Annotated in this window: 38 protein-coding genes, 2 rRNA genes and 3 pseudogenes (1 of these 43 cut by a window edge); 10 read left to right on the forward strand and 33 right to left on the reverse strand. The window is 48.7% G+C overall.

Translation table 11 applies throughout. The features are described from left to right. Nucleotides 1-1,082 (reverse strand): 23S ribosomal RNA (locus FPL14_RS29295); it reaches 1,963 nt to the left of the window's first position. Nucleotides 1,083-1,479: 397 nt separating this feature from the next. Then, nucleotides 1,480-3,033: ribosomal RNA gene (locus FPL14_RS29300) — 16S ribosomal RNA — on the reverse strand. Together the 16S and 23S rRNA genes form the textbook arrangement of a ribosomal RNA operon. Nucleotides 3,034-3,389: 356 nt before the next feature. On the opposite strand from FPL14_RS29300, the gene FPL14_RS29305 reads away from it, so the two are divergent. Then, the gene (locus tag FPL14_RS29305; RefSeq protein ID WP_182301065.1) at nt 3,390-3,593 is read left to right on the forward strand and encodes a hypothetical protein; all 204 of its coding nucleotides are present in this window, start codon (nt 3,390-3,392) and stop codon (nt 3,591-3,593) included. A 153-nt stretch (nt 3,594-3,746) separates the two neighbouring features. On the opposite strand, the gene FPL14_RS30240 is transcribed toward FPL14_RS29305, so the two are convergent. The 5 genes from FPL14_RS30240 to FPL14_RS29330 all read right to left on the reverse strand — a co-directional run bounded on the left by FPL14_RS30240 (nt 3,747) and on the right by FPL14_RS29330 (nt 6,820). Continuing rightward, nucleotides 3,747-4,286 carry a hypothetical protein gene (locus FPL14_RS30240; RefSeq protein WP_229263719.1) on the reverse strand — a complete coding sequence of 180 codons (540 nt, stop codon included), beginning with the start codon at nt 4,284-4,286 and terminating at the stop codon, nt 3,747-3,749. Between the two features lie 142 nt (nt 4,287-4,428). Then, nucleotides 4,429-4,872 carry a cell wall hydrolase gene (locus FPL14_RS29315; RefSeq protein WP_182301066.1) on the reverse strand — a complete coding sequence of 148 codons (444 nt, stop codon included), beginning with the start codon at nt 4,870-4,872 and terminating at the stop codon, nt 4,429-4,431. 82 nt (nt 4,873-4,954) lie between these two features. Continuing rightward, on the reverse strand, nt 4,955-5,320 hold the full coding sequence (locus FPL14_RS29320) for a GntR family transcriptional regulator (protein ID WP_182304224.1): 366 nt from the start codon (nt 5,318-5,320) through the stop codon (nt 4,955-4,957). Continuing rightward, nucleotides 5,320-5,973, reverse strand: coding sequence for an ABC-2 transporter permease (locus FPL14_RS29325; RefSeq protein WP_182301067.1), 654 nt, complete (start codon nt 5,971-5,973; stop codon nt 5,320-5,322). The genes FPL14_RS29320 and FPL14_RS29325 overlap by 1 nt, the downstream gene beginning before the upstream one ends. Continuing rightward, nucleotides 5,966-6,820: an ABC transporter ATP-binding protein gene (locus FPL14_RS29330; RefSeq protein ID WP_182301068.1), complete on the reverse strand. Its 855-nt coding sequence runs from the start codon at nt 6,818-6,820 to the stop codon at nt 5,966-5,968. Before FPL14_RS29330 ends, FPL14_RS29325 begins: the two co-directional genes overlap by 8 nt. A gap of 225 nt (nt 6,821-7,045) precedes the next feature. Between FPL14_RS29330 and FPL14_RS29335 the strand changes: the two are divergent. Further along, nucleotides 7,046-7,815, forward strand: a pseudogene (locus tag FPL14_RS29335) (EcsC family protein). Nucleotides 7,816-7,885: 70 nt separating this feature from the next. Here the strand turns inward: FPL14_RS29335 and FPL14_RS29340 are convergent. From FPL14_RS29340 to FPL14_RS29405, 14 genes and pseudogenes are all read right to left on the reverse strand, one after another. Beyond that, on the reverse strand, nt 7,886-9,004 hold the full coding sequence (locus FPL14_RS29340; protein ID WP_182301069.1) for a HesA/MoeB/ThiF family protein: 1,119 nt from the start codon (nt 9,002-9,004) through the stop codon (nt 7,886-7,888). 107 nt (nt 9,005-9,111) lie between these two features. After that, nucleotides 9,112-10,284, reverse strand: coding sequence for a cytochrome P450 (locus tag FPL14_RS29345; RefSeq protein WP_182301070.1), 1,173 nt, complete (start codon nt 10,282-10,284; stop codon nt 9,112-9,114). 371 nt (nt 10,285-10,655) lie between these two features. Next, nucleotides 10,656-10,835: a hypothetical protein gene (locus tag FPL14_RS29350; RefSeq protein ID WP_182301071.1), complete on the reverse strand. Its 180-nt coding sequence runs from the start codon at nt 10,833-10,835 to the stop codon at nt 10,656-10,658. Nucleotides 10,836-10,986: 151 nt separating this feature from the next. Next, nucleotides 10,987-11,753: pseudogene (locus tag FPL14_RS29355) on the reverse strand (ABC transporter permease). After that, a complete protein-coding gene (locus FPL14_RS29360; RefSeq protein ID WP_182301072.1) occupies nt 11,754-12,515 on the reverse strand; it encodes an ABC transporter ATP-binding protein in 762 nt (253 codons plus the stop codon). It abuts the pseudogene before it with no gap. Nucleotides 12,516-12,528: 13 nt separating this feature from the next. Further along, a complete protein-coding gene (locus FPL14_RS29365) occupies nt 12,529-13,398 on the reverse strand; it encodes a pentapeptide repeat-containing protein (protein WP_182301073.1) in 870 nt (289 codons plus the stop codon). A 13-nt stretch (nt 13,399-13,411) separates the two neighbouring features. Continuing rightward, a complete protein-coding gene (locus FPL14_RS29370; protein ID WP_182301074.1) occupies nt 13,412-13,741 on the reverse strand; it encodes a PadR family transcriptional regulator in 330 nt (109 codons plus the stop codon). Nucleotides 13,742-13,874: 133 nt separating this feature from the next. After that, nucleotides 13,875-14,246, reverse strand: a complete 372-nt coding sequence (locus tag FPL14_RS29375) for a DUF1801 domain-containing protein (protein WP_229263720.1) — start codon at nt 14,244-14,246, stop codon at nt 13,875-13,877. Nucleotides 14,247-14,383: 137 nt separating this feature from the next. Further along, nucleotides 14,384-14,971, reverse strand: a complete 588-nt coding sequence (locus FPL14_RS29380; RefSeq protein ID WP_182301075.1) for a TetR/AcrR family transcriptional regulator — start codon at nt 14,969-14,971, stop codon at nt 14,384-14,386. 96 nt (nt 14,972-15,067) lie between these two features. After that, nucleotides 15,068-15,574: a YybS family protein gene (locus tag FPL14_RS29385; RefSeq protein WP_182301076.1), complete on the reverse strand. Its 507-nt coding sequence runs from the start codon at nt 15,572-15,574 to the stop codon at nt 15,068-15,070. Nucleotides 15,575-15,598: 24 nt separating this feature from the next. Further along, nucleotides 15,599-16,348: an energy-coupling factor transporter transmembrane component T family protein gene (locus FPL14_RS29390; protein WP_182301077.1), complete on the reverse strand. Its 750-nt coding sequence runs from the start codon at nt 16,346-16,348 to the stop codon at nt 15,599-15,601. Nucleotides 16,349-16,351: 3 nt separating this feature from the next. After that, nucleotides 16,352-17,158, reverse strand: a complete 807-nt coding sequence (locus FPL14_RS29395) for an ATP-binding cassette domain-containing protein (RefSeq protein WP_182301078.1) — start codon at nt 17,156-17,158, stop codon at nt 16,352-16,354. Nucleotides 17,159-17,184: 26 nt separating this feature from the next. Continuing rightward, the gene (locus FPL14_RS29400; protein ID WP_182301079.1) at nt 17,185-18,033 is read right to left on the reverse strand and encodes an ATP-binding cassette domain-containing protein; all 849 of its coding nucleotides are present in this window, start codon (nt 18,031-18,033) and stop codon (nt 17,185-17,187) included. 27 nt (nt 18,034-18,060) lie between these two features. Further along, a complete protein-coding gene (locus FPL14_RS29405; RefSeq protein ID WP_182301080.1) occupies nt 18,061-19,491 on the reverse strand; it encodes a PQQ-dependent sugar dehydrogenase in 1,431 nt (476 codons plus the stop codon). Between the two features lie 250 nt (nt 19,492-19,741). Between FPL14_RS29405 and FPL14_RS29410 the strand changes: the two genes are divergently transcribed. After that, nucleotides 19,742-20,068 carry a YnfA family protein gene (locus tag FPL14_RS29410; RefSeq protein ID WP_182301081.1) on the forward strand — a complete coding sequence of 109 codons (327 nt, stop codon included), beginning with the start codon at nt 19,742-19,744 and terminating at the stop codon, nt 20,066-20,068. 69 nt (nt 20,069-20,137) lie between these two features. On the opposite strand, the gene FPL14_RS29415 is transcribed toward FPL14_RS29410, so the two are convergent. Together FPL14_RS29415 and FPL14_RS29420 are read right to left on the reverse strand one after the other, a co-directional pair. Beyond that, nucleotides 20,138-21,187: an NAD(P)-dependent alcohol dehydrogenase gene (locus FPL14_RS29415; RefSeq protein ID WP_182301082.1), complete on the reverse strand. Its 1,050-nt coding sequence runs from the start codon at nt 21,185-21,187 to the stop codon at nt 20,138-20,140. Nucleotide 21,188: 1 nt separating this feature from the next. Further along, a complete protein-coding gene (locus FPL14_RS29420; protein ID WP_182301083.1) occupies nt 21,189-22,349 on the reverse strand; it encodes an MFS transporter in 1,161 nt (386 codons plus the stop codon). A 243-nt stretch (nt 22,350-22,592) separates the two neighbouring features. On the opposite strand from FPL14_RS29420, the gene FPL14_RS29425 reads away from it, so the two are divergent. Further along, a complete protein-coding gene (locus FPL14_RS29425; protein WP_182301084.1) occupies nt 22,593-23,138 on the forward strand; it encodes a TetR/AcrR family transcriptional regulator in 546 nt (181 codons plus the stop codon). 212 nt (nt 23,139-23,350) lie between these two features. Next, nucleotides 23,351-23,674 carry a hypothetical protein gene (locus FPL14_RS29430; protein WP_182301085.1) on the forward strand — a complete coding sequence of 108 codons (324 nt, stop codon included), beginning with the start codon at nt 23,351-23,353 and terminating at the stop codon, nt 23,672-23,674. Between the two features lie 111 nt (nt 23,675-23,785). Here FPL14_RS29430 and FPL14_RS29435 read toward each other — a convergent pair whose 3' ends face one another. The 3 genes from FPL14_RS29435 to FPL14_RS29445 form a co-directional block, all read right to left on the reverse strand. Then, nucleotides 23,786-24,433: a L,D-transpeptidase family protein gene (locus FPL14_RS29435; RefSeq protein WP_229264033.1), complete on the reverse strand. Its 648-nt coding sequence runs from the start codon at nt 24,431-24,433 to the stop codon at nt 23,786-23,788. A gap of 130 nt (nt 24,434-24,563) precedes the next feature. Continuing rightward, nucleotides 24,564-25,439, reverse strand: a complete 876-nt coding sequence (locus FPL14_RS29440; protein WP_182301087.1) for an SDR family oxidoreductase — start codon at nt 25,437-25,439, stop codon at nt 24,564-24,566. Nucleotides 25,440-25,455: 16 nt separating this feature from the next. After that, on the reverse strand, nt 25,456-27,066 hold the full coding sequence (locus FPL14_RS29445) for a thiamine pyrophosphate-binding protein (RefSeq protein WP_229263721.1): 1,611 nt from the start codon (nt 27,064-27,066) through the stop codon (nt 25,456-25,458). A 132-nt stretch (nt 27,067-27,198) separates the two neighbouring features. On the opposite strand from FPL14_RS29445, the gene FPL14_RS29450 reads away from it, so the two are divergent. From FPL14_RS29450 to FPL14_RS29465, 4 genes are all read left to right on the forward strand, one after another. Then, nucleotides 27,199-27,597, forward strand: a complete 399-nt coding sequence (locus FPL14_RS29450) for a hypothetical protein (RefSeq protein ID WP_182301089.1) — start codon at nt 27,199-27,201, stop codon at nt 27,595-27,597. A 5-nt stretch (nt 27,598-27,602) separates the two neighbouring features. After that, nucleotides 27,603-28,211: a gluconate 2-dehydrogenase subunit 3 family protein gene (locus FPL14_RS29455; RefSeq protein ID WP_182301090.1), complete on the forward strand. Its 609-nt coding sequence runs from the start codon at nt 27,603-27,605 to the stop codon at nt 28,209-28,211. Then, complete coding sequence (locus FPL14_RS29460; RefSeq protein WP_182301091.1) at nt 28,201-29,835, forward strand: GMC family oxidoreductase; 1,635 nt, start codon at nt 28,201-28,203, stop codon at nt 29,833-29,835. The genes FPL14_RS29455 and FPL14_RS29460 overlap by 11 nt, the downstream gene beginning before the upstream one ends. Nucleotides 29,836-30,018: 183 nt before the next feature. Further along, nucleotides 30,019-30,393 carry a LysM peptidoglycan-binding domain-containing protein gene (locus FPL14_RS29465; protein WP_182301092.1) on the forward strand — a complete coding sequence of 125 codons (375 nt, stop codon included), beginning with the start codon at nt 30,019-30,021 and terminating at the stop codon, nt 30,391-30,393. A 101-nt stretch (nt 30,394-30,494) separates the two neighbouring features. Here the strand turns inward: FPL14_RS29465 and FPL14_RS29470 are convergent, their stop codons facing one another. From FPL14_RS29470 to FPL14_RS29480, 3 genes are all read right to left on the reverse strand, one after another. Then, nucleotides 30,495-31,091, reverse strand: a complete 597-nt coding sequence (locus tag FPL14_RS29470; RefSeq protein WP_182301093.1) for a YdeI/OmpD-associated family protein — start codon at nt 31,089-31,091, stop codon at nt 30,495-30,497. A 937-nt stretch (nt 31,092-32,028) separates the two neighbouring features. Then, nucleotides 32,029-33,210, reverse strand: a complete 1,182-nt coding sequence (locus tag FPL14_RS29475) for an MFS transporter (protein ID WP_182301094.1) — start codon at nt 33,208-33,210, stop codon at nt 32,029-32,031. Between the two features lie 73 nt (nt 33,211-33,283). After that, entirely contained in the window at nt 33,284-33,574 is a 291-nt protein-coding gene (locus tag FPL14_RS29480; protein WP_182301095.1) for an ArsR/SmtB family transcription factor, read from the reverse strand. 179 nt (nt 33,575-33,753) lie between these two features. On the opposite strand from FPL14_RS29480, the gene FPL14_RS29485 reads away from it, so the two are divergent. Then, on the forward strand, nt 33,754-34,125 hold the full coding sequence (locus FPL14_RS29485; RefSeq protein WP_182301096.1) for an iron chaperone: 372 nt from the start codon (nt 33,754-33,756) through the stop codon (nt 34,123-34,125). A gap of 64 nt (nt 34,126-34,189) precedes the next feature. Here FPL14_RS29485 and FPL14_RS29490 read toward each other — a convergent pair whose 3' ends face one another. The 4 genes and pseudogenes from FPL14_RS29490 to FPL14_RS29505 form a co-directional block, all read right to left on the reverse strand. Continuing rightward, the gene (locus tag FPL14_RS29490; protein WP_182301097.1) at nt 34,190-36,454 is read right to left on the reverse strand and encodes an ATP-binding cassette domain-containing protein; all 2,265 of its coding nucleotides are present in this window, start codon (nt 36,452-36,454) and stop codon (nt 34,190-34,192) included. Between the two features lie 216 nt (nt 36,455-36,670). Then, complete coding sequence (locus tag FPL14_RS29495) at nt 36,671-37,855, reverse strand: aminotransferase class I/II-fold pyridoxal phosphate-dependent enzyme (RefSeq protein ID WP_182301098.1); 1,185 nt, start codon at nt 37,853-37,855, stop codon at nt 36,671-36,673. 19 nt (nt 37,856-37,874) lie between these two features. Further along, nucleotides 37,875-39,353 carry an aminotransferase-like domain-containing protein gene (locus FPL14_RS29500; protein WP_182301099.1) on the reverse strand — a complete coding sequence of 493 codons (1,479 nt, stop codon included), beginning with the start codon at nt 39,351-39,353 and terminating at the stop codon, nt 37,875-37,877. 140 nt (nt 39,354-39,493) lie between these two features. After that, nucleotides 39,494-41,325: pseudogene (locus tag FPL14_RS29505) on the reverse strand (UbiD family decarboxylase). Nucleotides 41,326-41,353 lie beyond the last annotated feature (28 nt).

Below are 41,353 nucleotides of genomic sequence, written 5' to 3' on the forward strand. Positions count from 1 at the left end.
ACATCCTTTCCCACTTAACACACACTTGGGGACCTTAGCTGATGATCTGGGCTCTTTCCCTCTTGACGACGGATCTTAGCACTCGCCGTCTGACTCCCGAGTATACATGCATGGCATTCGGAGTTTGACTGGACTTGGTAACCCTTGGCGGGCCCCGCACCCAATCAGTGCTCTACCTCCATGATGCTTCACCTCGAGGCTAGCCCTAAAGCTATTTCGGGGAGAACCAGCTATCTCCGAGTTCGATTGGAATTTCTCCCCTACCCCCACGTCATCCCAGAGCTTTTCAACGCTCACGAGTTCGGGCCTCCAGTGAGTGTTACCTCACCTTCACCCTGCACAGGGGTAGATCACACGGTTTCGGGTCTACGACCACGTACTTATTCGCCCTATTCAGACTCGGTTTCCCTTCGGCTCCGCCTCATCAGCTTAACCTTGCACGTGAACGTAACTCGCCGGTTCATTCTACAAAAGGCACGCCATCACCCCTAGATCGGGCTCTGACTTCTTGTAAGCGCACGGTTTCAGGTTCTTTTTCACTCCGCTCCCGCGGTGCTTTTCACCTTTCCCTCACGGTACTGCTTCACTATCGGTCGCCAGGTAGTATTTAGCCTTGGCAGATGGTCCTGCCGGATTCCCACGGGGTTTCTCGTGTCCCGCGGTACTCGGGATCCGTCTCGGAGAGAGAAGACTTTCGGCTACAGGGTTGTTACCTTCTGTGACGGGCCTTTCCAGACCTCTTCGCCTAACCTTCTCTTTTTTTACTCCATGTGAGACGTCCCACAACCCCAAGGAGCAAGCTCCTTGGTTTGGGCTTCTCCGCTTTCGCTCGCCGCTACTGACGGAATCACTATTGTTTTCTGTTCCTCAGGGTACTTAGATGTTTCAGTTCCCCTGGTGTGCCTCCAACGAGCTATGTATTCACTCGAGGGTAACTATCCATTACGATAGCTGGGTTTCCCCATTCGGAAATCTCCGGATCAAAGCTCACTTACAGCTCCCCGAAGCATATCGCTGTTCGTCGCGTCCTTCATCGGCTCCTGGCGCCTAGGCATCCTCCGTGCGCACTTATTAGCTTAACCAATGCTCCGGGATATCGATTCTGTTTCTCCGATGCGCGTTCGTTACAAGGCTCCCATCAAAGATGGGCGACAGCAACGCTCGTGCATGAGTCGAACAGAACCGACATCCCTACGCATACATAGTAGACACTAGTAAGGCAGAGATGATACTCTTCTTCTTTCGCGCTTTGTTTCGCTATCCAGTTTTCAAGGTACAAGATATCCTGCATTGCGGCAGGAAGATCATATTATCATGTGCGCCGTTCCTTATTCAACCATCAAAAGTTGGTAATTCAGGTGCACGAGATATTTTAGAAAGAGTAAATTGCTCTTTCAAAACTGAACCCGAGCGTAAGAAACGGTTTGCCACTTCGCTTGCGCGACCGTGGTCTTTTTATAGCTCCGAAGAGCTCCTTAGAAAGGAGGTGATCCAGCCGCACCTTCCGATACGGCTACCTTGTTACGACTTCACCCCAATCATCTACCCCACCTTCGGCGGCTGGCTCCCTTGCGGGTTACCCCACCGACTTCGGGTGTTGTAAACTCTCGTGGTGTGACGGGCGGTGTGTACAAGACCCGGGAACGTATTCACCGCGGCATGCTGATCCGCGATTACTAGCAATTCCGACTTCATGCAGGCGAGTTGCAGCCTGCAATCCGAACTGAGACCGGCTTTGTTGGGATTGGCTCCACCTCGCGGTTTCGCAGCCCGTTGTACCGGCCATTGTAGTACGTGTGTAGCCCAGGTCATAAGGGGCATGATGATTTGACGTCATCCCCGCCTTCCTCCGGTTTGTCACCGGCAGTCAACCTAGAGTGCCCACCTTGACGTGCTGGCAACTAAGTTTAGGGGTTGCGCTCGTTGCGGGACTTAACCCAACATCTCACGACACGAGCTGACGACAACCATGCACCACCTGTCTCCTCTGTCCCGAAGGCCGCCTCTATCTCTAGAGGATTCAGAGGGATGTCAAGACCTGGTAAGGTTCTTCGCGTTGCTTCGAATTAAACCACATACTCCACTGCTTGTGCGGGTCCCCGTCAATTCCTTTGAGTTTCAGTCTTGCGACCGTACTCCCCAGGCGGAGTGCTTAATGTGTTAACTTCGGCACCGAGGGCATGATACCCCCAACACCTAGCACTCATCGTTTACAGCGTGGACTACCAGGGTATCTAATCCTGTTTGCTCCCCACGCTTTCGCGCCTCAGCGTCAGTTACAGTCCAGAGAGCCGCCTTCGCCACTGGTGTTCCTCCACATCTCTACGCATTTCACCGCTACACGTGGAATTCCGCTCTCCTCTTCTGCACTCAAGTTCCCCAGTTTCCAGTGCATCACGGGGTTGAGCCCCGCACTTAGACACCAGACTTAAAGAACCGCCTGCGCGCGCTTTACGCCCAATAATTCCGGACAACGCTTGCCCCCTACGTATTACCGCGGCTGCTGGCACGTAGTTAGCCGGGGCTTTCTTCTCAGGTACCGTCATCGGGCTAGCAGTTAACTAGCCCTTATTCTTCCCTGGCAACAGAGCTTTACGACCCGAAAGCCTTCCTCACTCACGCGGCGTTGCTCCATCAGGCTTTCGCCCATTGTGGAAGATTCCCTACTGCTGCCTCCCGTAGGAGTCTGGGCCGTGTCTCAGTCCCAGTGTGGCCGTTCACCCTCTCAGGTCGGCTACGCATCGTCGCCTTGGTGAGCCGTTACCCCACCAACTAGCTAATGCGCCGCAGGCCCATCCGCAAGCCACAGATTGCTCCGTGTTTCCCAAGCTCGCCATGCGGCTAGCTTGCGTATCCGGTCTTAGCATCCGTTTCCGAATGTTATCCCGATCTTGTGGGCAGGTTGCCTACGTGTTACTCACCCGTCCGCCACTAACCTCTTCGGGAGCAAGCTCCCTCAGAGATTCGTTCGACTTGCATGTATTAGGCACGCCGCCAGCGTTCGTCCTGAGCCAGGATCAAACTCTCCATAAAAGGATCCACCGAAGGCGGTATCCAAGAGAGCCAAAAGGCTCAATCTGTATTGCTGGTTTGCCTTCCGACGACCGAAGCCGTCTTCCGACGATTGTTTGTTTCTTACGCTCGATGTTCAGTTTTCAAAGAACAATTGGTGTTTCGTTTGTCTGCCCATTACTGAAGCAGGAGTTACATCATACCTCGTATCCAACCAACTAACAACCCTCAATTTTTACCAATTGATAGCTAAAAGGAGAGTACAGACGATAGCAACCGGTAATAGCTCGGGAAGAATACTTCCCCAATCATTAACCTGAATGAGATCAATTTCTTCTGGAGAAGATATACCGAATTAAAAAGAAGGAGGATTGCAATTGAACATAATTGATGGAATGGATGCGGCGAGATTTACATCAGCCAACACACATTACAATTCAAAGGAAGAGGAAACAATAGAAGTAAATACGGAAATGCCATTGGTATTACGAAATCTAAACAATAAATCCGATATTGATTCTACTTCACCGCAACAAACACAAGAGCAAATGGCTCAACAACCACCATTTATTCCTGAGTAAACACGTATACCCCTGCTCCCGCGAATTGATTAGTACAAGTTTTATTCTAATTATTCGTTAGGGGGTTTTTCAGTGTATGAAGAATATTTTTAATGTTGGTCCTTTGGATGTAGTCTAAAGATCAACGCTGCAAACGCTGCAAACGCTGCAAACTCATTTATTTTCGGTAGCCCGATTCGTTTCCATTTCATTAAAGACTTGGAGTTTACCGACTTCCAAAAGGCCGATCGCTTCTGGATAAGTCAAGTCTGTCCAGCCCGAAGAAATTGTTCCGTCATTCATCTGGGCAACGTATATTACCGAATCGATTTGATCCTCCTTGTGAATATAAGAAAGGAGATGCTCCATGAGATCTACGGGAGTAATCCATTTTTTTCGGTTGTTCCCATCCACATCCTTCATCCCTTTAAAACGGAAGGCCGTATGTATCAAAGTATCAAGCGGATCCCGATCCTCGTCTTCGGCAAGTATTGTTTGTTGCAAGGCCATGCCAAGTTGAACACAGCCCCATTGCCACAGAGTTTCAGTCTCTTCAACGGTGGCCGGCTTCTCTTTCGCCCGCAAAACGATATCGGCCAGCACGGCCTCGAAAGCTTTTTTATCGAATTCCATTTGACCCGGGGAATCCCCCTCCGCTATCATCCGCAAGCTAAAATCATCGTTATATTGAATTTCGTAAATGGTTTTCTCCATTAATATTAGCCCCCCTTTTTTCTTTTACTTACTTTGTAGAATGATAAGGAAAAATATGCACGGTAATTCTTGAACCCAAAAATGGGGATCAAGTTCTTGAACTAGCTAATAACAAGAACTTGATCCCATAAAACTTATAAAATTACAATGTATTATATACGCTGTCACATTCTTCCGCGGTCGGTTCATAAAAACAGTGCTTCTTCCATCGTCCTGCGAACGGCTGATTATACCAAGTCGGCGGACATGGACCGGGATTTTCGAACGTTCCCGGACGGAAATACCATAGGGAGAATTTGGCTGGCCAATTCCGCTCCCCGTTCACTGCCCGTTGCGCCAGACGGCGTTCCCTATCTCTTGCGCTTTGATAGTACATACCATGTTGCAATGCTTCGAACGCATGCGGCTGGTTGATCATCTGGGGAATTGTCCGGATTCCTTTAAAATCGGAGCAATTCGCTCTTATACGGTTAATTCCAACATTCCCCACAAGGAGCATGCCCTGTTCGCCTTCGGTCTCCGCTTCGGCTCGAAGCAACCTTGCCAACATATCGATATCCTGTTGTCTGGCTTTTACGACTGCCATTGTCTCACCTCTTTAGATTTCTAGACTCATCATATTGTAGGCGAAGCGGATGTGTTACTCCGGCAAAATAGTGAGCGGGCCGTTAATAAACCTTTTTCAACAGCTCAATCACTTCATTAAGAGTGAGGCCAAAGGATTTGTAGTAGGAAGCGTCGTTAACCATTTGCTTCAAAATCGTTTCGTTGCGTACTTGAAGCATCTCATCGGACGAGAATTCGGCTACAAAACACCCTTTCCCCGTCACGGTATTGATCAAACCGCATCGTTCGAGCTCTTCCCAAGCCTTCTTTACGGTGATGACGCTAACATGAAGCTCAAGGGCTGCTTGCCGAATAGGCGGCAAACAATAGCCGCTTTCTAACTCGCCTTTCAGAATTTGAGCGCTGATTTGTTCGAACAGCTGCTGATAGATCGGTTTTTCGGAATGGTTTGAAATGGCAACGTTCATCATATCTCCACTTTTAGAAATCGTTTGTAAGCGATTCGATAAGCAATCATGGTGAATGCAATAAATATCACGATTCCAGCTACCAGGATGGATGTTTGCAGGGCCAAATTGTCAACGCCGCTACCATTAAAAATGTCGGACAAATACGGACTCTGGATTCCTAACCATTGTGCGACTCCGGCAAAAAGCATTGCGGCCGTAATGGATGCAAACATCGCCCCGCCATATTTATATGCCGTCTTGTAGTACATAGAGATAAAGATAAGGTTGAAGATCGCAAGCATGACAAAACAGAGTCCCCAAAAACCCATGTGCGGGGCGAAGAAATAGTAGATCAGATTCGGGTATAAGCGAATCGTTATCATCCCATAGACCATGGCGACCACGACGTGCAAGACTTCCAGGATGACAATCACGGACACCCTTGCCTTCACCATGTCTTTTTTGGTGACGGGCATCATCGAGGTAAATATCAAATCGTTCTGCGCTCTAAATTGGCCAAACATATTCGGCATCGTTATCCAACAAAAATAGAGTGGGACGAGAAAATATAGCCAACCGGGAACGAGCATTAAGGCTCCCATCAAAAAAGGAAATACGAAAAACATAGGATTTACTCCTAATTTTAAATCTTTCATCATTAAGTTATACATGCATACCCTCCTTTTTCGCGAAATAAATCATGATTTCCTCGAGACTTGGAATGGTTGATTTGATACCGGTAGAGGGATCGAAGTCTCCGGCGTGGATCAATCCCGTAAAGCCGAAAGAATTGATTTTGTAGGAAATCAACCGTTCTTTCACCTGGTTTAGTTGGCTTTCGTTACCGTTCAGTAAACGATAGGACTCCATAAATTCGTTTTTCTCGGAACTGTCGATGATTTGCCCGTTATCGATGAAAGTAATAAAATCAGCGCATTTTTCCAAGTCGGATGTAATGTGGGTAGAGAAAAGGATGCTGATTTCTCCATCGATTACGAGCTCTTGAAAAATATCCAACAGATCGTCTCTTGCGACCGGATCGAGTCCGCTTGTCGGTTCGTCAAGGACGAGAAGCTTCGCGCCATGGGATAAAGCAAGCGCCAAGCTGTACTTTACTTTCATTCCCGTCGATAACTCGGCGATTTTTTTGTTTTCATCCAATTTGAACCTTCTTAGAAAGTTGTAATAAGTTTCCTCTTCCCAATTCTTGTAGAACTTCTTAATGACTTCGGTCAGCTTTTTCATCTTGACGCGGGTATAGAAATCGATGCCGCCGAATGCATATCCGATTTCTTGCTTTAATTCGATTTCGTGATCGGCGATGTTCTTGCCCATAATTCGTACCTCGCCGCTATCGATATGAATCATTTTCAGGATTGATTTTATCGTGGTTGTTTTTCCTGCTCCATTGGCACCGATAAATCCCATAATATAGCCCTTTTCCAGTTGGAACGATACATCTCTTAGCTGGAAATTTGGGTATTTCTTATTTAAATTTCGAATGTCTAATGCCAGCATACCATACCTCCTCATAAAATTGTGTATGTTGTGTATGCACAATGTAACACTAAGCGTTTTCCAAGTCAATCATCAAATGTTATTTATTGGACGCTGTTTGTTGCCGGCATTTGCCCGAGCAGCACTCTACGACTTTCGTCGAGTTCCGCCCCTTACCTCGGTCTGATCTGCAGAACGGCGCTATCTGGTATACTATAGCCGAGTCTTTTGGAGGAGCGATCGACCATGAATTACGAACAAAAAGCGCGCGAAGAAATCGCCGCTTGGGAGCGGCAGTTATTCAAGCGCCCGGCTGGCTGGAAAAAACCTCGAAAATGATCGGTACTCGAATTAACAGCTTGATTCCGGCCAAAGTGCACGACATCATTACGACCACCATAAAGTCTATCGTGCGTACGGCGCTGTTCGGCGCGGAATATACACCTAAGAGACCCGTGCAGCGGAATCTCGATCTAGAATGGAACGATCAAGAGGCGAAACGATTGTTTTCCTTATACCAGAAGATCGCTGTCGCCGAAGGCGCAGGCACCGGAGCGGGCGGCATTTTACTTAATGTCGTAGACTTTCCGGCATTAATTGCGATAAAGATGAAATTCTTGTTTGAGTTGGCCCATAACTACGGGTATGATACGAAGCACTTTTCCGAACGGGTTTTCATTCTAAAGGTATTCCAAATGACGTTCTCCGGTCCGGAACAACGCGCCAAGCTGTTGAACTCGATCAAGAGTTGGGATTCCGAAAAGGAGCTATGGTCCTCGGAAACCGAGTACTCCAAAAACATGAACTGGGAGACGTTCCAGAAGGAATACCGCGACGCGATCGACTTTCGGAAGACGCTGCAGATGGTGCCGGGGATCGGTGCCGCCGCGGGAGCTTGGGCGAATTACACCATTCTCGAGGAACTTGGCCAATCCGCGACGAACGCATACCGATTGCGAAGATTAAACGAGTCGAATGATAATCGGGATATTCAGATTCGCCTAAATAAATCTTGACGTTTGTATAACGGCAAACGAAAAAAGCCCGCGGTTTCCGCGGACTTTTTTCGTATCTTTTCGAGCTTTACTATGCGCTTTCCCCGCAAACGGGGCAATCTAGATTTTTTCTCGTGAAATCGATTCTTGTCTCCAACTGGTAACTATCGAAATTCATGGCAATGACTTTACCTTCCGAACGCATGGCAGCCGTCCCCGTGAACCATCGGGCGATATCGCCGCTCACCATGCCTGCAAGCATCATATAGTTCGGCATGATCGACGTGCTCGGCATCCGATAATCCGCAGCTCTGAATTCGGCGATGAAAGAAGCGTGATTAGCGTCGGACCTGCCGTACTGAGCGTCGATACATGCCACGCAACCGGTTCGGTCGGGTACGACGGCGTAAACTTGCCCCTCGCAGACGTTCATCCCGCCGGCGATAAAAGGAATTCGCGTCTCGGAGCAAGCTTCATTAACCCACCTTTCCAGCAACCAATAGGGTTGATCCGCAGCCAGAACGACCAGATCGCTGCCAAGAATAACCCTCTTCGCATCGGCGGCTGACTTAATCTCCAGATCGGTTAGCTCCAGAGTCATGCCGGAATGGAAGCGAGTCAACACATCGGAGGCGGCTTCGATCTTTCGGCGTCCGATGTCTTGCTCGTTGTACAAAAACTGCCTGTTAAGGTTACTCAACTCAATAACGTCGAAGTCTACGATTCGAACGGCGCCAACGCCGAGACCCGCCAGGTTGAATAATACGCCGCAGCCGAGCGCTCCGGCGCCGATGACCGTCACTTTCGCGTTCCGAAGACTTTCCTGCATGCTCCAAGGGGCGAAATTGAGATGGGAAAAATAAGAAAAATAATTCAGGTTCGCTTGGTACCGATCAAGCTCTTCAGGCCTAAGCGAACTTTCGTCCAGCAACCGCCGATCGTCCACGTAGCCCAAGCGATCGAGTTCGGCAATGAGCTCCTTCACCTCTTCTACCGACATCGCCGGATAAGTTAAGGATGTTTCTCTCGCAAGGCTTTCGACGGTTCGTGTCCCGTCCATTAACCGGAGAAGCCGTTCAATCCACCCGTCAACGTCCTCGATTTCCACGGACCGGTTCGGAATGGCTTCGCCGATTCGAAGGACGCCGCCCGGCAAGCTCCTGACGTAGAACATACGCTTGAACGACGGCATGCTCCCGTTCCCAATCACTTTTTCGCCCCCTTTCGCTTAGTTCGCGATCCGCAATCCCCAAATGAACGTCATCACCGGTTTGATTCGAACTTTACTCACATTATTCGCCTCCAGACGTTATTCGTTTATTTCAGCCGTTCCAGCCGGAGCGGCAAGCTCTTTAAGCCAAGAAGGTTAAAGCTCGAGAGCGGTTCCAATACGGCACCCTCGGGAATCCGGAATTCGGATACGCGTCCGAGGATGGTCTTCAACGCGGTTGAAACCTCCAATCGGGCCAGCGGCGCTCCAAGACAGAAATGAATACCGTGCCCGAACGTCAAATGCGAACCAGCCGGTCGCGTAATGTCGAATACGTTCGGATTGTCGATCTTGGCCGGATCTCTATTCGCCGCTCCCATGAAGAGGACGACTCGTTCGCCAGCCTTCATTTTCACGCCGCCTATCTCCGCGTCCTGCCTCACGACCCGAAACATCAATTGAACCGAAGTGCGGAAGCGCATCACTTCCTCGACGGCTTGCGGGATCAGTCCGGGTTCCTTGACCAGCCTCTCCCATTGATCGGGATATTCCGCGAACGTTCGGATCGTGTTGGTCAACAGGTTCGTCGTCGTTTCATTGCCGGCCACCATCAAGAGCGCGCAGAAGTTGCTGGCTTCCGTATCCGTCAACTGACGGCCTTCTACTTCCGCGACGGCTAACCGGGAAATCAGATCGCCCTTCGGATCCTGTCTTCTTTCGTGCACGAGCTTTCGAAAATAATCCAGCATTTCGTTATAACCGGCAACGTGCTCGGGAAGCGACTCCGTCAAACCGGTAAGCAACCGCTCCGAAATTTCTATGATCATATCCGACCACAGCTTGAAACGGTCTTGATCTTCTTCCGGAACCCCGAGCATCTCCGCGATGACCGTGACCGGAAAAGGGATAGCGAAATCACGCACGAAATCGACTTCTTCCCGATCCAGCATGGCGTCCAACAAGCGGTTCACGATTTCTTGAATGCGAGGTTCGAGCTCGAGGACGGCCTTCGGGGTGAACGCGTGAGTCGCCAGCGCTCGAAGCTGCGTATGGCGAGGCGGGTCCATTCCCGTAAGCTGGTTCTCGAACGGCAGTTCCATGGAGAGACCGTCGAAGACGGCCGACGAGAACGTCTGATGATCGCTGAACACTTTGCGCACGTCATCGGCCCGGAATACGAGATAAGCTCCGAATTCGGGACTGAAAACGACAGGACTGGCTTCCAGCATATGAGCATACCATGGGTAAGGATCAAGTCGTAAATCCGGTTGATTCGACATCGAAATCGGTTCCTTCTTTCCGCAATTTAATTCGCTACACGCAGTCCCCAGATGATCGTTTGAACCGCTTTGATCTCCACTTTTTTCATCCGTATGCACCTCCCGTTTCGTTTCTTATTTCTTTTTTATCATTCGCTTCGTAATTTGGGATAGTGACCCCAGTCACGGTGATTGTCATGGCTTGCAATAAGGATCTGACTTCCTCCCCCACTCTGTTGATCATCCGTCGGAAATGTGACAATGTTCTAGATATCAAGCCATGACAAGAACTTGTTGCAATAAATAGAAAAAGCCGCGATATACGCGACTTGTACTGGGACTTTGTTATTGACTTCCGACTTACGTTCATCGCCAGATTTCGGCTTGCAGCTTTATGCGCTCTGAATTGGTTTTTTACGAATGCTCGTTATTTCAAAAGCTTCTTTAGGAATCCCGAGTTCAAGTGCCTTCTTCTTCTTAATGACCATGGCCTGCTGTAAGCTGGTGGCTTGAAATTCAATCGTGGTACCAGATGGATCCTCGAATGCATAGTAGCTTTTTTTATTTGACATTAACTAAGCACCTCTCCACCATATTCTCGCAAGATTTTGCACGGCTTTGTTCTGAATTTAACTAAAATCATTATGTCCACGCATCGTTTTTATAAACATCAAGAGGATATGTCAAGGACAATAACCACGATAACCCGGCTCTATCCTTTTTTTACCCCCGCCTTTTATACGCTCTCATTGCAAAGAGATAAGCAACGAGCGTAATCCCGACGCACCACGCAAGCGCAATCCATATATCGTTGTCCAAGGGCTGACCTGACAGTAATGCGCGGATAGATTCTACGATCGAAGTCACCGGTTGGTTTCGGCGAAAACGCGAACTGCGGTCGGCATCGAGTCGGTTGGCACAAATGCCGAGCTGATAAATGGCAGGAAGATAAGGGGGTACGAAAAGGCGCTAGCACCATCGACCGTTTTTGCGGATAGTCCGGCAATAGCTGCGACCCAGGTTAAGGCTAGCGTAAACAGCATGAGTATTCCAGCTACGGCAAGCCATGGCAGCACTCCCGCGGACGAACGAAAGCCCATAATTAATGCTACGAGAATGATGACGATAACCGATATAGCGTTGGACACCAGCGAGGTAAGCACATGCCCCCAAAGCAAGGCGGAACGTGAAATCGGCATGGTGTGAAAACGTTCGAATATCCCACGCTGCACATCGGTAAACAAACGGAAAGCCGTATAGGATATTCCGCTGGCTATAGCCATAAGAAGTATTCCGGGCAACAGGTAATTCACATAATTATCCGTTCCGGTTTGAATCGCGCCGCCGAATACATAGACGAATAGCAGCATCATTGCGATTGGCGTGATGGTGACCGTGATGATGGTATCCATACTGCGGAAAATGTGACGCATGGAACGTCCGAGCATAACGCTAATATCGATGAAAAAATGTTTCTTTGCCGCTTCCATCTATATGACCTCCTTTTTGCCGACGATAGCGAGGAAGATCTCCTCTAACGACGGTTGTTTCTCGACGTACTCCACCTTTGCGGTCGGGAACATCCTTTTTAACTCCGGGAGCGTACCGCTGGCGATAATCCTTCCTTCATGCAAAATGGCAATCCGGTCGGCGAGCTGCTCGGCTTCCTCCAAATATTGCGTGGTGAGAAGTACCGTCGTCCCGCCTTCGGCAAGCTCTTTGACAATTTTCCAAACCTCGATCCGCGCCTCGGGGTCAAGGCCGGTAGTCGGCTCATCCAGAAATATAATCCGCGGTTTGCCTACAAGGCTCAAAGCGATGTCGAGCCTGCGGCGCATCCCCCCGGAATAAGTAGATACTCTGCGGTCTGCCGCGTCGGACAGACCGAAGCGCTTCAACATGTCCTCCGCGACCTGGCGAGGGTTTTTGAGATATTTTAGCTTGGCAATCATGATCAGATTTTCCCGTCCGGTCAAAATTTCGTCCACGGCGGCAAATTGACCGGTCAGACTGATCGCCTGGCGTACGTGATCGGGATTGGACGCGACATCAAATCCGTTGATGGCGGCGGTTCCGCCATCCGGTTTAAGAAGCGTGGTGAGGATTTTGACAACCGTTGTCTTGCCTGCCCCATTAGAGCCAAGGAGAGCGAAAATACTCCCCTTTTCCACTTCGAAATCTACGCCCTTCAGCACTTGATGCTGCTTATAGGATTTTTGCAGACCTTTTACTTGTATCGCCGATACTTGCATATTTTTCACTCCCTTATATGACCGTGACTTTTGACAAATCGACGACCCATAAGCCTTTAAGCGCAGCATAGGTCAACTTATCCATCGTCGCGCCTTCAAAGCAGACGGTTTTGAAGGCAAGGTAAGATTTGTTGGTCACTGAAAAAGGTAGACGGAATGATACGTTTTTCAGTGTCGCTCCCCTAAACGAAACGTCGTTCAGTGCAGACTTGTCAAACTTGACACCGATGAAGGTCTGCCCATCAAAACGAATCCCTCGTAGATCGGAATATTTGAAATCAACGCCATTAAAGATGCAGTTCTCGAAAATTGTTTTTCTAAGGTCGATCTTGTTTAGCGTGACGTCGGTCAGTTTTACGTCTTTGAATTTTGCTCCGTCCATCCCTGACGCGCTGAAGTTGGTCCGAACAAGGATTGACTTATTAAAGCTCGCATTAGTAAGGTCAATGGCGGAATAGTTGCAGTCCGTCAGATTCGCGCCGGCAAAATTGGCCTCGCGCACATCGCTGCTTGTAAACGAGGTACCGGTCAAGTCGGCGCCGGCAAAGTCGGCTCCGCGTAACGCGCTCGCTTTGAATTTTCCTTTGTGTAAAGTAACCCCCGCGAAGTCACTCTCTTGCAGATTGCTCGCGGTGAGGTTTATCAGCACTTGCCGTTCCAGCGACCGGGAGAGGTTGGCGACCTCCAGAATCGTCTGCTCAATGTCGCCGATACTATCGATGGTCATCTTAAACGCCGTTTCATCGTCTTTGCCCTCGGCTTCGAGTTCACGGTATCGCTCCTGCAAATCGGAAAGCAGGTCGGCCTTTAATTCGCTGACGCTTTTCACCCCATCGTATGGCGTAAAAACGCTGTTCAAATAATCCGTCACTTTCTGATTCATAACATCCAACTCCTTATAATAAGTTTTCTAACACGCGTTTGGCATACTCCCAATTGCTTTTGTTGCGGGCGTAAGTATCCTTGCCCTTTTCGGTAATCCTAAAATATTTGCGTCGTCCGCCCTGTGATTCATCGCCCCAATACCACTCGATGTCGCCGTCTGCTTCTAACCGCCGGAAACTGGAGTACATCGTCGCTTCCTTTAGTTCATACTCGCCGTCAGAACGCTCGGCAATCAACTTGACAATCTCGTAACCGTAACGGTCAGCTTCGGACAACAGCCGTAAAATCATCGTATCCGTATGTCCTCGCAGCAGGTCGGATGTGATCTTGTTCTCGCTCATACAATCACCTCCATGACTGTATGATAAGACACATTACTATGACTGTCAAGGTAGTATTTTAATTATAATACTTTGCCTGAAAAAGACCACCAAGTTAGGTGGTCTCCAACAAATATGGTTCTATTCTGATTTACTACAGCGTACTTGATGCCTGGACAAGCAGCTTGGACAATAATTCGTAATCGGGCGATTGCCCTTCGCGAATTTTAGTCCATTTCCTTTCGGGCGGACCATCGAATTGACCTTTCGGCCATTCAAGACCGCTTGCGTTCATAATCATGAACGCAACGGTATCTTTGGAAGGAGTTATAACCGCAACGTAATGACCGTTTTTAAGAAAGTGGGGTTTTTTATATTGAATGCGCTCTTCCGTCTCCGGAATCGATTGGTGAACCATTTGGCGAAGTCGATTGCACACCTCGATCTGCCAAACTTGGTTCAGACTTTCAATAAAAGAACTAACCTCTTGATTATGGCTTTTTTCAACCTTTTGATTTTCCGACACGTTTTTTTCCTCCCATTATTGAATTTCGTTATTTGGATAAAAGCGCTCACCCATATCCTCACTGCAAATGCGAGCGCTAGTGACCCTAGAATCAAAATTGTCTGTCAGTACTCACTGTAATTGCTTCGATAAAAAAACTAGGGAGTCAAAGCCCTAGCGAATATCCGTACGCTTTCTTTCATAAAGGGTTCCAAGCTTATTTTCGGGTAGTGCTTGCCGCTGTCCAGATCGTTAATAAATGCGCCAAAATGCGTCATCATGAACGTAAATGCTTGCATCTCCGGATCAGTGCGAACCATCTTTCCCCTCTCTCCCATTTCAACGAAGTACTGCGTCAAAACCTCTAACAGTTGTAGCGGGTGTTGATGCATTCGTTTCTTAAAATGAGGGAGTAAAGCCGCTTCTCTTAGACTGATCATGACCAACTTACGGTCGCGATTCATGATATCATGGTACGCTTTGCATATCGTGAAGAGGTCTGCTTCAAGTTCCCAAACAAGACTGTCTTGGAACACCTTTTTCATTTCTTCGGCGTAATTAAAGTGATCGAATGAGGATTCAAGAAGATTCAGTTTGGTGCCGAAATAACGAAAAAGAGTTTTCTCGCTCAATCCGGCTGAAGTGGCGATCTCTTCCGTGGTTACTCCGTTGTATCCTCTTTCAGAGATCAGATTAATGGCGGCTTGCAGCAACCGCTCGCCCGTATTTTGCCTGCCGGTTTTCATGCTTATAATTCCTTCCCGCAAAATGTCTGTCAGTTCTTACTGACATTATTTTATGCGAGAACAATCCATTTTGTCAATGGGACTTCTGAGCATGCGTTAAAATCCATGTACGGATTTTCTTAATTTCGCTGTTAACCGGAAGGTAATTTCCGTCCATATTGCGCTATAAATCAAGCTAAATAGAAAGATATACGTTGCCGAAGCGATATTAAAGCTCAAGGTACCCAAAGGTCCGAGCAGCGGGAACCGAAAAGCGTATAACACCAGCGCAATTCCGGCCCATAACGCGAGTGAGGAAAAAAGGACGACCTGAATCCGATTTTTGGAGCGCGCACTGCTGAAGCCAAGTGCCAGCCCGAGCAATCCCGTTGTAAACGGAAAGACGATTAATTCGCTTGGTTGAATGAGGAATAGCAATACGATGCTAAGAGCATAGGTGGTAAGTCCCGAACTTAATGAAAGGAGTGCCGCCATTGCAACCGGGGCTGTCGATAGCGAGCTAAGCAAATAACCCGCCCCCGGTAAAAAGCCTCCCGCTGATTGAAATATTGCGGTTAGCGCGCCTAAAAAGGCGATTGTGACGAGTGTCTTCGTTTGGTTCACGCATTTGACGCCTCCTTTTCGGGATCACTCGAATTTGAAATGAATTAAAGGAAGCAGCAGGGCCAAGATCAACACGATGAAATCGAGCCTGCCCCATTTCAAATAATAAAAGGCGGTCCGCTCGCTGCCGGGCATGTAACAACGGGACTCCATTGCGTCCGACAAACGGTCAGCTCGCCTGAAGGTCATGAGAAGCAACGGCGTCAACAATAAGATCATATCTCTCCCCCGCCCCGCCAAATTCCATCTACCATACTGCGCTCCCCGAACTCTCTGCGCTTGCATGATTCGCATGAGGTCTTCCAAAAGTAACGGAAGATAAATGACTGCTACAGTGAACATTACTGCACAAGATTCAGACTTCACCCCAAGGCGGCGCAATGGGGACAACAATTTACGCAGTCCCTCCATTAGTTTTTCCGGTGGCGTAGTCGATAGTATTAACGTGACCGTTAAGATAAAAGAAATCATCTTTAACGTTAACAGCGTTGCGGCTTCTATTCCGTTTAATATGATTTGAAAGTAATTAATTATAATAATGACGATTAAAAGTCCTCGAATACTTTCCAATAATAAGTACAAGCGGAGTCTGGAAAGCAGAAACAAGAATAATGCGAACAGCGTGTAAATGAGGCTTGCCGTAAACGAATGGGAAGAAACAAGACTTATCGAATAACTTGCGAAAAACCCATATTTCGAACGCGGATCCAGCCGGTGCAGGATGGAATCTCCAGGTACATATTGCAGTGTGGATAAAGCTGCGAAGTTGCTCATGGCTCATCTCCTACGCGCGCATAGACGGTCGGTTATGAAGTCGACAAGCTTGTTCTCTTGAATGAGCTCCGAATCGATTTCTCCGGGGAATAAGGATTCGAGTTCCTTGCGGAAACGCAATAAAGGTGTTGGGGGTAAAGCTATCGCGGAATCTTCCAATACGCATCGTATTTCGACAGGTTTCAAGTCATAGACTACTCTTCCGTTATTTAAAATGAGTAGACGATCCGCATATTCCAAAGCATCCTGCAGATGATGGGTAATGCAAACGATCGTCATAGGTTTTGTTCGTCGAATTACGGTCAGCAAAGCGAAGAACTTCCCGCGCGTCAATGGATCCAGGCCGGCCGTCGGCTCATCCAATATCAGAATCTTTGGTTCAAGGACGACGGCACCTGCCAAAGAAACCCTTCTTTGTTCTCCGCCGCTAAGCTGAAAAGGTGAGCGATCCTTGTAATCCTCAAAGGAAAGTCCAACGCATTCCATCGCGTCTTTCACTTTTGCCGTTATTTCCCGCTCGCTATACTTCTTCCGGCGAAGTCCGAAACGGATATCCCGCATAACCGTTTCTTCAAACAACTGATGTTCGGGAAATTGAGAAACATAAGCAACTCTGTTCGATATATCGGACCGGTTTTTCCTGCTGTTCATCGGGATATTATCCACATATACGAGACCGGTGTCAGGCAGCAATATACCGGTACCCAATTGTCCCAACGTGGTTTTGCCGGACCCGGAAGGGCCCATGATGGCTGCAAACTGCCCGTCAGGTATAGAAAACGTAATGCCGTTGATCGCTTTATGCTCCATGGCGGTTCTTTTTGCATGCGTATAGCTTACATCGCGGAAATCGATTCCCATATCGATTTGGCCAATTCCTTTTCCGATCCGCAGCAGGCAGGCAGTTCCATACCTTTCGTGCGAAGCGCTTTTTGTAAACGAACTAGAAACGGCGGAAGCGTCTGAGCCTCTTCGAGAACGTTAGATTGCTTCATTAGCGCGGGGACGTCTCCGGCAAAAGTAAGGCGTCCATTATTTAACACCAAAATTCGGTCTGCCTTCCAGATATCCTCCGGATCATGCGTCACCTGAATGACGGTAAGTCCCATACGATGAAGATCCGACATGACGTCCAGCAACTTGTCGGCATTTTGCGGATCCAGCATGGACGTGGCTTCATCAAAAATGAGGATTCGCGGATTCATGACGAGTATGCCGGCGATCGCAACCAATTGCTTTTGCCCGCCGGACAACGTTCGAACGGGACGGTACCGGAGTTCTTCCAATTGCAACATTTTCAACATACGATCTATTCGCAATAGTATTTCATCCCGAGGGAACATAAGGTTTTGCAAGCCGAACGCGATATCCTCTTCCACCGTAGCGCCGACCGTCTGTACATCCGGATTTTGAAAAACGATTCCAACCAACTGTCGGATCCTTCGAATATTCGCTGGATCAGTAGACTCTCCGAAGACGAGCACCTCTCCCAGACTCGGTTTCAACAAACCGTTCACTAATTTAACTAAGGTCGATTTTCCCGAGCCGTTACCTCCCACGATGGAAATCCATTCGCCTGGAGCAATGCTAATATTGAAATCTTTTACGATCCATTCGCCATGCTCTGAAAAACGGAAAGATACGTTCTCGAAAACGACGGACGACGATTTGGCGACTGCGGTCATCCCAATTCCCCATTCTCCTTGAATGAATCATGGAACAATTTCAAAAACGGTACCTTGGTTATAATCAGCCACTTTCATAGAACCGTATACCCCTAAATAGAGTTTGCTTTGATTCGGATTCGTTCCCAAACTAACATAATAAGCGGATTGAGTACCGAAAGGGTAATCGGTTTCAATAACGCTAAAATCATTAAGCTTACAATCCGCTCTTGCCTTTGTGTAAGCTAAAACCCCTCTGACCGGAGATTGGGATTGTTCTTTTCGGGCAAGATCGGTAAACACGACGCTTCCCGTTAATTGGGGGATTCCATGCCCCATATACGGCTGGACTCCCGTGAGTGCAGTCCCTCCAAACTTATCGGGTCGGGGATCTTTATGAAAATAACTGATTAAAGGTTGAAGACGTTTGACTGAAGCCGTTATTGCTTCATCGTAATAAGCAATCGTTTTCTCATCCAAAGTCGGATTTGCAGAGCATCCCCTTATAAACGAAGTAGGAAAAGCACCTTCCCACCCTCTCCAGCCAAAGTTAATAAATCCATCTTGGTGAGTTGATTCGGAGTTCGCTAAAGAAGCCTGAGTAAGTTGAGTAACCGGGATTGGGATATAATGAACGAATGAAAAAATCGACTCTACGAGATCCTGTCCGACGTTTCCTACATATTTGATGTAGTGATTATAAAACCTTTGAAAAGAAATGCCTGATATATTGCGAACCCCTTTGGCCATTACCGTTAGCGTTTCCTGAATAGGTACGGGCAGCTCGTTAAAACGCGTAACTACCGGTGGATTATCGATAAACGTATGCTTACGTACATCGATTTCTATTATTTTACCTGCGATTTCCATATCATCTTGACTTAGATTAAAAGGGTCGTAGCCTGATCCGCCGTCCCCTGTCGTCAAAATCAAATTTCCCGTTTCTGGTGAAAAGTTTAAGCTATTGACGCCGTTATGATTTAAAAACGGTCTTCTTAAATTAAGTAACGTTCGTCGTTTTTGAGGTTGACCATTCGATTGTATACCCCATTCTTCAACCGTATCGATATGATCATATTGCGTATCTCTATTTATCCACCTCATGTTTAAGGTACCGGGATCGCAAGGGTTGGGCTTAAAGGATTCAGGAGGAGCGGATGGAATAGCGCCCGGCCCTTGGGTTCCAGCTACTGAATAATGCAGATAAAACAAGCCGTTATAATAGAATCCCGGATGAAACGCTAGTCCCAGCAATCCCCGTTCATCATATCCGCCGCCGGAAGCGCCTAGTTTTAGGATTCTTGCCCGTATATCTAAAAAAGTTCTGATATCTCCGTTTCCTATGCAAAAGATCTCTCCTACCTGGGTTGCAATAAATAATCTTTCAATGGAATCTCCAGGAAGCGTAGTTGTTTTCAAAACAGTGGGTAAATTTATCTTACTTACGATTGGCCGTAAACTAACCCTGACTTTTATCAACCCTCTACACTCCTTCTTATCATTTCCTATAAGATTATGATTAGAAGTGTGCTATTATTACCAAGATTAGGACTGAGTCAAGCTCGGTGGCAGCACTGGAAATCCAATGCCGGCTAACCAATCCCCTTTTCAATTCACAACTGAATGATACAGATTCTAGATAGCGGCTTAAGCTGTAAATGCCTTAGCTGGTCAGAATGTAAAGATAAGATAGAAAATAACGGGTCGTGTTAGGAGATGGCATTCCGCAATGTTGATGGCTATATTGCTTTTTGTTTTTGCCGGTCTTGCTGAAATCGGCGGGGGGTATTTAGTTTGGTTGTGGCTTCGGGAATCCAAACCCCTGTGGTATGGTATCGTAGGAAGCATCATCCTCATTTTGTACGGTATCATTCCGACACTGCAAAGCTTTCCGTCGTTCGGACGAGTTTACGCCGCGTACGGCGGCGTATTTGTGGTTCTAGCGGTACTATGGGGCTGGCTTATCGATAAGAAAACGCCTGATATGTACGATTGGCTAGGAGCCGCTATTTGCATTGTAGGTGTATCCGTCATGCTTTGGGCACCGAGGAGTTAATCGTTTCATCGGATTGAATGACGAATATAGTAGAGGCACACCGTTATGGGTGTGCCTCTACCATTCTCTTTATTCATTCTTCATCGTGCTGATATCGATCACGAATCGATACCGGACATCCGAAGCTAATACGCGCTCCCAGGCTTCATCGATCCGATTAGCGGAAATAACCTCGATCTCGGGAACAATGTCGTGTGCAGCGCAAAAATCAAGCATTTCCTGCGTTTCGCGAATTCCGCCGATCGTCGATCCGGCAAACGACCGACGCTGAAGGATAAGCGGAAATACGTTAATTGACATCGGCTCCGCTGGGGCACCGACATTGACCAGCGTACCATCTAGAGCCAGCAATGAAATGTAGGCACTAATATCGATATTCGTACTCACTGTATTGATGATGAGGTCGAACGAACCGACCAAAGTCTTAAACGTCTCTGGATCATTCGTGGCATAATAATGGTCCGCCCCCATGCGCAAACCGTCTTCTTTCTTCTTCAGGGTCTGTGATAGAATCGTAACCTCTGCGCCCATGGCATGAGCGAGCTTTACAGTCATATGGCCAAGCCCCCCAAGTCCAACTACGGCTATCCTCTTGCCAGGACCGGTCCCCCAGTGGCGCAGCGGCGAGTACGTAGTAATTCCCGCGCACAGCAGCGGAGCAGCGACGTCAAGCCCAATGCTGTTCGGAATTCGGACCACGAAGTCTTCGGTTACGACGATGTGGGTGGAATAACCGCCCTGCGTATATTGCCCGTATTTGTCGATCGCGGCATAGGTGCCCGTATTTCCACTGAGGCAATACTGTTCATCTCCCTTGCGGCAGTGTTCACAGTCTCTGCAAGAGTCAACCATGCAGCCTACCCCTACTCGGTCGCCAACGGCATACTTTGTAACTTCCGAACCAATTCGAGCGACTATTCCGGCGATCTCGTGTCCCGGAACGAGAGGATAGTTTATTTGCCCCCACTCTCCACGAGCCGTATGGATGTCGGAATGGCAAATTCCCGCGTACTTAATCTCAATAAGGACATCATACGGCTGAAGATCCCTGCGCTCGATAGTGGTGCTTTTGAACGGACCTTCCGGACTGAATACAGCCCGTGCATTAACAGTTATCATTCTATATCCTCCTGCACTTAATCATGTAGTTTCTTAGTAAAATGGTTACAATACTGAATACCAATGATAGTAATCCTACTAATACGACGTAACGTGTACCCATTTCCGCTATGAATAATCCACCTATTGCGGCACCGAATGTTACCCCTAAGTTAGCAGATGTTAAAAATAAGCCATTAGCGAAATCAGGTGCATCAGGAGCCGAAGACATCATCAAATATTGATTCATATTCGCCCCTATACCAGCTAATATCCCCCAGATGAAAGTAATGATGGCCATGGGTACGCTAAACTGTCCTGTTAAGAATAATAGGGTGTAAACGGCTCCCAATACAAAAGGGAACGATACGACAGATTGGATAGCACGATTAGTAAGCAGCTTTCCTGCGACTACGTTACCAATAATATTGGCTCCGCCGAATATAAACAACATTAAACTAATTGTATTTGTAGACAGATTCGTAACCGTATTCAGGTACTCGGCAAGATAACTATAAACTCCGAATATTGCTGAGCTGATAGAAATAATAGCCACGATGGAAAGCCAAGTAATTGATTTTTTTAATACGGATAATTGTGATCCGTAGGAAACCCTTTCTTTAACAGGCATAGATGGTACAAATAGCAATGTAGCCAAGAATACCATCGTATTTACAGCAGCGAAGAATACCATTGCCATTCGTAAAGAAGCTGCACTTGCAATGAAGCTTGCAATCGGCACGCCGATTACCATACCGGCGGATACGCCAATAAACACCTTCGAAACCGCTTTGGGAGCTTCTTCCTTGCTAACCGAGGCCGCCGCTACCGTAAGTGCCAACGAACAATAAACCGGATGAAATATGGCGGGGAGAACACGAGCGGCTAACGCAATCGAAAAGTTAGATGTGAATACCGATACGATGTTCCCCAGAACGAAAACGCCAAGCACAAGCAACATAACCTTCTTCCGATTTATACCCGAAAACAATAGCGGTAAAATTGGACCAGACACGGCAACTGCTAGGGCAAACGAACTCACCAACCACCCTGCATGGGATACACTCACATCAAAGTGATCAGCAATGGACGGCAATAACCCGATAACCCCCATTTCGGTATTTAAGATGCCGAAGACTCCTATGGTTAATATGAAAATCAACAAATGATTTCTTTTAGTCAATGTAACGCCTCTATTAATTTGAACCAAACTTTCTTATTATCCGTCATGGTATCTTCCCTCACTTCGACTTATTTGAGACCCAACGGAGATTGTATAAGCATACTATGTCGCTTAACCAACTCGTGTTTATTATTATAAAGATACGAAGTCTGCATTCAATGGTTAAAAAAACGCGTTGTGTTGATATATCAACACAACGGCTGAAAATGTTAATTATCTAATGAAAGTCAGGTGGAGTTTACGATGGCTAAAATGGATCGGAGAGTTCTTAAAACCCGGGAATCCTTGAAAAAGGCCGTAATTGAACTGATGACCGAAAAAAATTTCGATGATATAACCATCCAAGATATTGCAGACCGCGCAAACGTAAATCGCGGAACCATTTATCTTCATTTTCAGGACAAATTTGATTTATTGGATAAACTCATAGAAACACACTTTATTGAATTAGGCGAGATGGATGAATGGGCATGCAAGCTGGATTGGGCCGATGCCCTTGTACCTTATTTTGAATATTTCGAGAATAATCGATTGTTTTTTTCGACTATGTTAGCGAGTAAAGGTGCTCCATCCTTTAGAACTCGACTTCTTGCTTCGTTTATGGAAGGGTTCAAAGATGAAATTGACAGAGAAAGCGGGAAAAATACCGATCTAATTGACGAAGTTATGTTGCAATATGCCGGTACCGCATATGTAGGGGTAATTGAATGGTGGATCAAGAGCGGAATGCCGTATCCGCCTCAAGTAATGGCTAAACAAGTCGGAGCCTTATTAGGTAGAACTCTATAGTCTTCTGAGTTAATTAAGGCTCACACGTCTTCTTTAACCTGAATCAGGATTGCAAACTTTATTCTCATAAGGATAGCGGTTTGGAGAAATACTCATTATGGAATTGGATAGGAGGTGAACTATTTAAATGAGCACCAAATCTAAACCCGATAAAAACAACCCAAAGCATAGCCCGTCACGATCTAACGATCCGAACGATCAAGGAAGAACCGGTGTACAAAAAAACCGAGATAAAGCCGGGAAAATTCAACATTGGCGCGACTATTTTCGGGATAATCGAAAAAGGACGGAAGTCGCTTTTCCGTCCTTCACGATTCATTTCGTTATTTGCTGCGTTAAGTTCAGCCTTGCATGTCGATCAGAATGGCGCCCTTGGTGCCTTGGATCTTCACGAAGTGGTCGCTCCAGCGGAATGCCGAGCCTTATTGCAACGTTGCAAATCGCTTGTTCGGAAACAGATAATTCAGTCGCAAAGTCTGCAATACGCTTTGATCAGCCATTATCGCTCACCTTTTCCTGATTGTCGTAGTGATTAGCGTACAAAAAAATAGAGGCAATCACAAGAAGGTCACAAAAAAACGGCCTCGCATTATGCAAGGACGCTTGTAGACATAACATCAAGCGTTTCCTCTACGCTTCCCGTTATGTTATTCGAGTAAACCAAGTTCTTCGTATACACGTGCCGATACTACGCCATTCTGCGCTAAATGTCGGTCTTTCTGGAACTTTTTAAGCGCATTGGTCGTATCGAAACGAAACTTGCCGTCGCAATTCCCTCTAAAGTACCCTGCGCTTTTCAAGCGAGATTGAATCAATTGGACGTCACCGCCGACGTCGCCTTCGGCAAGGGCTCTGGAATCATTACTCGGATCCCCTAAGACATGCCCATAAATCGTCACGTTCGTTCCGACCGGAATCATATCGAATAACTCCATCACATCGCGGTTTCTCATGCGAATACAACCATGGCTCAGATGCTGTCCGATAGAGTGCGGCTTATTCGTTCCGTGTATGCCGTATTCACCCCAAGGAACATTTAGTCCCAGCCATCGAGGCCCGAACGATGCCCCCCAATTTTTTCCTTTATAAACGATTTGGTATTCGCCGACAGGGGTTGGAGTCGATGGATTTCCGACTGCTACGGTATATTCTTTTATTTTTTGACCTTGTATCTTGACAACCAAGCGATGGCGTACAGGATATACTTCAATGGCGTAAAGCCCGTGTTTTGCGGTTATTGGCAGCGATGGATCAGCATATACAGTATTGGTCTTTAACATGGCCAAAATTAACATTAATACGATGATGTTTCGAAAGGAATGGGCCATTCTTGCCGCTCTTTTGTTTTTCCTTATTATGTTCCTCACCTCATGTTCCTCAGCGTCTATTTCTTTCCCTTGCTTGTACTAAGTTTTTTACAATTAACTATCCGTTAATCACAATACCTCCGTTCAGGTGGAGGAATTGTCCGGACATATAGGACGAATCCTCTGAAGCGAGAAACACATATGCCGGCGCGACCTCGCGAGGTTGTCCCGCTCGCTGCATCGGCGTACGCTTCCCCCAGTTAGCGACCTGCTCTGCGGGAAAAGTAGCAGGAATAAGAGGCGTCCATATATTTCCGGGACATACTCCGTTTACCCGAATTCCGCGAGGGAGCAACGATTTGGAAAGCGAGCGCGTAAAAGCGACGATCGCCCCTTTCGTGGCGGAATAATCAATAAGCTGCTCGTTCCCTTCGTAAGCGGTTAGAGAGGCTGCGTTAATGATGGCGCTCCCGGATTTCAAGTGCGGCAATGCGGCTTGGACGAAGTAAAAGACGGAATGAAAATTGGTTCTGAACGTCTTTTCCATCTGAGTTGCCGTGATGTCTTCGAAGCGGTTCTGCACATGTTGCTCCGCAGCATTATTAACTAGAATGTCCAACCTGCCGAATTCGCGGACGGTTTGGTTCACGGCAAGTTGACAGAAAGTCTCTTGGCCGATGTCTCCGGCAATGCATAGACAGCGTCTCCCCTTTTGTTCCACCGCCTGTTTCGTTTCTTCCGCGTCTTGATGCTCGTTCAAATAAATGATGGCGACGTCCGCCCCTTCCTTGGCGAAGGCGACGGCGATCGCGCGTCCCTGACCGCTGTCGCCGCCGGTAATGATGGCGACTCTGTCCTGCAGCTTCCCGCTTCCCAAGTAACGGGGATCGTCGAAATCAGGTCTTGGCGTCATCTGGGATTCGATGCCGGGTTGTTGATTTTGATGCTGGGGAGGAAAAGGCGTCGGTTGCGCGTTTTGAGTGTTCGTGTGCATGACAAGGCTCTCCTTTTTATACGATCGGATAGTCGGGATATACGGCCTGAGCCGTCGGAACTTCAATTAATACGGGTTGAGCGCTCGTTAATGAGACCTTGAGAAATTCGTCTAGGTCGTCCGGAGATTGCGCGCGGTAGCCTCTCCATCCGCAGGCTTCCGCAAGCTGCACATAATCCGGATTAGCAACCGCGGTTCCTTCCGGTTCCAATCTTCTAACCCCCATTTTGTTGCGCTCCATTTGTAAAAAACCGTTGTTTAAAACGATCATCACTACCGCTAATCCATAGCGGGATGCGGTCAGCATATCGGCCAAGACCATCCCGATGCCTCCGTCTCCCACAACACAAACCACTTGTCGCTGAGGGTAACAGCATTTCGCGGCCATCGCGGCAGGCAGGCCGAAACCCATCGTTCTCCATTGCTCGGACACAATAACGAGCTGATGAACGGCTCTGAAATTCCGCATGAACCATAGCGTAGAGTCCCCCTCGTCTAAAGCGATGATCGCATCGGAAGAGACATGATTTTCAATCTTACGGACGATACAAGATGGATGCATGGGAAAATCGGATTCCGTTCCTTCCGTCTCATTCCGGTCCTTCCATGTTTGCTTGCATTCCCTTACGGATTCGATCCAGTCAGGACTCGGTTTATGGTCCATTAATCCTTGGGTGAGCCGGGCTATGGCCGTCGGTATGTCCCCAACCACGACGCAGTTCGCCGGCATATTCGCGCTAAGCTCATTCTGTCGACCTGCGATTTGAATAACGCGAGCCTCTAATGGTGTGCAGTTGTCCGGCCACCATGAAGTACCGATGGCCATAACGACATCCGCGTCTCTGAACCTTTCGGTTAAATAAGGATTTCCGCCTTCGCCCAATCCTCCCAACGCCATCTCAAAATCGTCGGCAATTACTCCGATAGCCCCGTAAGCGTTCGCGATGCCGCTTCCCCATGCTATAGCTAACCGCTCGATCTCGGCTGAAGCCAACCGTCCCTTATTGCCCGCTAATATCATTGGTTTTGTCGCCGAGCGCAAGATTTGCGTAGCATCTTCAAGACTTTTAGGATCCGGTAGTCCGCAAATGCTGAGGATCGGATCTTGCGGTAGGCGTTGCGTCTGCATGCCAAAGAGATCCGCCGGAATGGACAAATGGGAAACCGTTCCCCTTGCGATGGAGGCGTACATAGCCGATGCTAATGAAGCGATAACGGAATCCGGATGTACGACGAGCTGCGTATACCCGGAGACTGACTGTACGAGCGATTGCTGGTTGACAAACTGCTTGTACGGCGTTCCGATCCGATTTAGCGGCGCTTGGCCCGAGATCGCGAGAACGGGATAGCCGTCCAAATAAGCATCGCCCAGTCCGTTTAACAAATTCGCGATCCCTGGCCCCATTTGCGCGGCGCATACGGTAAGTTTTCCCGTGCACTTGGCCTCCGCCGAAGCCATTAGCGCGGCAACCGATTCGTGCTTAACGGTAATAAACCGTATCGCGCTTTGTTTGGCGATCGCATCCATCAGACCGAAGATGGCGTCCCCTACGACCCCGTATATTCGTTCGACTCCGGCCCTGCGAAGCTGTTCCAGGATGGCTTCGGAGACAGACATTTGTGGCATCCCGCATAGCACCTTCCGATCCATTTTCGGGTAGCTTGTCTTTTCGGGTTATTGCCTATTCATGCATAAGGAATTACTCGCGCAGGAATACTGGAACCATGTGGCAAGACCAAGGGAAGGAAGGAAATAAGAATGAACTTGGGTTGGAATGGATGGTCTCTCGATAGGGTGATGGTATTCTCGTTAGGATTGCTGTTTCTCGTCATTTTCGTTCAGGTTACGCTGTTTCATTATCGGCAGAATTTCCGGCATTGGTCGATGTGGATTCCCGTCGTCGCAACGCCGTTGTTCGGTCTCTGTCTGCTTGGCTTCTCATTCTACAAAGCAGCATGGCTTGCGGGTTTGCTGACCGTGCTGCTGTCCGTTGGAATCGCGGCCGGCGCTTACGGTTCCTATATGCATGTTCATGGCGTCGGGGAACGCGTGGGCGGCTTCGAAATGCGAAATTTCATGGTGGGCCCTCCGCTCGCCCTTCCCGCGTTAATCTCCGCCGTCAGTCTGCTAGCCCTATTCGCGTTATATTGGGGGTAACGGAGATGCCGAATTACGAGACGCGATACCCGAACTTCGATGTCATGCGCGAGAAAGAGCACTGGGATCAGCATACCCGAGAAATTGTAACCAAGCGCATTAATACGGAGACCTTCGATACATATCGATATTTTTCCAGCCATGAGTCGGACACCCTGCTGCGACTATGCGCGATTCTGCTTGACGATAATCGTTCTCCCGTCATCTCTTATGTCGTTCAACACTTCGATTCCATCCTGCAATCCGGCATCGGGGAATCTCAACGCAAAGTCGGCGTTCCGAAGCAGTCCGACCTCATCCGCAGCGGTTTGGCATGGCTCGATCAAGCGTGCGAGGAACGATATGGCCGGAAGTTCGTTTCATTGGAGGAGCCGGTTCAAGAGCAGGCGATTCAACAAGTAATGAATGGCGACTACACTCGTAAGTCTAATGCCGATCCGATTCCGGTGAAGGATTGGATGGATAAAATGTTGAGCGAGGCGGTAGCTGCGTATTATTCGCACCCTGATATCTGGTCGGAAATCGGTTATGCCGGACCGGCCTATCCGCGCGGATACGTTCGTTCGGAACTGGGATTAACCGACCCGTGGGAGGCAAGAAGCGATGGCAAATAGCGGAGAAACGGTCACTCATCATAAGGTTCATGACCAAGGGCGGCGACACAACGACCTTACGAAGCGGAAATATAAAGAGGATGCGGATATATGCATAGTTGGTGCCGGAGCCGCAGGCGGGGTATTGGCGTACGAACTCAGCAAGGCGGGACTCAAAGTCGTGGTGATCGAGGCGGGGCCGTTCTGGAATCCGCAAACGGATTTCGCCAGCGACGAATTGTCGATGACTGGGTTAGGCTGGCAAGATACGCGAATGGTGAGCGGAAGCAACCCGCTTCAGATGGGGCACAACAACTCCGGCAGAGGCGTGGGCGGAGGAACGACCCATTTCACGGGCGTGTTCTTAAGGTTTCACGAAAACGATTTTCGCACGAAAACCGTAGACGGAGTCGGGGAAGATTGGCCTCTCTCCTATGACGATTTGGCTCCGTATTACGACAAAATCGAACAAGAAATCGCCGTATCGGGACCCAAGCATTTTCCCTGGGGGGCGTTTAACGGTCCCTACCCCTATCCGGAACGCGAACCTCTGAGCGCCAACGCCGAAATTTTCCGCATCGGGTGCGAGAAGCTCGGCCTCCGCAGCGTGGTAGCCCCATTGGCTATCAATTCCGCGCCGTTCGATGGACGTCCTCCCTGCATCAACCGAGGTTTCTGCAATCAAGGCTGTTTGCCGAACGCGAAGTTCAGCACCTTGATTCATCATATTCCCAAGGCGATTCAATTGGGCGCCGAAGTCCTCTCCGACTGCATGGTAACGCAAGTCCTTATGGACAAAGAAGACCGTGTCACCGGCGTAACCTTCGTTCATGACGGTCACGCTTACGAACAGAAGTCACGCATCGTGATCTTGGCGAATTTCGTCGTGGAAGCGCCCCGCCTGCTTCTTCATTCTGCCAATTCTCGTTTTCCGGAAGGGTTGGCCAACTCTAGCGGCTGGGTCGGCAAAGCGATCATGCCCCACAGCAGTAACGACGTCTATGGCAAATTCGATGAAGAAATCCGGCTTTATAAAGGAACGCCCGTCTTAGCCACTACGCAGGAGTTCTACGAAAGCGATCCGAGTCGCGGTTTTGTTCGGGGCTACACGCTGCATGCCCATGGATCGCGTCCCGTCGAGATGGCCAAAGGCATCTCCAAAAGCGCCAAGCTTTGGGGGCCGGCATTACGCCAGGCCATGCTGGACTACAACTTCTACGGTAGGATTACGCTGGTCGGCGAGGTTCTGCCGGACCAAGCCAATCGGGTAACTCTTGCCGAGGAAAAGGATGACTTTGGCATTCCGCGGGCTCACGTTGCTTTTTCTTACGGAGAGAATGACCGCAAACTGATCGCCCACGCGATTGCCAAGATGAATGAAATCATTCAAGCCGCGGGCGGAAAGCCGGCTTACGTCACCGATGACACGGCCCATCTGATGGGCGGTTGCCGGATGGGCACCGATCCGACGACGTCCGTTACGAATAGCTACGGTCAAACGCACGATATTCCGAACCTGTTTATTGCGGGCGCGAGTCTCTTCGCGACTTCAGGCGGCGGAAATCCGACGAATACGGTCATGGCGCTAGCGGCGCGTTCGGCAAGCTACATTATTGAACAGTTGAGCAATAGGGAAATCCCATGATTAGCCGCTTCTAGCGGGTTACCCCGCGTTCATTTATTTTAACGGTAATACAAAATCAAAAGCCCGCTCGTATTGAGCGAGCTTTTTCATGTTTCTTCAGCAATACTGCATGCAGGCAGTAACCAATCTAGGCGAAAGTAATATGATATAGACGAATAACTATTCTGATGTGGAGGCTCACTTATGAATCAACGCGGTTTTTTCCCCGGAGGCGGATTCGGCGGAGGGTTCGGTCGTCCTTTCTTTCGTCCGTTCCCTCATCCTTTCTTCCCGAATCGATCTTTATTTCCGTTCTTTTTCTTTTCTCCGTTTTTCTTTCCCTTCTTTAGAGACGGGAAATCGGACGACATGTTATTCGCCCAGCACCAAGCTCGTCCCGGCGATACCATGCAAGCGATATGCCATCACTATAACATCCCTCTCTCCATTATGGAGGAAGCAAACTCCCACCTAGCGAATCCGAATCAACTAAATCCCGGCGATATCGTTTACGTTCCTCGTATTTCCAATATGATCTGCCAAAAAACGTATACGGAAATGGGGGTTCCCCAGCAATAAAGAAAATGATGAGGAATCTGCAGCCCGTTCCATGCAACGAGGCTACCGACTCAAGAATCGGTAGCCTCGTTTGGCTGCAAAGCCGCAGACATGTCGCAATCCTATTCATCGTCCAAGCCCTTGCCATTGAGAATATGCGGCAAATACTTTTCAACCCTGGACTCTCGGGTTTTGGATTGCTTGGGTGCAGAAAAATAAAGAATGTACGCTCTTTGCCGTCCAGGCGTCAGCGCTTCGAAAGCATCTTTCATTTCAGGGATTTCAACGAATTTATTTTGTAATTCTTCAGGAATGGCGTATTCCGTATTCTTTTTATATTCTACTTGTAATCCGGCTCTTTCGACTTCGATGGCTTCGTCAATATACGTTTTAATGATAAGCTGCATCTCCTCGATCTCTTCAACGCCGGTGAACCGAATCTGGCGCGCCGCCTGTACATTTTCCGTTTGCTGGATTAGGATCCCATGAGGATCTTTTAACAAGGCTCCTTTATGAAACAGCAGCGCGCAGTATTCTTTGAATCCGTGAATTAAAACGACGTTTTTATTCCGAAACGTGTAACAAGGATGCATCCACTTGAATTCTTCTTTCAACTCGCAGTCCAGAACGATCTCTCTCAACTTCTCGAATTCTTCCTTCCACTTTTTAGCTTTGCTAAAAAACGGATCGATCTTAGTATTCCTTTCACCTTTTAACATTAAGGTACACCTCTAGTCATTTTCGCTATCATCCAATTGTATCTCAACCGATACTTCGATTATCTATAAGGAGTTCGGCTATCCGAATGCATTTACGAGCACCAAAGCGGCTGTTATCAAAGTAATGATTAACTCCAGAACTTGTTGTAAAAGGCCAACCAAACTTGGACTTCTCCTCCGTCTCTGCTAATAGACGAAATCAGTCGGCGCCTAGTTGGATCTGCAATCGCGTCAAACACATCCCGCAACTGGTTGTTTCCGCTCACAACTCCCTCTCCTAAGCATGATAATGATTCCATTATTGGACACCATTTGGTGACGCTTTGATTATGGGACAGCATTTAGTGTCATGTCAACAACGGTTTTAAACTGCCCGTTAGCTACAAATTGTTAGCCTCAACCGGCAATCGGTATACATTCTTCATATCAATTATTAGAAATCATTCCGATAAAACGAAAAACCCGCGATTTACGCGGGTTGGAATCGATATATTCTTGATCTCCAACAATAAAAATGTTGGGCAGCCTTATGGCGTTGCTCTTTATGCTTCTCGCATTTATCTTCGTAACCTTTTAACTCCCTCGGTTCCGATTAGACTTCCAATAGTCGCAACTATGACGCTTGAATAAATTATTTTGACAACATAGTACAACCCGGTCCCCAACATAAGATCAATTAATACAAACTTTTGTATGGATGTCCCTTTTATTATGAACAAAACGACCTTTCTCTTTTTGTATATCTTCAAGACTACCATCACCTTCATCGTTTTGCTTAAGGTATGAAAATGATTGGTTGTCTCATTCCCAATCATTCAAGCCGAAAATTGACTGTTGGTATGGAGTCGTCTAGTATGATGTCAGACAGACCTGTCTACAATGAAAAAATACGGGTATTCGGATTTTTTGGTGAAGAAATCGATTCCCAGCTATGCATTTATGATGCAAACTCCTTCTTTGTTTTCGCGTGACTGGTTAAAATACCGCTGAATATGAAAGATAACAACGAACCGGCAAAGCATATAGCCGCAAACATGCCTACGGCGGAAAAACCGTTAAAAGTCGCGTAAATCAGGCCTGCGACCCAAGAACCGAGCGTTGTCGCAGCGTACATGATTGAATTGGCCAAGCTGGAGATCGTGCCGCGGATGGTTGGATTTAATGAATTCAGCATTCCTAATATTAGGGGAAAAGCGATCCCCATATTAACGAATATGAAAAAGTAAACACTTTCGAAAGCCGCAACTGATGGCAAGTGAGGCAAAACAATAAAACATGCGATAGAGACAAGAAAGCCCACAACCAGCGTATTGAAACGGTTTAATGTTTTGATCACATAGGCACCGCCGAAGCTCCCGACTATATTCCCGAGACCAAGAAAAAACATCACGTACCCCGCTTGATCAATTGAAAGGTAAAAGCGATCCGTCACCCATTTTCCAATGAAAGAAAAGGCAGCAAAGAATCCACATTGAAATAAGAAATGAGCGAGGAAAGCCTTTCTCGCCATTCGGCTATTCAATAGTGGGATGTATCTACTGAAAATCGGAATCTTGGTTTTTTGGCCTTGATTCGGTTTCATTTCGGGCAAAGCATAGAAGATGAATACTGCTACCAATAATGCACATGCACCGATTGTAAAAAAAGGATAATACCAATGGGTTGAGGCAAGCAGACTTCCAATAGGGATGCCGAACGCTTGGGAAGCAGCCAAGCCTGCCATGACGATTCCTGATACTTTGGCGATTTTTGACGTTGGAAACAGAGTAGGGATCGAGGCCCAGACTTGAGGCGCCGTAAATGCTGCGCTGACTCCGGCTAAAAAACGGAAGAAGAACATCGACCAAAAACCTGTGGCAAAGCCGCATAACATGGTTGAAACCGAGAAGCAGATCATGCCGGAAAGCATTACTTTTTTGCGATCCCATCCATCGGAAAGCGGTCCAGCAATCAGTGCAAAAATGGCATAACCTAAAGCATAAGACCCCACCATCCAACCGGAATATTCGGTCGGGATATGAAACAAGTCCTGAAGAGTGGGGATGAGCGGAGAAATCAAAAACGTATCCGTACCAATAACAAACATGATGAGGAAAAATAAAGCAGTTAATTTGATCATTCTATTCACCCTTTGCAGTTAGTTCTATAGTTCAATGATTATTGAACTAATGAATAAAAAAAAGAATTTCTTTCTACAACGTATCCAGAAATCCGGGTAAGTAAGTTTGAAATGTCTCCAAATCGATGCTCATATACTTCGCTTGAGCTTCTTTTCGTACCTTGATCAATTTCGCCTCCTTTAAAGTACGCAAGTGATACGAAGTATTCGATTTCGTAGTATCGCGAATGTGTCCTACTTCTCCACAATTCATCTCCTTCTTGCAGGCGTATAGAGCTCGTATGATGTCCAATCTTGTTTCATCAGCTAACGCCTTAAATATTTTGACTCTGAGCTCATCGTTTATTATTTTTTGAGTAGTCATAAAACCATTGTACTAAGATATCGCTACAAATCAAGTATTTAGAAAAATACCACCATATTCTCCGATTTTTAAGTAATCATGATGCCTTATATCAACAAGGATGGATCTACCCCGAACGCTTCTCCAAAGCTGCACATTCGCTAGTTGATACCCATTTATCTATTTGAGGAGGCAACGACATGGATGATTTCGCACAATTTGTCGCTAAGATCGGTAATCCGCAACATCGGTCTCGAACGGAAGAAGTGTTGGGTTGGGTAAGCAACAAATTTCCGAATTTGATGCCCAAAATAGCTTGGAATCAGCCTATGTTTACCGATCACGATACATTTATCATCGGCTTTAGCGTAGCTAAACATCATATGGCTGTTGCCCCTGAAAGGGTTGGAATTAATCGATTTTCAGAAGCGATCGTACAGGCCGGCTATGATCACACCAAGGAGTTGGTCCGTATCCCATGGGATAAACCGGTTGATTTCTCGTTACTGGAGAAAATGATCGAGTTTAATATTTTGGACAAGGCAGACTGTTCGACTTTTTGGAGGAAATAAGAAAGAGCCCTGAATATTGGGCTCTCTTAATTTTTGCTATAGTAGATTATGAAAATTAACTGCTTTAGTCCTGCGAGGTCAAATACCTTCCCGTGATCGACTGCTCCGCATGGATGATCTGCGGAGGTGTGCCCTCGAACACCACCTGGCCGCCCCTGCTGCCTCCATCCGGCCCCATATCGATGATCCAATCCGCTTGACTGATCACATCGAGGTTATGTTCGATGACGATTACCGTATTGCCCTCATCCACGAGCCGGTTCATGATCTCCAGAAGGTGACCGATATCCGACATATGCAGACCTGTCGTCGGTTCGTCCATCACATAGATGCTGCCCTTTTTATGCAGCTCGCTTGCCAGCTTGATGCGTTGGCATTCCCCGCCCGAAAGCGTGCTGAGCGGCTGACCGAGCGTAATATAGTTCAGCCCCACGTCGCTCATCGCTTGGAGCTTGCGCACAACCTCTTTTAACTGGAAAAAATCCAATGCCTGCTCCACGGTCATCTCCAACACTTCGGCAATTGACTTGCCGTTAAGCTTGTACGCGAGCACCTCTTCCTTGAACCGTCTGCCTCCGCAAACTTCGCATGGCATCTTCACGCTGTCGAGGAATGCAAGGTCTGTATACACAACACCCAGCCCTTGGCAGTTCTCGCAAGCCCCCTTGGAGTTGAAGCTGAACAAGCCTTGGTTAACCTTGTTCGCGGAAGCAAACGCCTTGCGCACATCATCCATAATGCCCGTGTAGGTCGCGGGATTCGAGCGCGTTGACACGCCTACCGCCGATTGGTCGATGACGATCGCATCCGGTTGCTGGCCGAGAAATACGTCGTTAATCAGCGTACTCTTGCCCGAGCCCGCTACACCCGTAACGACTGTCAGCACGCCGGTAGGAATATCTACGCTCACGTTCCGCAAGTTGTGCTGGGTAGCATTGTTGATGGACAGCTTGCCGGATGGCTGTCTGCAATCGCGTTTCAGTTGGAGAGGCCGCTTCATATGGGTACCGGTCAGCGTATCTGCCTCCAATAGACCTAGGTAGCTTCCTTCATATACGATGGTACCGCCGCGGCTGCCGGCGTGAGGACCGACGTCGACGATATGGTCCGCCACCTTGATCACGTCGGGATCATGCTCGACTACGATTACGGTATTGCCCTTGTCGCGCAGTTTCTGAAGCAATTCATTTAATCGGTGTACATCGCGGGGGTGCAAGCCAACGCTGGGCTCGTCGAAGATGTAAGTGACATCCACCAAACTGCCGCTCAGGTGCTTCACCATCTTGACGCGTTGCGACTCTCCGCCGGACAAGGTATCCGTCTCGCGGTTCAGCGTCAAGTAGTCCAGACCGATATCCACCAGATGCTGCAGCCGCTCCGTCAGCGACTTGACGACAGGCGCAGCGACTGGATCGTCGATCTCCCGAATGACGCGGATGAGCCGTCCGACCTCCATGGCGGACAACTCAGCTATATTGAGCCCATTGATCTTGCAGCCGAGCGCGGCTTGGCTCAGTCTAGCGCCGCGGCAACTGGAGCAAGGACCCTCGGTGATATACGGCGCAACGGTTTGTTGAGTACGTTCGGATTTCGTCTTCACATCCTGCTTGATGTACTTATTGGAGAACTTCTCGATGATGCCTTCCACTGTAATATTCATGGCCTTCCCGGCGAAATCCATCTCCACTTTCCTCGCCTTGGCGTACAGCAGGTGCTCCAGCTCTTCATCCGAATAATCGCTCAGCTTCTTGTCCAGTTCGAAGGATCCCGACTGCACGACCATATTCCATTCCCAGCTGCCGACCGTATAGCCTGGCAGCAGGATGGCTCCTTCATTCAACGACTTTGACATGTCCACTGCCTTACTCATGTCGACTCCAAGCCTGCGACCGATCCCGTTGCACTCGGGACACATGCCTTGCGGATCGTTAAACGAGAACATGTTCACCGGTCCAACATAGGGCTGACCGATTCGGGAAAAGAGAAGACGGAGAATGGGCGAAATATCGGTAATCGTGCCCATCGTGGAATGGGAACCGCCGCCCAGCCGCTTCTGATCTACGATAACCGCCATGCTGAGGTTCTCGAGCGCGTCCGTATCAGGCTGCGGAACGCGGGGCAGGAAATTGCGCACGAACATGCTGAAGTTCTCGTTCAGCAATCGCGTGGATTCCGCGGCGATCGTATCGAAGACGATCGATGACTTGCCGGATCCGGATACCCCGGTGAAGATCGTGATTTTCCGCTTGGGAATGCGCAAGGATACGTTTTTGAGATTGTTTTCCCTCGCGCCCGAGATTACGATATGCTCTTGATTAGATTCGCTCATGCTTTAACATCCTTCCGATAGTGATAATTTCCGCTTGTATTTCACATTGTACCATTCATCGAGATTAGAAAGTCAGGCGGTCCGAAGTACCCTTCGTTAGCATTTATATTAATCAACCTTGAACTTCCTATATTATACAAAAAGAAGTATGACAACAACCTGTCATACTTCTTCCTAAAGTTTGAGAATATGTTGGAGCTGATCTTATAAGTCTTCTTAGACCGGCTGCATCGCTTGCATAAATCTTCCCATACGTTCCAGCGCCTTCTCCAAATGGATGAGCGAGGTTGCATATGAGCAGCGAATATAGCCCTCTCCGCCCGACCCGAATACATGTCCCGGCACGACCGCCACCTTAGCTTCATTCAGCAATCGAAGAGCGAACTGCTCGGATGACATGCCGGTAGAAGCAATTGAAGGAAAGGCATAAAATGCCCCCTCAGGCTCGTGACAGTCCAGTCCGATTGCATTCAAGCCGGCTATAAACAGCTTGCGGCGCTCATTGTAGCTCGCCATCATTTCATCCTTGGCATCCAAGCCGTGTCGCAGCGATTCGAGCGCTGCGATCTGTGCAATCGTAGGGGCGCACATGACCGTGTACTGGTGGATTTTCAGCATGCCGGCTATCAACTCGCGCGGGCCGCAAGCGTAGCCTACCCGCCAGCCCGTCATCGCGAACGCTTTGGAAAAGCCGCTGATAACGATCGTGCGCTCCTTCATGCCCGGCATGGAGGCGATGCTGACATGATTTCTCCCATAAGTCAGTTCGGCATAAACCTCATCCGAAATGACAACCAAATTATGTTTGACAATGAGATCGACAATCGGCAGCCAATCGTGCTCCGTCATAACGGTTCCTGTCGGATTACATGGATAATTGATCATCAAAGCCTTTGAACGAGGCGTAATCGCCGCTTCCAGGGCTTGCGGCGTCAGCTTGAACTGCTCCGCCGCCGTAGACGCCACCTCCACGATACTGCCGCCATGCAAATGGGTAATCGGTTCATAGGCAATATAGCTTGGCGCCGGAATCAAAACCTCTTCCCCCGGATTGATCACTGCCCGTAGCGCCAGGTCGACGGCTTCGCTGCTCCCCACCGTCACCATGATTTCTAGCTCGGGGTCGTAAGAAAGCGCGAATCCGTTGGCAAAGTATGCCGAAAGCTCTTCCCGCAGCTCCATTGAGCCGGCATTCGAGGTATATTTCGTCTGTCCTTCACGCAATGCCCGAACGCAAGCTTCGCGTACCTTTTCCGGCGTAACGAAATCCGGCTCTCCGACTCCAAGGGAGATAGTATCTCCGCCTGTCGCATTCAGATCAAAAAAAGCGCGAATTCCCGATGGCCGGATATCCCGGACGCGCGAGGATAAAAACTCCCCCGAACTCTTTACACTAAACATATTGTACCATCCCCCATGACTAGAGAAAGCTAAGCGCTTGTTCGCCGATTATTTGAATACCCCGTTCGATATTGGCATCCGATACTCGCGAGAAACCAAGCCGCAAAGTATTCGTCCCTTCGCCTTCTTGAATAAAAAACCTGTCTCCCGGCGTAAAAATAACGCCTTGTTCCGCGCATGCCTCTAGCAGTTGGCGTGCATTTACGCCCGTTGGGAAGGTAAGGAACAGATGCAAGCCCCCGTCGCCGGACAGCCGCGCATCGGGTAGATGCGCTTCGCAGCATGCCTTTGCCAGCTCGTATTTGCGCTTATATTCTGTACGCGCTTTTTTTACGTACTTATCGAAATTTCCGTTAAACAAATATTGATATAAAATCGATTGATCGATTGTTGATGTATGAATGGTACGCGCGCGTTTAATGCTTTCCAGGCTGCCGATCAGTTCTCTGTCTCCAAACACCCAGCCTACTCGCAAGCCAGGGAACAGTACCTTGGAGAAGCTGCCGATATAGATGACTCCGTTCCCTTGCCCCGCTATCGCAATCAATGGCGCAATATGCGCTCCCGAGTAGCGCAGCTCCTCATTGAATCCATCCTCTATCACCGGAATCCGATACCGCTTCATTAATTTCATAACGGCGCTTCGTTTGGCGGGCGACATGACGATGCCTGTCGGATTGTGATAAGAAGGAGTCAAATAGGCCAGATCGAAGCTATTGGTCTGCAGTAGCGCCTCTAACCGCTTAACATCCATGCCGTCATGCTCCATCGGAATGCCGGTAATCTCGAAGCCTTGCAGCTTCAAATTTTTGATCGCCGTATGATGGGTCGGATTTTCGCAAATGGCCGCTCCGCGGCGCGCGGAAGGGCGCAATGCCGACAGCACAATGTCGAATCCTTCCGTAAACCCGCTTGTAATCAGCATATCCTTGCCTCTTATATCGACTCCCTTGTTCTCCATATAATGCATCAAGTAATCTATCAACGGCTTGTAGCCCTTGGCATAACCGTAGTTGAGCAACACCTGTCCTTCGATTGCCATCCTGTCCATAAAGGCTCGCCTTACATCCCCAAGATCAAATAGTTGCTCATCGGGAGCGATGCTCGTGAAAGAGATGGTTGCTTTCCGGGCGCGAATGCCTTGCTTCATCATATCAAGAGCTTCTGCCGATACTGCATACTCGTTCAATCTTGCCTTCCAGTCGATCCGGCAGTCGTCAGAGCCGTCAGTTTCCCCGTTGTTTGCAGCCGAATGGCTCGCCAACGCGGCCACATAGCTGCCCTTGCCGGGTATCGCATACGTAAACCCGTCATCCTCCAATCCTTCATAGGCTGCAATGACCGTATTGCGGCTCACCTTAAGCAGAACGCTCATTTCTCGCGTGGAGGGCAGCTTCTGATCCGACTGAAGCACCCCTTTTATAATTAAACGTTTGACGTATTCTTTCACTTGAATCATGACCGGACGGTCGCCGATTAGCCTGAAGTCCTGGAACATCCATCATCGCCCCCATTTACTATGATGGCATAGTGGTCGGGAAAAAAGAAAGAACCACCGCATTGGATTTTTCATCCTTCGGTGGTTCTTCCTTCGTTTCTATGCCTCTCATTTCGCTTTTTATTGTTCCCCCAGCCGCATCAACCCAGACGAACTCCGCTAAGACTGCCGCCGGAGGCGAACAGTCGGTCGATGCGCTTCTCAACCGCTGGATCCGGTACAAGCAGAGGGGCGTGATGCGGTTTTGACCGCGCGTCAATGATGACATTGTCGCAGCCCCAATGCTTGAAGTCGTACCCGCTGTTCACGCCGTAGATATCATGCGAAGGATTGCTGCGGGTGAAAGTCGTCCATAGGAAGTTGGACAATGTCCGGCTTAAGAACGAGCTATCGTCGCACAGCACGAGGAGCGGGCAACCGTCAACGCCGTTTCGCGCGCCGATCGCTTCCGTCAACTCGCCAAGCTGCCGCTTGGCTTCCTCGTAGTTGCCGAAGGCCGGACCTTCCAGCGCAACGACTCCTGGCATCGCCAGCCGAGGATTGCGGAAATCCCGAAGATCCTTTAGCTGTTCGGGCACTTCCTTGCACAGCTCGCGTTTCTTGTCTCCGCATGCCGCGAAGATGACTTTGCTGCCGGTATTCAAGCCCGTTCCGGAATAATCCAACGTATCGATCGTCGTGTTCGTCTGGAAGTGCAGATCGCGTCTCAGATCGATACGTTCGAGAACGTACTGCAGGAATTCCGCCTCGTGATGCGTGCTAAGCGGCTGATTCTCTTCCGCAGCGATGAACAGGTATTTGGCAAGACTGAGCTGGCCGGTTCCCAGAATCCGGTTCGCAATCGTCAGCAGCTCCGACGGCTGCTTCACCGCGGTATACGGGGTGTAGCGCTCGCTGCCGATGGCGAACAGCAGCGGATGTACGCCCGCCGCATCGACGGCGTGCACCTCCTTTACGCCTGGCACCTCCTGCTTAACGGCATCGCCGGTCAATTCGTGAATGAGCGCGCCGAAGGCGTATCCTCCTGCGGCGGGCGGCCGACGACAGTGAAAGGCCATATCGCTCCCTGCTTCGCGTATACCTTCTTCACGCGCATCATCGGAAACTCATGAATCAGGCTGTAGTAGCCGAGATGGTCGCCGAACGGACCTTCCGGCTTCGTCTCGCCGGTGTGCAGCTCGCCCGTAATGACGAAATCGGCATCCCGGCTGATGCAATATCCGTCGTGATAACTGTAACGAAACCGTCGCCCCGCCAACAATCCGGCGAACGTAAGCTCGCTTAAGCCCTCCGGGAGCGGCATGACGGCGGATAACGTATGTGCCGGCGGTCCGCCGACGAAGATGCTGACTTTCAGCGGTTCTCCTTTGCGGTTTGCCTTGTGCTGATGAATGCCGATGCCTCTGTGAATCTGATAATGCAATCCGATTTCTTGATCGGTCTTGTAGTCGTTGCCGGTCAGTTGAACCCGATACATGCCGAGATTGGCGTTCATAAGTCCAGGCTTGTCCGGGTCCTCCGAGAACACCTGCGGCAGCGTGACGAATGCACCGCCATCCATCGGCCAATGTTTAATGAGCGGCAGATGGCTGATCGCGATCTCTTCGAATCCGGATGGGCCGTCCACCTGCCGAAGCGGGAGCGCCTTCATCGCCGCTATTGCCGCGCCGGCATTCTGGAACGGTTGCTTCAGAGCCTTCATCGGATCGTTGCGAAGCGCGATCACTTTCTGCGTCGATTCCCATGTTCCGCGAAAGATAAACTTGCTTCTCTCCAGCGTTCCGAACAGGTTCGATACGGCGCGGTATCGCGAACCCTTAACGTTCTCGAACAGCAATGCCGGCCCGCCGGCTTCGAACGCGCGAAGGTGAATCGCAGCCATCTCCAAGTAAGGATCCACCTCTTCCTTGATTCGGATGAGATGGCCGTGCCGTTCCAGATCTTGAATGCATGCTTCCAATGTGACGTACATATGCGGATGCTCCTATCATCTACAGCGG

Origin of the sequence: Cohnella cholangitidis (genome assembly GCF_014107495.1) — a bacterium.
Lineage (GTDB): Bacteria > Bacillota > Bacilli > Paenibacillales > Paenibacillaceae > Cohnella > Cohnella cholangitidis.

Coding starts and splice junctions, on each gene's coding strand:
- FPL14_RS30240 (WP_229263719.1), bottom strand. CDS start 4,286: ATGGAGAAAACCATTTACGAAATTCAATATAACGATGATTTTAGCTTG.
- FPL14_RS29315 (WP_182301066.1), bottom strand. CDS start 4,872: ATGGCAGTCGTAAAAGCCAGACAACAGGATATCGATATGTTGGCAAGG.
- FPL14_RS29320 (WP_182304224.1), bottom strand. CDS start 5,320: ATGAACGTTGCCATTTCAAACCATTCCGAAAAACCGATCTATCAGCAG.
- FPL14_RS29325 (WP_182301067.1), bottom strand. CDS start 5,973: ATGTATAACTTAATGATGAAAGATTTAAAATTAGGAGTAAATCCTATG.
- FPL14_RS29330 (WP_182301068.1), bottom strand. CDS start 6,820: ATGCTGGCATTAGACATTCGAAATTTAAATAAGAAATACCCAAATTTC.
- FPL14_RS29345 (WP_182301070.1), bottom strand. CDS start 10,284: ATGTCGAATCAACCGGATTTACGACTTGATCCTTACCCATGGTATGCT.
- FPL14_RS29350 (WP_182301071.1), bottom strand. CDS start 10,835: ATGTCAAATAAAAAAAGCTACTATGCATTCGAGGATCCATCTGGTACC.
- FPL14_RS29360 (WP_182301072.1), bottom strand. CDS start 12,515: ATGCAAGTATCGGCGATACAAGTAAAAGGTCTGCAAAAATCCTATAAG.
- FPL14_RS29365 (WP_182301073.1), bottom strand. CDS start 13,398: ATGAATCAGAAAGTGACGGATTATTTGAACAGCGTTTTTACGCCATAC.
- FPL14_RS29370 (WP_182301074.1), bottom strand. CDS start 13,741: ATGAGCGAGAACAAGATCACATCCGACCTGCTGCGAGGACATACGGAT.
- FPL14_RS29380 (WP_182301075.1), bottom strand. CDS start 14,971: ATGAAAACCGGCAGGCAAAATACGGGCGAGCGGTTGCTGCAAGCCGCC.
- FPL14_RS29390 (WP_182301077.1), bottom strand. CDS start 16,348: ATGAGCAACTTCGCAGCTTTATCCACACTGCAATATGTACCTGGAGAT.
- FPL14_RS29395 (WP_182301078.1), bottom strand. CDS start 17,158: ATGGAGCATAAAGCGATCAACGGCATTACGTTTTCTATACCTGACGGG.
- FPL14_RS29400 (WP_182301079.1), bottom strand. CDS start 18,033: ATGACCGCAGTCGCCAAATCGTCGTCCGTCGTTTTCGAGAACGTATCT.
- FPL14_RS29410 (WP_182301081.1), top strand. CDS start 19,742: ATGTTGATGGCTATATTGCTTTTTGTTTTTGCCGGTCTTGCTGAAATC.
- FPL14_RS29415 (WP_182301082.1), bottom strand. CDS start 21,187: ATGATAACTGTTAATGCACGGGCTGTATTCAGTCCGGAAGGTCCGTTC.
- FPL14_RS29425 (WP_182301084.1), top strand. CDS start 22,593: ATGGCTAAAATGGATCGGAGAGTTCTTAAAACCCGGGAATCCTTGAAA.
- FPL14_RS29435 (WP_229264033.1), bottom strand. CDS start 24,433: ATGTTAATTTTGGCCATGTTAAAGACCAATACTGTATATGCTGATCCA.
- FPL14_RS29440 (WP_182301087.1), bottom strand. CDS start 25,439: ATGCACACGAACACTCAAAACGCGCAACCGACGCCTTTTCCTCCCCAG.
- FPL14_RS29445 (WP_229263721.1), bottom strand. CDS start 27,066: ATGCCACAAATGTCTGTCTCCGAAGCCATCCTGGAACAGCTTCGCAGG.
- FPL14_RS29450 (WP_182301089.1), top strand. CDS start 27,199: ATGAACTTGGGTTGGAATGGATGGTCTCTCGATAGGGTGATGGTATTC.
- FPL14_RS29455 (WP_182301090.1), top strand. CDS start 27,603: ATGCCGAATTACGAGACGCGATACCCGAACTTCGATGTCATGCGCGAG.
- FPL14_RS29460 (WP_182301091.1), top strand. CDS start 28,201: ATGGCAAATAGCGGAGAAACGGTCACTCATCATAAGGTTCATGACCAA.
- FPL14_RS29465 (WP_182301092.1), top strand. CDS start 30,019: ATGAATCAACGCGGTTTTTTCCCCGGAGGCGGATTCGGCGGAGGGTTC.
- FPL14_RS29470 (WP_182301093.1), bottom strand. CDS start 31,091: ATGTTAAAAGGTGAAAGGAATACTAAGATCGATCCGTTTTTTAGCAAA.
- FPL14_RS29475 (WP_182301094.1), bottom strand. CDS start 33,210: ATGATCAAATTAACTGCTTTATTTTTCCTCATCATGTTTGTTATTGGT.
- FPL14_RS29480 (WP_182301095.1), bottom strand. CDS start 33,574: ATGACTACTCAAAAAATAATAAACGATGAGCTCAGAGTCAAAATATTT.
- FPL14_RS29485 (WP_182301096.1), top strand. CDS start 33,754: ATGGATGATTTCGCACAATTTGTCGCTAAGATCGGTAATCCGCAACAT.
- FPL14_RS29490 (WP_182301097.1), bottom strand. CDS start 36,454: ATGAGCGAATCTAATCAAGAGCATATCGTAATCTCGGGCGCGAGGGAA.
- FPL14_RS29495 (WP_182301098.1), bottom strand. CDS start 37,855: ATGTTTAGTGTAAAGAGTTCGGGGGAGTTTTTATCCTCGCGCGTCCGG.
- FPL14_RS29500 (WP_182301099.1), bottom strand. CDS start 39,353: ATGTTCCAGGACTTCAGGCTAATCGGCGACCGTCCGGTCATGATTCAA.